General features: G+C 40.4%; 55 protein-coding genes and 1 pseudogene. 53 read left to right on the top strand and 3 right to left on the bottom strand.

Features of this window, described 5'->3' with window-relative positions; translation table 11 throughout:
• The 50 genes and pseudogenes from cpu_RS01400 to cpu_RS01645 form a co-directional block, all read left to right on the top strand.
• A partial coding sequence (locus cpu_RS01400; RefSeq protein ID WP_075858211.1) for a patatin-like phospholipase family protein occupies positions 1-846 on the top strand: 846 nt, incomplete at its 5' end.
• A gap of 14 nt (positions 847-860) precedes the next feature.
• On the top strand, positions 861-1,550 hold the full coding sequence (gene sfsA, locus cpu_RS01405; RefSeq protein ID WP_075858212.1) for a DNA/RNA nuclease SfsA: 690 nt from the start codon (positions 861-863) through the stop codon (positions 1,548-1,550).
• A gap of 11 nt (positions 1,551-1,561) precedes the next feature.
• A complete protein-coding gene (locus tag cpu_RS01410; RefSeq protein ID WP_501161791.1) occupies positions 1,562-2,446 on the top strand; it encodes a DUF8754 domain-containing protein in 885 nt (294 codons plus the stop codon).
• A 29-nt stretch (positions 2,447-2,475) separates the two neighbouring features.
• On the top strand, positions 2,476-3,516 hold the full coding sequence (locus tag cpu_RS01415; RefSeq protein ID WP_075858214.1) for a methionine synthase: 1,041 nt from the start codon (positions 2,476-2,478) through the stop codon (positions 3,514-3,516).
• Entirely contained in the window at positions 3,509-4,306 is a 798-nt protein-coding gene (locus cpu_RS01420; protein ID WP_075858215.1) for a histidinol-phosphatase, read from the top strand. The genes cpu_RS01415 and cpu_RS01420 overlap by 8 nt, the downstream gene beginning before the upstream one ends.
• Positions 4,307-4,436: 130 nt before the next feature.
• A pseudogene (locus tag cpu_RS01425) lies at positions 4,437-4,883 on the top strand (HPP family protein); the annotation flags it as partial.
• Between the two features lie 47 nt (positions 4,884-4,930).
• On the top strand, positions 4,931-7,492 hold the full coding sequence (locus tag cpu_RS01430) for a molybdopterin-dependent oxidoreductase (protein WP_075858217.1): 2,562 nt from the start codon (positions 4,931-4,933) through the stop codon (positions 7,490-7,492).
• Entirely contained in the window at positions 7,492-8,178 is a 687-nt protein-coding gene (locus tag cpu_RS01435; RefSeq protein WP_075858218.1) for a 4Fe-4S dicluster domain-containing protein, read from the top strand. The genes cpu_RS01430 and cpu_RS01435 overlap by 1 nt, the downstream gene beginning before the upstream one ends.
• A 14-nt stretch (positions 8,179-8,192) precedes the next feature.
• Positions 8,193-9,440 carry an NrfD/PsrC family molybdoenzyme membrane anchor subunit gene (nrfD, locus tag cpu_RS01440; protein ID WP_075858219.1) on the top strand — a complete coding sequence of 416 codons (1,248 nt, stop codon included), beginning with the start codon at positions 8,193-8,195 and terminating at the stop codon, positions 9,438-9,440.
• Between the two features lie 167 nt (positions 9,441-9,607).
• Entirely contained in the window at positions 9,608-10,039 is a 432-nt protein-coding gene (mraZ, locus tag cpu_RS01445; protein ID WP_075858220.1) for a division/cell wall cluster transcriptional repressor MraZ, read from the top strand.
• Between the two features lie 11 nt (positions 10,040-10,050).
• On the top strand, positions 10,051-10,986 hold the full coding sequence (gene rsmH, locus cpu_RS01450) for a 16S rRNA (cytosine(1402)-N(4))-methyltransferase RsmH (RefSeq protein WP_075858221.1): 936 nt from the start codon (positions 10,051-10,053) through the stop codon (positions 10,984-10,986).
• Positions 10,987-11,007: 21 nt separating this feature from the next.
• Positions 11,008-11,430, top strand: coding sequence for an FtsB/FtsL family cell division protein (locus tag cpu_RS01455; RefSeq protein WP_075858222.1), 423 nt, complete (start codon positions 11,008-11,010; stop codon positions 11,428-11,430).
• 26 nt (positions 11,431-11,456) lie between these two features.
• A complete protein-coding gene (locus cpu_RS01460) occupies positions 11,457-13,676 on the top strand; it encodes a stage V sporulation protein D (protein WP_075858223.1) in 2,220 nt (739 codons plus the stop codon).
• A gap of 80 nt (positions 13,677-13,756) precedes the next feature.
• Positions 13,757-15,232, top strand: a complete 1,476-nt coding sequence (locus cpu_RS01465) for a UDP-N-acetylmuramoyl-L-alanyl-D-glutamate--2,6-diaminopimelate ligase (RefSeq protein ID WP_077177136.1) — start codon at positions 13,757-13,759, stop codon at positions 15,230-15,232.
• On the top strand, positions 15,232-16,608 hold the full coding sequence (locus tag cpu_RS01470) for a UDP-N-acetylmuramoyl-tripeptide--D-alanyl-D-alanine ligase (RefSeq protein WP_075858224.1): 1,377 nt from the start codon (positions 15,232-15,234) through the stop codon (positions 16,606-16,608). The genes cpu_RS01465 and cpu_RS01470 overlap by 1 nt, the downstream gene beginning before the upstream one ends.
• Positions 16,595-17,572: a phospho-N-acetylmuramoyl-pentapeptide-transferase gene (gene mraY / locus cpu_RS01475; RefSeq protein ID WP_075858225.1), complete on the top strand. Its 978-nt coding sequence runs from the start codon at positions 16,595-16,597 to the stop codon at positions 17,570-17,572. Before cpu_RS01470 ends, mraY begins: the two co-directional genes overlap by 14 nt.
• A gap of 26 nt (positions 17,573-17,598) precedes the next feature.
• Positions 17,599-18,957 (top strand): UDP-N-acetylmuramoyl-L-alanine--D-glutamate ligase, encoded by a 1,359-nt coding sequence (murD, locus tag cpu_RS01480; protein ID WP_234970164.1) that lies wholly within the window; start codon positions 17,599-17,601, stop codon positions 18,955-18,957.
• Position 18,958: 1 nt separating this feature from the next.
• Positions 18,959-20,086: a putative lipid II flippase FtsW gene (ftsW, locus tag cpu_RS01485; RefSeq protein WP_075858227.1), complete on the top strand. Its 1,128-nt coding sequence runs from the start codon at positions 18,959-18,961 to the stop codon at positions 20,084-20,086.
• A complete protein-coding gene (murG, locus tag cpu_RS01490) occupies positions 20,086-21,195 on the top strand; it encodes an undecaprenyldiphospho-muramoylpentapeptide beta-N-acetylglucosaminyltransferase (RefSeq protein WP_075858228.1) in 1,110 nt (369 codons plus the stop codon). The genes ftsW and murG overlap by 1 nt, the downstream gene beginning before the upstream one ends.
• Before the next feature lie 40 nt (positions 21,196-21,235).
• Positions 21,236-22,612, top strand: coding sequence for a UDP-N-acetylmuramate--L-alanine ligase (gene murC / locus cpu_RS01495; protein ID WP_075858229.1), 1,377 nt, complete (start codon positions 21,236-21,238; stop codon positions 22,610-22,612).
• A complete protein-coding gene (gene murB, locus cpu_RS01500; protein WP_075858230.1) occupies positions 22,594-23,502 on the top strand; it encodes a UDP-N-acetylmuramate dehydrogenase in 909 nt (302 codons plus the stop codon). Before murC ends, murB begins: the two co-directional genes overlap by 19 nt.
• A 24-nt stretch (positions 23,503-23,526) precedes the next feature.
• Positions 23,527-24,789, top strand: coding sequence for a UDP-N-acetylglucosamine 1-carboxyvinyltransferase (murA, locus tag cpu_RS01505; RefSeq protein ID WP_075858231.1), 1,263 nt, complete (start codon positions 23,527-23,529; stop codon positions 24,787-24,789).
• A gap of 136 nt (positions 24,790-24,925) precedes the next feature.
• A complete protein-coding gene (locus tag cpu_RS01510) occupies positions 24,926-25,585 on the top strand; it encodes a cell division protein FtsQ/DivIB (RefSeq protein WP_159433960.1) in 660 nt (219 codons plus the stop codon).
• Positions 25,557-26,273 carry a DUF881 domain-containing protein gene (locus cpu_RS01515; protein WP_075858233.1) on the top strand — a complete coding sequence of 239 codons (717 nt, stop codon included), beginning with the start codon at positions 25,557-25,559 and terminating at the stop codon, positions 26,271-26,273. Before cpu_RS01510 ends, cpu_RS01515 begins: the two co-directional genes overlap by 29 nt.
• Before the next feature lies 1 nt (position 26,274).
• A complete protein-coding gene (locus cpu_RS01520) occupies positions 26,275-26,970 on the top strand; it encodes a DUF881 domain-containing protein (RefSeq protein WP_077177107.1) in 696 nt (231 codons plus the stop codon).
• A complete protein-coding gene (locus cpu_RS01525; RefSeq protein ID WP_200800624.1) occupies positions 26,971-27,303 on the top strand; it encodes a small basic family protein in 333 nt (110 codons plus the stop codon). It begins immediately after the preceding gene.
• Between the two features lie 117 nt (positions 27,304-27,420).
• A complete protein-coding gene (ftsA, locus tag cpu_RS01530) occupies positions 27,421-28,653 on the top strand; it encodes a cell division protein FtsA (protein ID WP_159433962.1) in 1,233 nt (410 codons plus the stop codon).
• A 19-nt stretch (positions 28,654-28,672) separates the two neighbouring features.
• Positions 28,673-29,731 (top strand): cell division protein FtsZ, encoded by a 1,059-nt coding sequence (ftsZ, locus tag cpu_RS01535; RefSeq protein WP_075858236.1) that lies wholly within the window; start codon positions 28,673-28,675, stop codon positions 29,729-29,731.
• A gap of 48 nt (positions 29,732-29,779) precedes the next feature.
• The gene (locus cpu_RS01540) at positions 29,780-30,562 is read left to right on the top strand and encodes a hypothetical protein (RefSeq protein WP_143299292.1); all 783 of its coding nucleotides are present in this window, start codon (positions 29,780-29,782) and stop codon (positions 30,560-30,562) included.
• Positions 30,563-30,648: 86 nt separating this feature from the next.
• On the top strand, positions 30,649-31,680 hold the full coding sequence (gene selD, locus cpu_RS01545; protein WP_077177108.1) for a selenide, water dikinase SelD: 1,032 nt from the start codon (positions 30,649-30,651) through the stop codon (positions 31,678-31,680).
• A gap of 101 nt (positions 31,681-31,781) precedes the next feature.
• Positions 31,782-32,555, top strand: coding sequence for a sigma-E processing peptidase SpoIIGA (locus cpu_RS01550; RefSeq protein ID WP_075858239.1), 774 nt, complete (start codon positions 31,782-31,784; stop codon positions 32,553-32,555).
• A 15-nt stretch (positions 32,556-32,570) separates the two neighbouring features.
• Complete coding sequence (gene sigE, locus cpu_RS01555) at positions 32,571-33,284, top strand: RNA polymerase sporulation sigma factor SigE (protein WP_075858240.1); 714 nt, start codon at positions 32,571-32,573, stop codon at positions 33,282-33,284.
• 112 nt (positions 33,285-33,396) lie between these two features.
• On the top strand, positions 33,397-34,170 hold the full coding sequence (gene sigG, locus cpu_RS01560) for an RNA polymerase sporulation sigma factor SigG (RefSeq protein WP_075858241.1): 774 nt from the start codon (positions 33,397-33,399) through the stop codon (positions 34,168-34,170).
• Positions 34,163-34,750 carry a stage II sporulation protein R gene (gene spoIIR, locus cpu_RS01565; protein ID WP_075858242.1) on the top strand — a complete coding sequence of 196 codons (588 nt, stop codon included), beginning with the start codon at positions 34,163-34,165 and terminating at the stop codon, positions 34,748-34,750. The genes sigG and spoIIR overlap by 8 nt, the downstream gene beginning before the upstream one ends.
• A gap of 47 nt (positions 34,751-34,797) precedes the next feature.
• Positions 34,798-35,055 carry a YlmC/YmxH family sporulation protein gene (locus cpu_RS01570; protein WP_075858243.1) on the top strand — a complete coding sequence of 86 codons (258 nt, stop codon included), beginning with the start codon at positions 34,798-34,800 and terminating at the stop codon, positions 35,053-35,055.
• 119 nt (positions 35,056-35,174) lie between these two features.
• Entirely contained in the window at positions 35,175-35,639 is a 465-nt protein-coding gene (gene nrdR / locus cpu_RS01575) for a transcriptional regulator NrdR (RefSeq protein ID WP_075858244.1), read from the top strand.
• Positions 35,636-37,654 carry an anaerobic ribonucleoside-triphosphate reductase gene (gene nrdD / locus cpu_RS01580; protein WP_234970165.1) on the top strand — a complete coding sequence of 673 codons (2,019 nt, stop codon included), beginning with the start codon at positions 35,636-35,638 and terminating at the stop codon, positions 37,652-37,654. The genes nrdR and nrdD overlap by 4 nt, the downstream gene beginning before the upstream one ends.
• Complete coding sequence (gene nrdG, locus cpu_RS01585) at positions 37,654-38,163, top strand: anaerobic ribonucleoside-triphosphate reductase activating protein (RefSeq protein ID WP_075858245.1); 510 nt, start codon at positions 37,654-37,656, stop codon at positions 38,161-38,163. Before nrdD ends, nrdG begins: the two co-directional genes overlap by 1 nt.
• 86 nt (positions 38,164-38,249) lie before the next feature.
• Positions 38,250-39,764: an MBL fold metallo-hydrolase RNA specificity domain-containing protein gene (locus tag cpu_RS01590; RefSeq protein ID WP_075858246.1), complete on the top strand. Its 1,515-nt coding sequence runs from the start codon at positions 38,250-38,252 to the stop codon at positions 39,762-39,764.
• Positions 39,764-40,594 (top strand): peptidoglycan editing factor PgeF, encoded by an 831-nt coding sequence (gene pgeF, locus cpu_RS01595; RefSeq protein ID WP_075858247.1) that lies wholly within the window; start codon positions 39,764-39,766, stop codon positions 40,592-40,594. Before cpu_RS01590 ends, pgeF begins: the two co-directional genes overlap by 1 nt.
• Entirely contained in the window at positions 40,572-41,267 is a 696-nt protein-coding gene (locus tag cpu_RS01600) for a response regulator transcription factor (protein WP_075858248.1), read from the top strand. Before pgeF ends, cpu_RS01600 begins: the two co-directional genes overlap by 23 nt.
• A complete protein-coding gene (pnpS, locus tag cpu_RS01605; RefSeq protein WP_075858249.1) occupies positions 41,264-42,613 on the top strand; it encodes a two-component system histidine kinase PnpS in 1,350 nt (449 codons plus the stop codon). Before cpu_RS01600 ends, pnpS begins: the two co-directional genes overlap by 4 nt.
• A 2-nt stretch (positions 42,614-42,615) precedes the next feature.
• The gene (gene phoU, locus cpu_RS01610) at positions 42,616-43,275 is read left to right on the top strand and encodes a phosphate signaling complex protein PhoU (RefSeq protein WP_075858250.1); all 660 of its coding nucleotides are present in this window, start codon (positions 42,616-42,618) and stop codon (positions 43,273-43,275) included.
• Positions 43,276-43,287: 12 nt separating this feature from the next.
• Positions 43,288-44,229, top strand: coding sequence for a biotin/lipoyl attachment domain-containing protein (locus cpu_RS01615; RefSeq protein WP_075858251.1), 942 nt, complete (start codon positions 43,288-43,290; stop codon positions 44,227-44,229).
• 19 nt (positions 44,230-44,248) lie between these two features.
• On the top strand, positions 44,249-44,932 hold the full coding sequence (locus cpu_RS01620; RefSeq protein WP_075858252.1) for a YggS family pyridoxal phosphate-dependent enzyme: 684 nt from the start codon (positions 44,249-44,251) through the stop codon (positions 44,930-44,932).
• 16 nt (positions 44,933-44,948) lie between these two features.
• Positions 44,949-45,362 carry a cell division protein SepF gene (locus cpu_RS01625; protein WP_075858253.1) on the top strand — a complete coding sequence of 138 codons (414 nt, stop codon included), beginning with the start codon at positions 44,949-44,951 and terminating at the stop codon, positions 45,360-45,362.
• 14 nt (positions 45,363-45,376) lie between these two features.
• Positions 45,377-46,153 carry a pyrroline-5-carboxylate reductase gene (gene proC / locus cpu_RS01630; RefSeq protein WP_075858254.1) on the top strand — a complete coding sequence of 259 codons (777 nt, stop codon included), beginning with the start codon at positions 45,377-45,379 and terminating at the stop codon, positions 46,151-46,153.
• 13 nt (positions 46,154-46,166) lie between these two features.
• Entirely contained in the window at positions 46,167-46,430 is a 264-nt protein-coding gene (locus cpu_RS01635; RefSeq protein WP_075858255.1) for a YggT family protein, read from the top strand.
• 4 nt (positions 46,431-46,434) lie between these two features.
• Entirely contained in the window at positions 46,435-47,175 is a 741-nt protein-coding gene (locus cpu_RS01640) for a YlmH family RNA-binding protein (protein WP_075858256.1), read from the top strand.
• A 16-nt stretch (positions 47,176-47,191) separates the two neighbouring features.
• On the top strand, positions 47,192-47,698 hold the full coding sequence (locus cpu_RS01645) for a DivIVA domain-containing protein (RefSeq protein WP_075858257.1): 507 nt from the start codon (positions 47,192-47,194) through the stop codon (positions 47,696-47,698).
• A 43-nt stretch (positions 47,699-47,741) separates the two neighbouring features.
• Here the strand turns inward: cpu_RS01645 and cpu_RS01650 are convergent, their stop codons facing one another.
• The 3 genes from cpu_RS01650 to cpu_RS01660 form a co-directional block, all read right to left on the bottom strand.
• Positions 47,742-50,789, bottom strand: a complete 3,048-nt coding sequence (locus cpu_RS01650) for an FAD-binding and (Fe-S)-binding domain-containing protein (RefSeq protein ID WP_075858258.1) — start codon at positions 50,787-50,789, stop codon at positions 47,742-47,744.
• Positions 50,790-50,912: 123 nt separating this feature from the next.
• The gene (locus cpu_RS01655; RefSeq protein WP_075858259.1) at positions 50,913-51,581 is read right to left on the bottom strand and encodes a 3'-5' exonuclease; all 669 of its coding nucleotides are present in this window, start codon (positions 51,579-51,581) and stop codon (positions 50,913-50,915) included.
• A gap of 13 nt (positions 51,582-51,594) precedes the next feature.
• Positions 51,595-53,490: a DUF294 nucleotidyltransferase-like domain-containing protein gene (locus cpu_RS01660; protein ID WP_075858260.1), complete on the bottom strand. Its 1,896-nt coding sequence runs from the start codon at positions 53,488-53,490 to the stop codon at positions 51,595-51,597.
• A 260-nt stretch (positions 53,491-53,750) separates the two neighbouring features.
• Here cpu_RS01660 and cpu_RS01665 point away from each other — a divergent pair, with 260 nt between their 5' ends.
• The 3 genes from cpu_RS01665 (at position 53,751) to cpu_RS01675 (ending at position 57,604) form a co-directional block, all read left to right on the top strand.
• Positions 53,751-54,086, top strand: coding sequence for a DUF485 domain-containing protein (locus tag cpu_RS01665; RefSeq protein ID WP_075858261.1), 336 nt, complete (start codon positions 53,751-53,753; stop codon positions 54,084-54,086).
• A gap of 3 nt (positions 54,087-54,089) precedes the next feature.
• Positions 54,090-55,619 (top strand): solute symporter family protein, encoded by a 1,530-nt coding sequence (locus cpu_RS01670; protein WP_075858262.1) that lies wholly within the window; start codon positions 54,090-54,092, stop codon positions 55,617-55,619.
• Between the two features lie 275 nt (positions 55,620-55,894).
• The gene (locus cpu_RS01675; protein ID WP_075858263.1) at positions 55,895-57,604 is read left to right on the top strand and encodes a multicopper oxidase family protein; all 1,710 of its coding nucleotides are present in this window, start codon (positions 55,895-55,897) and stop codon (positions 57,602-57,604) included.
• The last annotated feature ends 67 nt before the right edge of the window (positions 57,605-57,671 follow it).

A 57,671-nucleotide genomic window follows, 5' to 3' on the forward strand; every position in this document is an offset into this window, starting at 1 on the left:
ACCCATATTGGAGTACTAAAAGTCCTCGAAAGAGAAGGGCTAAAACCTTCTCTGGTTTCAGGCACCAGCGCTGGTGGGATAATTGCCCTTTTATATGGAGCTGGATTATCTCCCAGAGATATGGAGGAACTTGCTGTTAAAATAAAACCCAAAGACCTTTATAATTGTTTATTTACCGTTGGAGTGGGCATTTCGATCATAAGTTATAATTTATTAAAGCTTCTTGGGTATAAAAAAAATATGTTAAAATTTCCTCTGGGAGTTTTTAAACCTGCTGGACTTTTGAAAAAAGTTTTGGAAATATTAGGTCCTATGTCTATGAAACAATTGAAAGAAGAAATTGCAATTATCAGTGTGGACCTTTATTCCGGAAAAAGAATAGTTTTTGGTAATTATCAGCGGGAATTATTGCGGGGGGTTAATGATTATATTCCTGTCCAGGATGCAGCGGTACTTACTGCCCTGGAAGCAACTTCGGCAGTTCCGGGAATTTTTACCCCGGTAAAGTTTAATAAATACTTATTGGCCGATGGTGGCATTGTGGAAAATGTACCGGTAAGGATTTTAGCAAATTTAGGCTACGAAAAAATTATTGGAGTAGCCTTGACAAAACCGGAGGGAAATAAGTACCATATTAAAAACATTGTTGATGTCCTGGGAAGTTCAATGGAGATCATTATGAACTCCAATACTGAAAAAGATGTGGAGCAATTTGCTAAGCTGGTATTAAGACCCCAAGTTTCTGGTATGGGCTGGAATGATTTTGATTTAATACCCTGGGCCATTCGCCGAGGAGAAGAAGAGGCTTATAATAGTCTTGCCAAAATCGCTGAAATTGTCTCTTAGAAAAGAGGTTTTAAATGAAGTTTGATTTTACTCCAATTCCTGCGGTTTTTAACCAAAAATTAAACCGCTTTGTCGGGGAAGTGTTCTTAGAAGGTAAAAAAATCTTAGTGCATATCCCCAATTCCGGACGTCTTCAAGAAATTTTAACCAGTGGCCGGGAAGTTTATTTAAGGGAAGGAAAAACTTCAGGACGAAAATACCAGTATGACCTTGTCTTGGCTAAGATGCCCGATTCCCTGGTTTTAGTAGATAGCCTTCTTCCCAATAAGATCGCCAAAAACCTGTTGGAGGAAGGCATCATCAAACCTTTTGGGCAAAAGATTGACCGGGTAGTGGCGGAGCAAAGGAAGGGGCAATCCCGCTTTGATTTTAAAGTTCAGATAGAGAACACAACCGGTTTTATTGAAGTAAAGTCAGTTACCTTAGTAGAAGGGAAGGATGCTTTGTTTCCGGATGCTCCAACTATTCGAGGTGTTAAACATTTGGAGGAATTAAAAGCTTTATCTTCCGAGCACCTCGCGGCGGTGATTTTTTTAATTTGCCGGGATGATGCAGTGGTCTTTAAACCTAATTATAAATGTGACCCCCGGTTTGCTTTGGCGTTAAAGAAAGCGGCGGTTGCTGGAGTTAAGGTAAAAGCTTACCGCTTAAAAATAAGTTTTGAGGGAGTTTACCTTGACCGGGAAATGGAGGTAGTCTTATAAGTAATAAAAAAATCCTTGGGGTAAGCCTTGGAAGCTCACGCCGAGATTTTACTTTTACTTTGAAAGTAAATAGTACTACTTTTTTTATTAAAAGAATTGGTACTGACGGGGATATAGCCCGGGCAATTAAGTTATTAAAGGATGAGGAGTATGATGTAGCGGGAATTGGAGGAATAAATTTTTATTATCATTTAGGAAAGAAAAAGTATCCGCTCGTAGATGGACAAAAAATAAAAAAGGAAATTTTACGGCCCATAGCGGATGGGGGTTTTATTAAACCTGTACTAGATTTAAGGGCAGTAAATCTTACCCAAAAACTTAACTTATTTCCCCCAAATTTTACTGCTCTTCTTACCTCTTATTTGGACAGGCCCTGGCTATATGAGGGATTAATTAATGCTGGTGCTCAAAAAGTTTTCATAGGTGATGCTGCTTTTGCCTTAAAGCTACCACTTTTTTTTTCCCGACAAAAACTTTTTACTTTAGCAGGAATTTTAACCTTACCGTTATTGAGAAGAATACCAATTAAATTTCTTTATCCTTTAGGAGTAAAGCAAGAAAAAAATATCCCACGCTATTCTAAAATTTTTGCCCGGTGTCAGGTGGTGGCGGGAGATTTTCATTTCCTGCGACGCTATTGTCCGGATTTAACAGGAAAAGTGATTATCACTACTACCTTAAGGGAAGAGGATATACTTTTCTTAAAAGGTAAAGGGGCTTTTGGGGTGGTAGGCTCTGGTGGAGATTTTCGGGGAATAAGCCCGGGTGCTAATCTTTTAGAAGCACTGGCTTGTGCTTATTTTATGAAAAATCCCGGGGAAATTACCAAAGAGGAGTATGCAAACTTTTTAGAAGCTATTTCCTATAAACCACTGGTTCAAATATTTTCGAAATAAAAAAAGTAATTGATGAGGAGGCAAGGACGATGAAGGAAATTTTAAAAACAGGGATTGGGAGCATGCCACTGGTAGATGTTAAAAAAAATTTAGAAATTATCAAAAAAGCTTTACCCCAAATACCCCATTGGCCCCAGATGCCCCAAAGGGGTATAGCGGAGCATTTTGTCTTCCAGTTTTTACGGCCGTTAACGGAAGTGGGGTTACTGCAAGTAGAGGGAAATAAAGGAATTTTTAAAAAAGATGAAACCTTTCCCGAAAAATTAACTTTCTTTTATGAAAAGTATTTTGAAGCTCTTGAAAAAAGGGATTATGCTTTTTTTGCCATGCCCCGGGAAAGTGGGGAAGGGCTTTATTACTTGGTAGAAAAATTTAATGAATCTTTTTCTGCTGCTCTTGCAGTAAAAGGACAGATGGCTGGACCTCTAAGCATCTTACTTACCCTTACCGATGAAAATAAGATTCCAGCCTTTTACGACCCTGAGATTCGGGAAGCGGTGGTTAAAACCTTAGTTATGTCTGCCCGCTGGCAGGTAAACTTTTTAAAAACTACCGGGCGTATGGTTTATTTGTTTGTTGATGACCCAGCCATTGCCAATTATGGGAGTTTTACTCATCTTACTTTAAAACGGGAAGAGGTCGTGGGAGTACTAAAGGAAATCATCGCTGCTATTTTAGAAGAGGGAGGAGTACCGGGAGTACACTCTTGCGCAGGCATCGATTGGTCAATTGTAACTGAAGCAGGGGCTAAAGTTATTTCGGTGGATGCGGCTAACTACTTAGATTCCCTCTTTCCGTATAAGGAAGAAGTTAAGAGTTTACTAAGCGCCGGAGGAATTTTAGCTTTAGGGATTATTCCTACCGGCCCGGAAATTGAAAATTATAGTTTAGAAGACCTTTACGCTGATTTTGAGAAAAAAGTTAATTTATTAAGGGAAATGGGTGTAGTTACCAATGACTCTATGCTTATGCTAACTCCTGCTTGTGGTACCGGCCTTTTACCTCCGGAGCAAGCGGAGAAAATTTATAGTCTTTTACGGGATTTTAGAAAGGAAGTTACCCATGATTGATTTACATGTTCACTCGGTATATTCTGGCCATGGGGAAGGAGAGTTTGAAGATTATTTACAAAAAGCCCAAGAAAAGGGAATTAGGGAATTGGGATTTAGTGAACATTTTCCCATGGCCTTATATGGAAAAGATTTTCCAGGATATTCTATGGATGTTATTAATTGGCCTCATTACTTAACGAGGCTTGATAGATTAAAAGAAACCTATCCTTTTTTAAAAATTGGGCTTGAAGTGGATTATTTTCCTGAATGTGAAGCAGAGCTCAAAAAAGTTTTGAGGGGTTTACCGGTAGATTATCTAATTGGCTCGGTTCACTTTATAGACAACTGGCCTTTTGACTCTCCCACTGAAATCGCAAACTACCGAGGTATGGATCTAAAAGAGCTGACAGCGAAATATTTTTCTTTAGTAAAAAAAGTAGTTAGAGCGGGAATTTTTAATATTATAGGCCACTTGGATTTAATAAAAAAATTTGGCCTAATTAACTTTGAGCTTATTGAGCCCCATATTAAAGAGGTTCTCCTGGAATTAAAAAATTCCGGGATGGTTATGGAAATAAACACCGCTGGTTTTCGGTATCCGGCCAAGGAGCAATATCCAAGTAAAATTATCATTGAGGAAGCGGTAAGGGAAAAAATCCCTCTTACTACCGGCTCCGACGCCCATAAGCCGGAGCATCTTGCCTACAAATTTCCGGAAATTTACCAGATGTTAGAGGAAATTGGTGTAAAAAACCTTACAATTTTTGAAAACCGAAAAGCCCGGGAAATTCCTTTAAGCCGCCCGTAAATTGGGCGGTTTTTTTGTGATTTAAAACACAGAAATTTTGTATTTCGTGATTTAAACTACAATTTAAAGGGGGAGTGCCAGAAATCAATGGGGATAAGAAAAGAAAAACTAAGAAAAAGGAAGTTTTTTAAGCATTGGTGTGATTACTTTTTTAGCGTACACTTATAATTTACCGTTACTCTTGCCATCGCTGGGAGCTTCGGCGGTAATCCTTTTTGGCGCCTGGGAAAGTCCCTTTGCCAGACCTAAAAGCGTTTTGGGAGGGCATATAATTTCGGCTACTGTTGGTGTGCTTATTGCCCATTTAGCAGGTAGTACCTGGTGGAGTATTGCTTTGGGAGTTACTTTGGCAATTGGGGCTATGATTCATTTTAAGTCCTTGCATCCTCCGGGAGGCGCTACGGCTTTTATGGCTGTTTATAACAACCCTAATTGGGAATTTATCTTAACTCCGGTAGCAATTGGCGCAATTTTATTACTTTTAATAGCGGCTTTAGTAAAAAAACTTGAAGTTAAGAGTGGTAAAAAGTTTTTTCAAAAAAGCCTTCTTCCGTGTAAGAAATTTGTAAGAAATTAAGGGTACAATGAAAAAAATTATTAGAATGTTAAAACGAGGTGGTTTAGGTGAAGTACAAAGTAAAGCTTACCCGGCGTCAGTTTTTAAAAGGTACGGCTGCAGCCGGTGCTCTTTTGGGTGTCGGAGGCGGAAGGGTTTTGGTAAAAAAGGCTTTGGCCAATAGCCCTGCCCGGGAAGTAAAATTCATTCGTACTACTTGTTCGCCCAATTGCACCAGTGCTTGTGGTATTAAAGCAATGGTGGTGGATGGACAAATTAAAGCATTATTTCCCACCAACGATTATCCAGACCCGGAATACAATCCCAGAGGGTGTTTACGGGGGATTTCGTTCATTAATTTAATATATGGCCCTGACCGGCTAAAAGGTCCCAGAATTAAAGAAGGAGGCAGGGGATTAAAAGGAAAATTTAGAGATGTTTCCTGGGAGGAAGCCCTTGATTACACTGCTCAAAGACTTAAGGAAATTGCGGAAAAGTACGGTCCTGAATCAATAGGTGTTAGCTTTCAAGTAGGGGGTACTGGCTACGTCCACAAAGGAGCCATGGTAGCACTGGCAACGCTTGCAGGCTGGACCTTGCACCATGCTTATGACTTAAATGGGGATTTACCGATGTTCTGGCCTCAAACTTTCGGTGTCCAGACCGAAGAGTTAGAGCCTTTAGAGTGGACTAATTCTCGTTATACCGCTATATTAGGTTCCAACGTTATGGTGACCAGGCTGATTGACTCGGATTTACTCTTGGAGTCGAAAAAACGGGGCGGAAAAGTAGTGGTATTTGACCCCAACTACTCGCCAACGGCAGCTAAAGCCGATGAATTTTACCGGATAAAAGTATCAAGCGATGCAGCCTTAGCTTTAGGTATTGCTCGGATAATCATTGAAGAACGACTTTTTGATGAACAGTTTGTTAAAACTTATACCGACTTACCGCTCTTAGTACGTCTGGATAACGGAAAACGCTTAAAGGCAGCGGAAGTAGCTGGACTTGACCTGCCAACCAATGTGCCTCCTTACCGGGAAGTTTTTGTAGCCTACAACGGCAAGTTTTTAGCGGTAAATCCGGAAAAACTGGAAATGCCCTTAGATGTAGCGCTGGAGGGAGAATATACCGTTAACTTAAAAAATGGTCAGACTGTCAAGGTAAAGCCCGTATTTCAGCTTTTAAAAGAAAGCCTCAAAGTTTATACGCCGGAATTTGTAGAGCGGGAAACCGGCGTAAAGGCAGAGGATATAGTAAAAATAGCCCGGGAAATGGCAACCATTAAACCGCTACACATTATTTATGGTGCGAGCAATTACCAGTGGTACCACGGCGATTTAAAAGGCCGGGCTTTAGCGTTAATTGTGGTGCTTACCGGTAATCTCGGAAAACCGGGAGCTGGGATTTCCACCTATGCCGGACAGTACCGGGTACGGCTTAAAGTAAATAAATGGTGGTTCCCGGAAGGGAAAAAGGCGAAATGGTATCCCTGGCTTTATATATTGCACGGGCCTACGGAAAATATGGTAGCACCCAGACCCAAAAATGGAATTAAGGCTTTAATCTTTGGCTGGCATAACCCCTTTGACCAGCACAACATGGCCAATCGCCTGCGGGAAATGGTGGAAAAGGGTGAGTTAGAGTTCGTGGTGTCTATTGATTTTCAAAACTCCACCAGCTGTCAGTGGAGCGATGTGGTATTACCGGGTGTTACCTGGTATGAAAAAACCGAACTTACGGCAACGCCGGTGCACCCTTACCTTCAGCTTCAGCAACCGGCAATAGAACCACTATATAATTGTAAGCCGGAACTCTGGATTTTTAGAGAGTTGGCTAAAAGAATCAATCCGGAATTTGAAAAACACTTTTTCCCCGGCCTTGCTCCCGATAAAGCGGCGGAAAAGGCCATTGAACTAATGTTAGCCACCGGCGGTCCAATGGTAGAAGGTATTACCTTGGAGCAACTAAAAAAAGGTCCGGTGCGGTTAAAGCTTGGCACTCCGGGAAATCGGCAAATAATGTTTTACGAACAAATTGTGGAGAAAAAACCTTTTCCACCGGAAAGTCTGCCAACACCCATTGAAAAAACAGCCCAATTTGTTAAAAGCGGGCGGATTGAGTTTTATAAGGAGGAAGATATTTTCTTAAAACTTGGCGAACAGCTACCGGTCTATAAGCCGCCCTTTGAAGAAAGCGAATATGCTTTGGATCCAAGTAGCAAAGGTAAATACCAATTTGCCTTTATCACTAGGAACTCGCTGTATCGGGTTCACTCTACCCATTCCAATAATATTTGGATGGAGGAACTACACAATAACAAGCCCAAGGTTTTTCTAAACCCAAAAGATGCCGAAGCAAAAGGAATTAAAGAGGGAGATTTGGTGGAGGTCTATAATAATCGGGGTAAAGTTAAAGGGTATGCGGTTTTAGATCCGGGTATTGGCGAAAAAGTCATAGTGTTTGAGCAGGGTTGGTGGAGCCGGTATTTAAAGGAAACCTCCTACAACTCCTTAACCTATCCATTTATTAAACCGACTCACGAGGTGTATTTTGTACCCGGGGTATGGAGTCCCAATACGGCCTGGAATGAATGCCTGTGTGATGTGAGAAAGGCGGGTGAAATTTAATGCGCTACGGCATGGTTATAGACCTTGATAGATGCATTGGTTGCCGGACCTGTGCGGTAATTTGTAAAGAACATAATTCCCAGCCACCCGGAACCTGGTGGAACCGGGTGTTTACTCCGGGAAGTGAGGAACACCAAACGGCGGTAGAGAAAGACGGACACCTCCAGATGTATTTTTTACCGGTATCCTGCCAGATGTGTGAAAATGCACCCTGTGTGAAAGTATGCCCTGTAGGGGCTACTTATACCGACGACAAGGGACGGGTGCTGGTGGATTATGAACGGTGTATTGGCTGCCGTTACTGCATGACTGCCTGTCCCTATGGTGTTCGCCAGTTTAACTGGGAGGACCCGAAAAAGGCCAAGGAGCGGGTGGGATACATGAAAGGCTACAGCTATGGTTATCCTTTTGACCACCGGGACAAGGATGACCGACTGGTTTATACCCAAAACCGCCCTAAAGGGATAGTAGAAAAGTGCACCTTTTGCGTCCAGTATACCGATAAAGGGGAACTCCCGGCCTGTGTGCAGGCTTGTCCCGCAAAAGCTAGAATTTTTGGTGACCTAGATGACAAAGATTCGGAAATTAGTAAATTAGTGCATGAAAGACAGGTTGCACAGTTAAAAGAAAATTTGGGAACCAAGCCTAAAGTCTTTTATCTGGCACCAACCAAGGGAAAACGTTAAAAGGAGGCAGGAAAATGAAAAAGTTAAATCAATTATTATTGATTGGTGTCCTGCTTTTTCTTATTAGTATTACTGCCTGGGGCTATCAATTAAGTCAGGGCCTGGTAGTCACCAACTTACGTAACCCTTTTAGTTGGGGACTTTATATCGCTACCTTTGCTTTTTTTGTGGGTATAGCTGCCGGTGGTTTAATTGTGTCATCATCAATTTATCTTTTTGGTATCGAACAGTTAAAACCTTTCACACGGATTGCTTCCCTTTCGGCTTTTGCCAGTATTGTAGGCGCTGGTGCTATAATCTTACCCGATATTGGTCGACCGGAGCGAATTTATAACATGCTCGTACATCCTAATTTTCGCTCACCCCTGGTGTGGGATGTTATCGTAATTTCTTGTTACTTAATTCTAACCTTTTTAAGTGTCTATTTTCAGCTTTTGCCGGAATGGAAAAAGGAAAACCGGGGCTTTTTAAACGGTTGGACCAAAAATTTAAGTCAGGAACAGGTAGAAGCTATTTCCCGGCTTTGGTCTAAAAGGGTATCCTTAATTGGACTTCCCTTTGCAATTTTGATTCATACCGTTACTGCCCTTATCTTTGCGACGCAAGCTTCCCGGGATTGGTGGCATACTGCTGTGCTGCCGCCGGATTTTATCGCGGTGGCTACCGCTTCGGGTACAGCCCTGGTGATGCTTATCTCTTTATTAGTTGTAGGAAAAGAGCGGTTTGTGCAGTATAAGGGAGCGTTTAAAAGCTTTGCCTTTATTATTGCCGGTTCCTTAATTGTTCACTTTTTCTTCATGTATATTGATTTTTTAGTGCGCTGGTGGTGGGGAGTGCCTGAAGAGCTAAACCCTCTGGCGCTGGTATTTAAAAAGTATGGTTTAATTCACCTTTTAGAAGTAGCGTTACCTGCTTTTGTTATGATTTATTTCCTTACCAAAAAGGGCAGGGAGTCCTACAACGGCCTAATTACTGGAAGCATCCTTTTATTTATCGGGGTGTTTGCCCACCGTTTCCTTTTAATGCCAGCTTCGTATAATGTATTTCCGCTTAATTTCACCTTACCGGATACGGAGGCAGAAATGGTCAATTACCCAATTGCTATTGGGGTTTATAAGAAAGGGGCTGCGGTGTTTGCCAGCTTTTGGCATTACGCCCCTTCTCCGGTGGAAATAGCAGTAGCTCTTCTTCCTTTTGCCCTAGTAATTATCATCCTGACATTTATGATTAAAACTTATAAATTTTTACCCAATGCTAAATAATTTACCTTCCTCCCGAAAGCCGCCTGTAAAGAGGCGGCTATTTTTTTGGAAAAAATTTCTGTGCTAAAAATCACACTTTTTAGCAGGAATTTTTCCACCTTTGTAGAAAAGAATAGTGGAGTAAAGTGGTTTAAAGTGGTGTGTTTTTGGTTAAGGTGGGGAAGCCGATGTTTATGGGGGAGTATTCCCATACTGTGGATGCTAAAGGTAGAGTTTTTATTCCAGCACGCTTTCGGGAGGAGCTGGGAGAGAGATTTATTGTCACCAAAGGCTTGGACCATTGCCTTTTTGTTTTCCCCCAAAAAGAATGGAAGCTTATTGAGGAGAAGATAAAGGCGCTTCCCTTTACCAACCAAGATGCTCGGGCGTTTGTGCGGCTATTTTTTGCCGGGGCTGCTGAGTGTGAACAGGATAAACAAGGCCGGGTTTTACTTCCCAACCATTTAAGAGAATATGCCAAAATTGATAAAGAGGTAGTCATAGTTGGTGTTGGCACCCGGGTTGAAATCTGGAGCCAGGAACTTTGGATTAATTACTGCAACGGTGCTCAGGCAGCTTATGAAGAAATTGCCGAAAAAATGGTTAACTTTTTAATTTAGAGGGATTTAATATGGAGTTTTCCCATGTGCCGGTGTTGCTTTATGAAACAATTGACCTTTTAAAGATAAAAGATGGTGGCATCTATGTGGATGCTACTTTAGGCGGTGGCGGTCACAGCGAGGAAATCTTAAAGCGGGCCAATTGCCGGGTAATTGGTTTGGATCAAGATGATGATGCTTTAGCCTATGCTTTAAAGCGCTTAACTTCTTTTGGTGATAGATTTATTGCGCTAAAAGGTAATTTTCGGCAGATTAGAAAAGTAGTTTACCAACTGGGCATAGATGCTGTAGATGGAGTATTAATGGATCTGGGAGTTTCATCTTTTCAGCTTGATAATCCGGAAAAAGGATTTAGTTACAACCAAGATGGCCCCCTTGATATGCGCATGGACTCTAAAAACCCAAAGACGGCAGCAGATGTGGTAAACACTTATTCTGAAAAAGAGCTTATTAGTATTTTTTACGAATATGGGGAAGAAAGGTATGCCCCGCAAATTGCCCGGGCTATAGTTAAGCGCCGGGAGAAAAAACCTTTTACTACTACCTTAGAACTTGCTGAAGAGATAATCCGTGCTGTACCGGCCAAAGCCCGGCGGGAAAAACACCCTGCCAAAAGGGTTTTTCAGGCTCTTAGAATTGAAGTAAATGATGAACTTGGAAGTTTAGAAGAGGGTTTGGTGGGAGCGGTAGAACTCTTAAAGCCCGGAGGCCGGATTGTAGTAATAACCTTTCATTCCTTAGAGGATCGGTTAGTCAAAAAATTTTTCCGGCGAGAAGAAAACCCTTGCGTTTGTCCTAAGGATTTCCCGGTATGTGTTTGTGGTAAAAAGCCAAGGCTTAAAATTATTACCAAAAAACCTATAATTCCGGGTCCGCAGGAAGTTGAAAAAAATCGTAGGTCTCATAGTGCAAAGCTTAGAGCGGCAGAAAAACTATCTTTTGCATAAAATTAAAGGAGCGTGAATAAGTTGGTATTGGCAAAAGAAAAACCGGTAATTTTAGAACAACCAAAAACAAAGAAAAAGCCTAAAAAGGAATTTGTCCTTGGGTTAAAAGTGTGGGCAGTAGTTTCCCTGTTTCTCTTTTTGGCCGGAGTTTCTTTTGCCACGGTTTTTGCCTACCGGGCTTCTCTTGGTTATGAGATTAGTAAGCTTAAAAATGAAGTAAACGCCCTTAAGATACAAAATGATGCTTTAAAAATGGAAGTAGCTTCAATTGATAATAGCACTGAAATAGAAAAAATAGCTCTAGCCCGGGGAATGGAAAAGGCATCTGAAAATGTTATTTATGTTGCAATTGATTTACCCCAGGAAAAATCAGTGGCCAAACCTTCCAAGAATAAAGAGGAAAATCGTTTAATTGCCCTTCTTACCCGGGTATTTTGGCACTGATAAAGAGGCCGAAGGAGGCTTTTAATTTGCACAACTATAAGTCAATTTATAAAAAAAGAACCGGCGTGCTTTTCATATTCTTAGCTGTCTTTGCCTCTATTATTGTTGTGAGGCTTTTTTATTTACAAGTGATAAAAGCTGAAACCTTGAAAAGCGAAGCGCTAGCAGATCGGCAGAGTGAAATTATCCTTCCTCCCCAAAGGGGAAATATCCTGGATCGAAACGGAAACCTTTTGGCCCAATCTTTAAGTGTGGAGTCGTTAGTGGCAAATCCTAAACAGTTAATGAAATATTACTATGATGAAACAAAACAAACTTACAAAGAATCTGCCGAAGAACAGAAGAGCGGAATTAAAAAAAAACCTTTAGGATTGCTGCTAGAAAAACTAAGCCAAATTTTAAATTTAGATGAGAAATCTAAGAAAGATTTAAGAAAAAAGCTCTCCAATACAAAAACAAGTTATGTTTGGGTAAAAAGAAAGCTTTCCTATGATGAAGCCAAAGCATTAAAAAAATTATTAGCTGATACAAAAGATGAAGTTTATACCTTGGGTTTGGATTTAGTGGAAGAAAATAAGCGGTATTATGTTCATAATGATTTTGCTTCTCATCTTTTAGGGTATGTTGGTTATGACAACCAGGGTCTTGCAGGCCTTGAGCTTAGTTTGGATAAATATTTAAAAGGTATCCCCGGTCGCCTTGTAATCGAACGAGATGCCAGGGGGTTAGAGATTCCTGAAACTTCTTCCTTATATATTCCTGCCCAGCCTGGAAACAATGTGTATCTTACCATCGATGAAACAATCCAGTATTTTGTGGAAAGAGAATTAAATAATATCCAGAGCCAATTAAATCCTGCTTTAGCGATGATTATTGTAATGGACCCCAAAACCGGTGAAATTTTAGGGATGGGTTCCCGTCCTAGTTTTAATCCCAATGAATTTGCTAAATACCCGGCGAATGTTCGAGAAAAAAACTTTGCAATATGGTATAATTATGAGCCGGGTTCGACTTTTAAAATTATTACATCTGCTGCCGCATTAGAAGAAGGCGTAGTTCACCCCAATGACCGCTTTTATGATCCCGGTTATGTGGTGGTAAATGGCCATAAGATAAAAGACTGGAGCCAAACCCCTCACGGCGATCAGTCTTTTGCTGAGGTTATCCAAAATTCCTGTAACCCTGGTTTTGTAAAAGTGGGATTAGGCTTAGGGAAAGAGCGGTTTTATAAATATATAAGAAGCTTTGGCTTTGGGGAAAGAACAGGGATTGAACTTCCTGGAGAGCAAAAAGGTCTTGTTATACCTGAAAACAAAGTAACTAATCTTAACCTTGCCACAATTTCCATCGGGCAGTCGATAGCAGTAACGCCAATTCAGCTTATTCGGGCGGTTAGTGCTGTGGCTAATGGCGGTAAACTTGTCGAACCTCATGTGGTTAAAAAAATAGTTGACCAAAACGGCAATACGGTTCTAGAAAATAAACCTCATTATTTAAAACGGGTAATTTCTGAAGAAACTGCTAAAACTTTACGGGAGCTTTTAGAGCTGGTTGTTTTAAAAGGTACCGGCTCGAAAGCCTACATTAAGGGGTACCGGGTAGCCGGGAAAACCGGAACGGCTCAGGTAGTCTCTCCTAATGGCGGCTATGCCCCAGGAAAATATGTGGCTTCTTTTGTAGGTTTTGCCCCGGCCAACGATCCAAAGTTTGTTGCTTTAGTGGTAATTGTAGAACCAAGTTCCGGGTCTTACTATGGTGGACAAATTGCTGCTCCAGTATTTAAAAATTTAGGCGAGGATATTTTAAGATATATGGGGGTAAAGCCCCAGAAAGATCCGGAGCCGGCTAAAAATAATCAGGAAACAGAAATCCTGCCTAAAGATGTTCGGGTACCAGCTTTAGAAGGGCTTAGCCTCTGGGAAGCACAGAAAAAACTTATTGAGAGTGGCCTCATTTTTAACGTGGGAGGGCAGGGCCCAAAAGTTATAAAACAATCCCCAGAGCCAGGAGTTATGGTGCCCGAAGGTACAGAAATTACCTTAACCCTTGGTCAGGGAAAAGGATCTACTGATAAAATTGTGGTTCCTGAACTTACCGGTCTTACGTTTGATGAGGTTAGCGAAATTTTAAAACGATTAGGCCTTGGTTTTCGTTATATTGGTGCCGGGGTGGCGGTGGAACAGGATATAAGCCCCGGGACGGTGGTGCCGCCCGGGACTGTGGTTAAGGTTAAGTTTAAAAATTAAAACCACAGCCCCGCGGGGGCTCTTTGTTTAATAAAATAACAAAAAATGGAAAAAATAGTAAAAAAGGAAGGGACAGAGCGGTGAAACTGGCAAATTTTGTTGAAATATTAAAACAGGAAATAAAAAAAGAAGTAATAACTTTTAGCAACCTGGAAGTTACGGGAATTGAACATGACTCTAGGAAAGTTCAGCCTGGCTATATTTTTGTGGCAATTAGGGGTTATGCGGTAGATGGCCATGATTTTATTGCTGAAGTTGTGGCAAAACAACCGTCCTTAATTGTAGCCGAGGAAGAGCGCCCGGAAATAGAAAAAGTAAATTATCTTCTGGTAAAAGACAGCCGACGGGCTCTTGCTCTCTTGGCTCGGACTTTTTACGGTAATCCTACAGCAAAACTTGGGGTAATTGGGGTAACCGGTACTAATGGCAAAACCACCGTTACCCATTTAATTGTTTCCTTATTAGAAAGGCTTGGCTACAGGACAGGATTAATTGGAACGGTTTACAACCGCATTGGCGAAAAAATATTGCCGGTAACTAATACTACCCCCGATGCTTTAAGTCTGCAGCGGCTTTTGGCGGAAATGGTGGTTGATGGGGTGTCCTATGTTGCTATGGAAGTTTCTTCTCACGCCCTGGCTTTGCAAAGGGTTTGGGGAATTGAGTTTAAAACCGGGGTTTTTACCAATTTAACTCAGGATCATTTAGATTTTCATGAAACTATGGAAAACTATTTTAATGCAAAAAAAATGCTTTTTGAAATTTTAGCCGACCAAAAAACCTTTCCAGGAGTGATAAACTTAGATGACCCCTATGGACAGAGAATATTAAAAGAGGTATCTCACTCTTTTATTACTTATGGCATTAAAGAAAAAGCCGATGTTAGGGCTAAAAATATTAAACTTACCAATAATGGCACTACCTTTACCCTTTATCATCAACAGGGAGAATATCCGGTAAATCTAAAACTTCTAGGACTTTTTAACGTTTATAATACTTTAGCGGCTGTAGCTGCGCTCATGGCATTAGGCTTTCCTCTGGATTTAATAGTGCAAAACCTGCCCTTTTTAAATCCTGTACCGGGGAGATTTGAGTTAATTGACGAAGGACAGGAGTTTGCGGTAATTGTGGACTATGCCCATACTCCTGACGGCCTGGAAAATATCTTGCAATCGGTACGGGCTATAACCGCTGGAAGAGTAATTTCCGTTTTTGGTTGTGGTGGGGATAGGGATCGGACCAAACGGCCAAAAATGGGAGAAATTTCAGCAAAACTTGCGGATATTACCATCATTACCAGCGATAATCCTCGAACAGAAGATCCGGAAGCAATAATAAACGAAATAGAAAAGGGTGTTCTGGAAACTCCAAACCGGGTATACTTGAAAGAGGTTGATCGCAAAAAAGCAATTAAGACTGCCCTATTAATGGCCAAGCCGGGAGATACCGTGGTGATTGCCGGAAAAGGCCATGAAGATTACCAGATTATTGGGACAACCAAATATCCTTTTGATGACCGGGTAGTAGCCCGGGAAATACTGCGAGGCGAGCAGTGATGAAAAAACTCTTGGGAAGTATTATAGCTAAGGTTACTGGAGGGGTATTATTCGGTAACGACCGAATATTTACCCGGGTCAGTACTGACACTCGAACTATTGAGCCCGGTGCTTTATTCGTGGCGTTAATTGGGGAAAAAAGGGATGGGCATGAGTTTGTTTACGATGCAGTTGCCAAAGGTGCTGGAGGAGTTCTGGTAAATAGGCCTTTTGCCCAAGAGATTACCCAAATTGTGGTTAAAGATACTTTTCGGGCTTTACAGGATTTAGCTTTATATAATCGTAAGGAATTAGGCTTAAAAGTTATTGGCATAACCGGCAGTAATGGTAAAACCACAACTAAAGATATGGTACGAGCAGTTTTAAGGCAAAAGTACAGCGTTTTAGCTACAGAAAAAAACTTTAACAATGAATTAGGAGTTCCCTTAACTTTACTTAGCTTTGATGAAACTACTGAAATAGGCGTAGTAGAGATGGGTATGCGAGGGTCCGGGGAAATTGAAGCTCTTTGCCAAATTGCCCGGCCCGATATTGGTATCATTACCAATATTGGTGAAGCCCACATTGAGCTTCTAAAAAGCAGGAAAAATATTGCTCTGGCTAAAAGCGAACTTATAAAAAATTTGCCTCAAGATGGAGTTGCAATTATTAATGGAGACAGCCCACATCTCAAAGAAATAGTTTTTAAATATCCGGTAAAAAAATATTTCTTTGGACAAAAAAGCGGTGATTTATACATAAAAAAATTTATCCAGGGGGAACAGGGTCTTAAGTTTACCACCGGTGGTCTTATAGAAGAAGAATTTTTTCTTCCCCTTTATGGGGTCCATAATGCCGTAAATGCTTTAGCGGCAATTCTTACCGGCTTAAACTTTGGTCTAACCCCTTTAGTAATTAAAGAAGGACTTAAAAATGTCGAACTAACCGGAATGCGGTTGGAACTAAAAACCCTTGGAAATTTAACGATAATCAAAGATTACTATAACGCAAGTCCCACTTCCATGGAAGCGGCTTTAAACGTCTTAGTAAAAATTAGCAATAAAGGTAGGAAAATAGCGGTTTTAGGCGAGATGTATGAACTTGGCGACTACGAGACCCTGGGACACCGCCAGGTGGGAGAAGTAGCAGCTAGGCTTGGGGTGGATTATTTAGTAACGGTTGGACCCAAGGCGCGGGAAATAGCTAGAGGGGCTCAAGAACAGGGGATGCCAACTAAAAATACCCGCCACTTTGATTCAAAATTTGATGCGGCTAATTTTCTTATGACCTTTTTAAAACCGGAGGATGCTTTATTATTAAAAGCTTCCCGTGGTATGAAATTTGAAGAACTGTACGAAATAATAGAAAGAGGTTGGAAGAGCAATGGAAATAACTAAAGGCTTAGTTGCGCTGGTAATTTCTTTTGGAGTAACCTTGGGAGGAGGTTTATTTTTAATTCCCTGGCTGTTAAAGCTTAAAGTTGGTCAAACGGTGAGAATGGATGGCCCAAAACGCCACTTAAAGAAGTCTGGTACCCCTACGATGGGAGGAATTATTTTTCTTTTAGGTTTAACCGTCACCCTTATTATATTTCGGGCTTTTGATGCCAAAACAATGTTATTACTAGTCACCACCTTATTGTTTGGCCTGGTTGGTTTTTTAGATGATTTTATTAAGGTGGTATTAAGGCGACCTTTAGGCTTAAGAGCCCGGGAAAAACTTTTAGGACAGGTAATTTTTTCTTTACTTTTGGCCTTTGGTGCGGTAGCTTTTTTAGGACGGGGGACCGATTGGTACCTTCCCTTTAGCAGGGTGTTTTTTGAAGAACCCCGGTACCTTGAATTAGGAAATCTTTTCTTCTTTGCAGCTACTGTTTTTATTATGGTTGGTTCGGCCAATGCCGTAAATTTAACCGATGGTTTAGATGGATTGTGTTCAAGTGTTACCTTGATTGTCATGAGTTTTTTCGCTTTAGTTTCCCTAGCTTTAAAAGAACAAGGATTGTTCATCTTTTCTATGGCTTTAATTGGAGGACTATTTGGATTTTTAGTCTTTAACCGTCACCCGGCTAAAGTATTTATGGGTGATACCGGTTCACTAGCTTTAGGAGCAGCGGTGGCTGGTTTTGCAGTATTAACCCAAACTGAGCTTTTTCTACCCCTGGTAGGGATTATTTACGTAGTTGAAACGTTGTCAGTTATCATACAGGTTGCATCCTATCAATTAACCGGTAAAAGAATTTTTAAAATGAGTCCCCTGCATCACCACTTTGAATTGTCCGGCTGGTCCGAAAATAAAATAGTGCTTACCTTTACTTTAGTAACTTTAATAATGGTCTTTCTAAGTGGTTATGGACTTTAAAAATATAAAAGGAGAAAGGAGAATGAATGATGGTAGGACAGTATACCAATAAAAGAATACTGGTAGTTGGAGCGGGGAAAAGTGGGAAAGCTGTGGCTTCCTTTTTAATAAAGCATGGAGCTAAAGTGGTGTTAACCGATAAAAAAATGAGCCTTCCGGTAGACGAGGAGTTAAAAAAACTGGCGGAAGAAGGGGTAGAGTTAGTGTTAGGAGGTTATCCTCTGGTTAAAGATTGGGAAGTTTTAGTGGTAAGCCCTGGGGTACCTTTAACCGAAGAACCAATTGTTTATTCCTACCAAGAAGGGATACCGGTTCTTGGGGAAATTGAACTGGCGTCTTCCCAGATTAACGCTCCCATTATCGCTGTAACCGGTACCAACGGTAAAACTACTACTACTGCCTGGATTGGCGAAATTTTAAAAACGGCCGGGGTTAAAACGCTTGTAGCTGGAAATATTGGCTATCCCTTAATTGAAGCGGTTTATGAGGATTGGGAGGCGGTAGCGTTAGAGGTAAGTAGTTTTCAGCTAGAAACGATTCAAAATTTCAAGCCTAAAGTTGCAGTAATTTTAAACCTTACTCCGGATCATCTGGATCGCCATAAAACTATCGAAGGTTATTTAAAGGCAAAAGCCCGAATATTTATTAACCAAGATAAATCCGATATAACCATCTTAAATTTCGATGATCCTCTTATCCGTAGCCTGGGTGACAAAACGCCAGGAAGAGTTATGTATTTTAGTAGGAATACAGAACTTAATGATGGAGTATTTGTTAAAAACGGCAAAATTGTAGTTAAAAGTCTAGGCGAAGAGTACGAAATAATCGAAGTTAAAGACTTACCTCTTCCCGGGCCTCATAATTTAGAAAATGCTTTAGCTGCAATAGCTGCTAGCTGGAGTTTCGGGGTAGAGAGAAAAAATATTCAAAAAGGACTGAAGCTTTTTCAGGGAGTAGCCCATCGCCTGGAAAAAGTTGCGGAGATAAACGATGTATTATTCATCAATGATTCCAAAGGTACTAACCCCGATTCTACTATAAAAGCTTTAAATTCCTTTGACCGGCCAATAGTGTTAATTGCCGGGGGGAGAAATAAGGGGAATTCTTTTTTCAAGCTTGCTCGGGAAATAAAAGAAAAGGCACGTTTGGTGGTTTTAGTGGGTGAGTGTCGGGAAGAGATTAGGGAAGCACTAAAGAGCGTAGGCTACGATAAATATCTTTTAGCCCAGGATTTTGAAGAGGCAGTAACGAAGGCTAAAGAGCTTGCAAAACCTGGCGACGTGGTACTTTTATCCCCGGCAGCTGCTAGCTGGGATATGTTTAGAAATTATGAGGAGCGAGGAGAATTGTTTAAAAAATTGGTTTTAAAATTCGCGGAGGGATAAAATGAAACCGGCAAAGGGTACCCCGGATTTAATTTTTTTGCTGTTAATTTTTACCCTGGTATTGTTTGGCCTGGTAATGATCTTTTCTGCCAGCCAGTATACCAGTTATGTTCAGTACCATACGGTGTGGTATTATTTTAAAAAACAGTTTTTATGGAGTATTTTGGGAACTGTTACTCTTTTTTTAGCCCTTAATGTTGATTATCGAGAATTAAGGCGTTATAGCGGGATTTTAATTTTTATAGCGATAATATTATGTTTATTAGTTGTTTTTGTAGGTGTTGAGGTAAAAGGTGCTCAAAGACAGTTAAGGTTTGGATCTGTAAATCTTTCGCCCTCGGAAGTCTTAAAATTTGCCATAATCATTTTTTTGGCCAAGCATTTTCAAAAAAATTACCAGTATATTACCGATTTTAAAAAAGGTTTTTTGCCGGTAGTGGGAATTATGGCTATGGCCGATGGTCTCGTTCTCTTGCAAAAAGATTTGGGGACGATATTAGCGATAAGTGGAACTATTTTCGCTCTTCTTTTAATTGCCGGGGCGAAACCCTCCCATTTAACTGGTCTTGGAATTTTGGGAGTATTTGGGGTTTTGGGTGCGATATTTTTAGAAGAATACCGAAGAAAACGCTTTATTGGTTTTTGGTATCTTCTCCTTGGGGATGAAAAAAAATTAAAAGGGTATGAAGCGGTTATATATCAGGTAAAACAATCACTCTACGCTATAGGTTCTGGCGGGCTCTTTGGGGTCGGACTTGGCCGCAGTCACCAGAAAATGTTTTACTTACCGGAGCAACATACAGATTTTATTTTTGCTATCATTGGTGAGGAGTTAGGTTTAATTGGAACGCTTCTGGTGATAGGTTTATTTTTAGCTATACTGTATCGGGGGTTAAAATTAGCCCACCGGGCCCCAGATATCTTTGGCTTTTTCCTGGTAGCAGGATATACCTGTATGATGGTAATTCCAGCGTTTATCAATATTGCGGTAGCTACCGGAGTGTTTCCGGTTACTGGAATTCCCTTGCCTTTTATTAGTTATAGCGGCTCGTCGCTAGTCATTAATATGACCGCTGCCGGTATTATTTTAAATGTATCGCGCCACCAACGGAGAAGGAGTGGATTTTAGTGAAGCTGGTATTTGCCGGAGGAGGTACAGGAGGCCATCTCTATCCGGCTTTAGCCCTTGCCCAGAACTGGCGGACAAACCATCCCGAGGATCAAATAATCTTTGTTGGCACTACTAAAGGTATTGAAACTAGCGTAGTTCCCCAATATGGATTTCCTTTATTTTTAATTCCAGTAGAGGGTATACCTCGGAAATTTAGTAGGGATGCTATAAAAAAGTTGCTGCTTATACCTCAAAGTTTAATTATTGCTTATCGTTTTTTAAAAAAGGAAAAACCGGATTTAGTAATAGGTACTGGGGGTTATGTTAGCTTTCCAGTAGTGTATGCGGCTACTCTTCTTAAGATTCCTACCCTAATCCATGAGCAAAATGCCTATCCAGGAATTGCCAATAAAATCCTGGCACGAAAGGTAAATGCTGTTTGTCTTACTTTTGGAGAAGCCAAGCAAAGGTTAAAGGCCAGAAAAATTTATGAAACGGGTCTTCCGGTAAGGTCCGAATTTTTGCAAAATAAGCGGGAAGATTTAAGGGAAAAATTAGGAATAGGGGAAAAGGAGCTTTTACTGGTGGCTTTTGGCGGAAGCCAGGGAGCACAAACGCTTAATAGAGTTATCGGATATTTGTTACCAGAACTCATCAAGAGACCGCATATAAAAGTAATTTGGGCTACCGGCCCGAAAAATTATGAAAACTTAAAACAGACCTATATAAATCTTCCGGAACAGATTAAAATGGTACCATATATTGATAACATGCCGGAAGTTTTACCGGCAGCGGATTTAGCCATTACCAGGGCGGGTGCGGCAACTTTAGCGGAAATTGCTGCTGCAAAAGTGGCTTCGGTATTAATTCCCTATCCTTATGCTGCAGAAAACCATCAAGAACATAATGCCCGGACCTTTGCTAATCACGGGGCAGCAGTAGTGTTAAAAGATAGTGATTGTAGTGAAGAAAAGGTGAAAAATACAATTTTATCACTTATAGATAATCCTGATGTGCTTATTAAAATGGCCGAAAAGGCGCAAAAACTTTTACGACAGGATGCCTTAGAAGAAATTATAAAAATTATCAAGTCCCTTTTAAGGCAAACAAGTAACAAAAAAAATTAAGGGGCATATTATAGTACTGTTCCAAGGAAAGGTGAGAAAAATGCCTGCAGCACATTTTATCGCGATTGGTGGCATAGGGATGAGTGGGCTTGCCCGGATTTTGCATGCCCAGGGTTACCGGGTATCCGGTTCGGATATTAAAGAGTCTGAACTTATCTCTAAGCTTCGCCAGGAAGGAATTACGGTTTTTCTTGGTCATAGGGTAGAAAATTTAGCTCCTGATGTAAATCTAGTAGTGGTGTCTACCGCTGTAAGTCCGGAAAACCCGGAACTTTTAAAAGCCCGGGAATTGGGAATACCTATATTGCATCGGGGAGAGCTTTTAGCCAAATTAATGCTCGAAAAAAAAGGTATTGCGGTGGCAGGGGCTCACGGGAAAACCACTACCTCTTCCATGATTGCCTATGTCCTTGAAAAGGAAGGATTTGATCCGGCGATTGCCGTTGGGGGAGAAATAGTAGATTTGGGTTATAATGCTAAAGCAGGGCACGGAGAGTATATGGTAGCGGAAGCCGATGAAAGTGATGGTTCCTTTTTAAAACTAAAGCCTTATGTCGCGGTAATTACCAATATTGAAGCGGATCATCTTGATTATTATCAAAACTTTGCTAATATCAAAAAAGCCTTTCGGGATTATGCCTATAATATTCGTCCGGAGGGTTTTGGGGTTTTTTGCTGGGATAATGTTAATATTCGCGAGCTTTTAGAAGGTTATAAAAAGCGGAAATTTACTTACGGTTTTTCCCCGGGAAGTGACTTTATGTTAAGAGATTACCGGGAAGAACAAAATCAATTGGTAGCTAAACTTTATTACAAAAATAAGCTTGAAGGGGAACTTCGTTTAAGAGTTCCCGGAAAACATAATGTTTTAAATGCAGCAGCAGCAACGGTAGTTTTACGAAATATAGGTCTTTCCTTTAAAGCTATTGCTGGAGAACTAAGTAATTTTAGCGGTGCTAAAAGACGGTTTCAAATTTTAGGAGAAAAAAAGGGAGCATTAATTGTTGATGATTACGCTCACCATCCTACGGAAGTTGAGGCTACATTAAAAGCAGCAAAACTTTACAAAGACCGGGAACTTTTAGTGGTTTTTCAGCCCCACCGCTATACCCGGACCAATTTCTTTTATAAAGAATTTGCCAAAGCTCTTTTAGATGTAGAAAATGTGGTGTTGACCGGGATTTATTCGGCAGGAGAAAAACCTATCCCTGGGGTTACTGGTGAAATAATTGCCAAGGAGATGGAAAAGTTAGGGCGAAAACCACTCTATTTCGAATCCTTAGAGGAAGTTTATACGTATTTAGAAAGTAGTTTACATTCGGGGCTTTTGGTGTTATTAATGGGAGCCGGTAATATAAATCAAGTAGGTTATAAGCTTTTAGGAAAGGCGTCACGAAAATGGAAAAACAAAAAATAAAAAAAGAATTAGCTAAAAGAGTAAGTACGCCGGTGCTCGAAGATGAGCCACTATCCCGTCATACTACCTGGAAAATTGGCGGACCGGCGGATTTTTTAATTGAACCTCGGAGCATAGAGGAACTTTCGGAAGTTATCCATTTTTTAAAGGTAAATTCCCTAAACTTTAGAGTAATTGGAAACGGTTCTAATATTCTTGCCTTAGATAAAGGTTTCCGGGGAGTTATAATTAAAACTAAAAAAATAAATAAAGTAGAGTTTTGCCCTGATGGCAAAGTTTTTGCCGAAGCGGGGATTTTATTACCGGCCTTAACGGCTAAAGCGCTGTTGTTTGAATTTAGCGGATTCGAAGAGTTCGTAGGTATTCCTGGTACTGTTGGGGGGGCAGTTCGGCAAAATGCCGGAGCCCATGAAAAAGAAATAAAAGACGTTGTAAAAAAAATATGGGCAGTAAATGAAAAAGGGGGAATATTGGAATTTTTGGCGGCAGATTGTAACTTTAACTACCGCACTAGTCGCTTTAAAGAAGAACGTTTATGGGTAGTGAAAGCCGAGTTTTCGTTAAGGCCAGGAAATAAAGAAGAAATTTTAGAAAAAATCCGGAATTATCGCCAAAAGAGGAAAGCGTCTCAGCCCTTGGAATACCACAATGCTGGCAGTGTATTTAAAAACCCTGCAGGAATACCTGCCTGGAGGTTGATTCAAGAGGCCGGAGCCCAGGGTTTAAAAAAAGGAGGAGCGGTTGTTTCCAAGAAGCATGCTAATTTTATTGTAAATACCGGTGGTGCTACGGCGCAGGATGTGCTTTATTTAATTAACAAAATCCAAGAAATGGTATGGAATAAGTTTTCCATAAAACTTTTATTGGAAGTGGAAATCTTAGGGGAGTAGAGGGAAGGCGGAGGTGCCTTCTCGGTGGAAAAGTTTTTTATTGTAGGCAGTCGTGGTTTAAAAGGAGAGATAAAAGTAAGTGGAGCGAAAAACTCGGCATTACCAATACTAGCTGCGACCCTTTTAACCCGTGAACCGTGTATTCTTGAAAACATTCCTAAACTTGAAGACATAAACATAATGCTTTCCATCTTAAAAAAATTAGGAAGTAAAGTAGAGTTTGGCCAGGTACTGGCAGTTCAAAATAATCGCATTAATGAGGTTTTTGTCCCCGAGGAATTAGCCAGACGAATTCGAGCTTCAAACCTGCTTTTAGGCCCCCTGGTGGCTCGTTTTCAAGAAGGGGTAGTCCCCCTTCCTGGCGGTTGCAATATTGGAAACCGGCCAATGGATTTACATTTAAAGGGCTTAAAGCTTTTGGGAGCAGAAGTGGAAGAAAAAGCCGGTTTTATTAAGGCCCGGGCGAAAAAGCTTAAAGGAGCGGAAATTCACCTGGATTTTCCCTCGGTAGGCGCTACCGAAAACCTCATGCTGGCAGCAACTTTAGCTCAAGGAACTACGGTTATACGAAATGCTGCTCGAGAACCGGAGATTGTGGATTTACAAAACTTTTTAAACCTGATGGGAGCAAAGGTCAAAGGTGCAGGTACCGATGTTGTGAAAATAACCGGAGTAAATTATCTAAGAGGGGTTCACCACAAAATCATACCGGACAGAATTGAAGCAGGAACTCACATGGTAATGGCAGCAGCAACTCAAAGTGATATAATAATTTCGGGAGTTATTCCGGAACATTTAGAAGCGATAATGGCAAAGCTTCGGGAAACAGGAGCAGCAATAACCTTTGGTGGGGACTGGGTTAGGGTTACCGGTAAAAGCATCATTAAGCCGGTTGACATAAAAACTATGCCCTACCCGGGATTTCCTACCGATATGCAACCGCAAATTGTAGCTTTACTCACCTTAGCTCAGGGTACCAGTATAATATCTGAAGGGGTATTTGATAATCGTTTTAAACACGTAGAAGAATTAAGGCGCATGGGCGCTGATATCCGCTTAGAAAGTAGAATTGCGGTGATTAAAGGCGTTCCCAAGCTTACGGGCGCCTCAGTTATTGCCCATGATTTAAGAGCTGCTGCTGCTCTTGTTATTGCTGGTCTTGCGGCCGAAGGCATGACGGTTTTGGAAGGAATAAAAAACCTCGATAGGGGTTATGAAAATTTAGATTTAAAATATCAGTTAATTGGGGCTCAGATAAAAAGAGTAAATGGAGAAGAAAAATATTAAACTGATTTTTTTAAGGTTTTAAAGGACAAGCCTAATTGGCAAAGGAAGGAATATTATGAAACGAAAGAAAAAAAGAAGCAAGATATTTTTCCTTTTTACTATCTTTTTTTTATTCCTAATATCTGGATATTTGTTTTTGCGCTCTTCCTTTTTTGATGTAAAAGAAATAGACATTAAATGTAATGCCCAAAATCGGGTATATTATGAGAAAGCAGTATCTTCTTTAAAAGGTGTAAATCTGTTTACTATAAAAAATAATGAAGTAGCGGCTAAACTCTTAGCTTATCCTAGGGTGAAAAGTGTTAGTATTAAGCGAAGATACCCGGCTACTCTAATCATTGAAATTAACGAACGTAAGCCTTTTATGGCTATTCCCCAGGAAAACCAGAAGTTAGCTGTTTTAGCCGAGGATTTTACTGTAATCGATTTAGTTGACCCTGGAACTTTGGACCTTCCGGTAGTGGTAGGATTTAACAGTAAAAGTTTAAAACCAGGAGATAAAGTGGCAAAGGACAGTTTAGAACCAATAAAAATTTACTTACAGGCAATGAGTATTGAACAAAAGAAAATCCTTTCTACTTTTAAATACGATAGCGAGGAAGGGGTGGTTGGTTACACTAAAAATGGGGTAAAGCTAATTTTTGGTGATGACCGGGATGTACAACAAAAATTAATAATAGCTTTAGCTCTTTTTCAAGAGCTGGGTAATAGAGGTAAAAAAATTGAGTATATAAACGTGAGTTTCAAAGGAGCGCCGGTGGTGAAATATGAAGAAGATACCCGAACATCTCAATAAAAATAAATTTGGACTTATGTTTGTTTTTTTCATTTTGGGAATAATGCTAGCCACCCAATTTAGGTTAACCCGGCAAATGCCAACTACCTTTACCAGTGAGCGGACGGCACTGCTTGCCCGTCAGGTTGCCGCAGCAGAAAAAAAACATAAAGAGTTAGTCCAAGAAGTGGAAGGATTAAGGAGTAAGGTTTCCAAGCTTACGGAAGAGCAAGACCATTTAAAAGCGTACCAGGATACCCTTACTAAATACCAGATCTTAGCAGGCACTTTAGCGGTAGAAGGGCGCGGGATTGAAGTAATTTTAGATGATGCTAAAAAACCTTTAACGACTGATGAAAACCCCAATCTTTATGTTATTCATGATGCAGATGTGCTTTTAGTTTTAAACGAACTGCGAGCTGCCGGAGCTGAAGCTCTGGGAATAAATGGTGAACGGGTTACAGCCATGACTGAAATTCGCTGTATCGGGCCAACAATCTTGATGAATAAGACAAAACGAATTGCTGCACCTTTTGTCATTCAGGCAATAGGTAATCCGGATGCTTTACGAAGCTCTTTGATGATGCCGGGGGGAGTGTACGATCAACTAAAAGATTTTATTACCATTAATATAAAAACCTCGGAAAACATCAAAATAAAAGCTCTAACACCACCAGATTTTGCCTATTTAAAAGAGGGGGAGAAATAACTTGAAACCGGTTAAATTACCCTACACTTTAATGGTAGTAAGTTTAATCTTGGGATTTTTGCTGACTGTACAAATTCGGGTTAGCCGGGAAATGGTGAATGCTCCGCCCCTTGAACGAAGCTTTGAATTAACTGCCCGGCTTAAAAACTTAACAGCAGAAATTGACGGGTTAATGCAGGAAAAAACAAGTTTAACGCAAAAAATAAATTTACTGGAAAAGGGTGGCAAAGTTGCCGAAGAGGCTTTACTTGCGGAGATCGATAAAAATCGTTTTTGGGCAGGAGCTACTGAAGCTCACGGACCGGGAGTAAAAATAATATTAAATAACCCCCCTGGCTTTGGTACTAAATCGGAGTTATTTAATGTGCGCGATGAAGACCTATTTAATCTTTTAAATGAGTTAAAAGCTGCCGGAGCGGAAGGAATTGCGGTAAATGGGCAACGGGTTACTGCTTTAACGGAGATTCGGATGGCCGGTAGTAAAATTGTAATTAACACCAAGGTTGTATATCCTCCTTATGAGATATTAGCTGTTGGCAATCCTGACCAATTAAAAACTTCTTTAGAAAACGGGATTGTAGCAACTTTTCGGGAATGGCAGATGGAAGTTACCGTTACCAAAGAAAACAATGTTATTTTACCGGCTTATGATCAGGCCATTGAATTTAATTATGTAAAACCCCAGGAGGCGAAATAAATAATGTGGTTGGCGGTAGTGGGACTTATAATTGGAATTTTTATAGGCTTAATTATACCTTTAGGAGTACCTATTGCTTATTCCAAGTACCTTTCGGTTGCTTTACTTGCAGCCCTTGATTCAGTTTTTGGTGGAGTGCGGGCCAATATGGAAAATAACTATGACAATATTATTTTTATAACAGGTTTTTTCAGTAACACTCTTTTAGCTGGAATCCTGGCCTGGATTGGGGAACGGATGGGGGTTGAACTGTACACGGCAGCAATTTTTGTTTTTGGTGTTAGGATTTTTCAAAACTTGGCCATTATTAGGCGCCATTTATTAAAAAGGTAATTTTTTTGACAGCGAAAAACAAAAAATTTAAAAAAATAAAAAATACTAAAAGGATAAATAATTTTAATGTTGAATTATTTTTATAAATGTTTTAGATTGTGCAGGGGAGGAACAAGTGTGGCCAAAAAAGAAATGATTGCGGTGGTGGATATAGGTAGTTCGAAAGTTGTGGCATTAATCGGCGAAATTGATGCTGATGGTCAAGTAACTCTTTTAGGGTTAGGAGAAACTGCAGCCTCAGGAATAAAAAAAGGAGCTATTGTTGACATAGAAGGAACAGTTAAGGCTATTAAATCTTCCTTAGAGAAAGCGGAGCAAATTGTCGGTTATAGTATAAATTCTGCAGTTGTGAGTTTTACTGCCCCGTCCATAATGTCCCTAAACAATAAGAGTGTGGTTGCTGTAACCAATCTTGAGAGGGAAATTACTCCCGAAGATGTAAACCGAGTCTTAAACGCCACCAAGATTGTTCCCATTCCTCCGGATAAAAAAATAATTAAGGCTATCCCCAGGTTTTATACCGTAGATGGTTTTTCTGGAGTAATTGATCCTATTGGTATGACAGGGTCGCGTTTGGAAGCGGAAACTCATATTATTGCCGTTTCCCAAAGTACCTTTGCCAATTTACAAAAAGTTACCAGCAGAGCAGGATTAAATGTTCTGGAATTTATTCCAGCAATCCTGGCCAGTGCTGAGGCAGTTTTATATCCGGCAGAAAAGGAACTGGGTTGTTTATTAATTGATATTGGAGCCGGGACAATGGAGCTTACAATCTACTACGAGGGAAGTTTATTTTTTACCGGGGCAATACCGGTAGGTGATCAATACATTACCAATGACCTGGCCATTGGTTTAAGGACTCCTTTAGCCATGGCAGAAAAGCTTAAAGTTGAAGCGGGTATCGCCCTTGCAAGATTAGTGGAGGATGATGAATATTTAGAAGTGGAAAATGTTGGTGGTACGGACAAACAAAAGGTGTCGAAGCAAATGGTAGCGGCAATTATCGAAGCTAGAGTACGGGAGATGTTTGAACTTGCCCGTAAGGAAGTACGAGAGTCAGGATTTACAGGCTTATTACCAGGAGGAGTCATATTAACTGGGGGCGGTGCTATGTTACCTGGAGTTCGCGAGGTAGCCCAGGAAATTTTTGATTTACCGGTGCGGGTAGGGATTCCCGGAGGTTTAGGAAATTTACCCACTAATTTAATTACTCCCCGGTATGCTTCGGCTATTGGAGCGTTAATGTTAGCGGTGAAACAGTACCAGGAGGAGCCGGAAGATCATGATGGTATGGATTTCTTAAGCCAGCTTATTCAAAAAATAAAGTCCTTTTTTAGTGAATTATTTTAAACTTTAAGGAGGGTAATTAATGTTAGAGTTTGACCTTGAATTTCAAAACAACGCAACGATAAAGGTAATTGGGGTAGGTGGCGGTGGCAGCAATGCAGTAAACCGAATGATTATGTCTGGTTTAAAAGGGGTTGAGTTTATTGCAGTTAATACCGATGCTCAGGCATTAAAACTTTCCAAAGCTCCTACTCGTATTCAAATAGGCGTAAAACTAACTAAAGGCCTAGGAGCGGGGGCTAACCCGGAGATAGGTGAAAAAGCTGCTGAAGAAAACCGGGATGACCTGTATGCAGCTTTAAAAGGGGCCGACATGGTGTTTGTTACTGCTGGCATGGGTGGTGGTACGGGGACCGGCGCTGCACCCATTGTGGCAGAAATTGCTAAAGAATTAGGGGCCCTAACTGTAGGCGTGGTTACCCGGCCTTTTACCTTTGAAGGAAAAAAACGGGCAATACAAGCGGAAAAAGGCATTGAAAATTTAAAAAGTCGGGTTGATACTTTAATTACTATCCCCAACGACCGTTTACTTCAAGTTATTGATAAAAATACTCCAATGTTAGAAGCCTTTAGAATTGCCGATGATGTTCTTCGGCAAGGGGTGCAGGGTATCTCTGATTTAATTGCGGTTCCAGCCTTAATTAACCTGGATTTTGCGGATGTTAAAACAATTATGAAAGATGCTGGTTCTGCCTTAATGGGAATTGGAGTTGCGTCTGGCGATAACCGGGCGGTGGAAGCAGCCCGGCAGGCAATTTCCAGCCCGCTTTTGGAAACTTCTATCGAAGGGGCTCGCGGGGTACTGTTAAATATTACTGGTGGTAGTTCCTTAAGTCTCTTTGAGGTGCAGGAAGCGGCAGATATCATTGCTCAGGCAGCTGATCCTGAAGCCAACATTATTTTTGGGGCTGGGATCGATGAAACAATGCAGGAAGAGGTGCGGGTAACGGTAATTGCTACAGGGTTTGACCATAAACCTGAGAAAAAAGAAGTAAAACCGGAAATTAACTTTAAAGAGTTTTCGACCTCGGATAACGATACTGGAATTGAAATTCCTGCCTTTTTAAGGAGAAGAGGATAATAAAGCTCCCAAATTGGGGGCTTTTTGTTCTAAAGGAGGAAAAATGGTTTGAAGAAAATATTGATGTGGCTTTTTGTGCCGATTTTAATTGTTATTTCCGGCTACTTATTCTTTTTTTTAGCTGCTTTTCTTGCCGCAAGTACTTATTATGATGCCTTAACCATGGGTGATACAAACTCTGTGGTCCGCCTAATGTTTAAAAACAGCAGCAGGGAAAGATCTAAAATTGACCAAAAGTTTGGGGAAGCTTTAAGCTGGGATGACAGCCGTTATCTTACTTTTAAAATAGTTGGGGTAACCTTTTTGGAGAAAGGCTTTAACTATCCAGAAGTAGTAGTAAAGATTACCAGGAAAGATGTGGCTGGAGTAAGAGATTATGAAGAACGGTTGGTACTTGAAAAAAAAGGCTTGGGGTATAGAGTTAAGGCAATAACGTTTTCCGATGATCCTTTGGCTAAATACCGGGATCAGGATCCCGGGGAAAATTTAACTGATGCGGAAAAACTGGTACAAGACCTAAACCTTTTTCCTGCTGAAATTATGGAAGTGATAATAACCGATAAGTTTAAGCATCAAGTAAAGTTTGTGCAGGGAAAAAATGACAAGGAGATAAAAATATTAGCCAAAGGTATCAGGGAAGCTACTCCTATTACCCATAATTTTCTGGAAAATTATAACTATACCTTAAAAATAAAAACGAAAAGCCCTAAAGAAAAAGCTAAGGAGGTGCAAATCAATTACTCCTCAGATTTTAAGATAATTAAAGTTGGGGAAAAAATTTTTAAAGCCTCACCGGCGTTGCAGTTTTTAATGGGAAATAATAATGTTTAATTCTTGACCAGCATTAAGACAAATGGATAAAATAACAGTATATAAAGAATAAAATACTGGAATATACTACAGCTGGAGGTGAAACAATGGATACCATAAAATTAACCCAATTGGTAAGCTGCGCCGGGTGAGCGGCAAAAATGAGTCCTGAGACTCTAGCGCAAGTTTTGCGCTTTTTACCGGAAATAAACGACCCCAATGCTTTAGTTGGTACCAATACTGCCGATGATGCGGCGGTTTACCGGATATCCGACGAGCAGGCAATTGTTCTTACGGTGGACTATTTTACACCGGTGGTCGATGATCCGTATTACTTTGGAGTGATTGCTGCAGCAAACTCCTTAAGCGATATTTATGCTATGGGGGCTAAACCGCTCTTTGCCTTAAATGTGGTGGGTTTTCCCAAAAAGCTACCTTCTGAGATTTTAGCTACAATTTTAAAAGGCGGAGCGGAAAAAGCCCGGGAAGCTGGTATACCGGTTTTAGGTGGTCATACTGTGGATGATGCTGAACCCAAATACGGTATGGTAGTTTGCGGTCTGGTGCATCCGGATAAAATCGTAAAAAATCACCCCCCGAAGATTGGAGATTCTTTAATCTTAACCAAGCCTTTAGGGATTGGAGTGCTTACCACCGGAATGAAACGGGGGATAGTACCGGACGATATAGCGAGAAAAGCTATCGAGGTAATGGTAACTCTAAATGATAAAGCGTCCGAGGCGATGCTGGAAGTTGGTGTTTCGGCTGCTACTGATATTACAGGCTTTGGCCTTTTGGGTCACCTCAAGGAAATGCTTCAGGAAGAGTATGGGGCCAAGCTTAACCTTACTAGAATTCCGGTTGTGGATGGAGCCTGGGAGTTTGCCGGGATGCGGGTATTTCCTGGAGGGGCAAAAAACAATTTAAACTATTTAGAACCCCATTTAATTTTTAACGGGGATTTTGCCGAAGAAGAAAAACTTTTCTTAGCGGATCCCCAAACCTCTGGAGGTCTTTTAGTAGCTGTTTCTCAGGATAAAAAAGGAAAGCTTTTGGAAAAACTTCAACAAAAAGGTGTTTTGGGCGTTGAGATTGGCATAATAACTGGTAACAAAGGAAAAATTGTCGTTGAAAGATAAAAACAAAATTTGCTATTTTGACATGAAAAAGGCACTCTACCTCATATAATGGTGGTAGAGTGCCTTTTCTTTTTTAACTGCGTAATTCTGGAGGCCTTGGGATGCCTGTTTATACTTTAGAATATGTTATCCTTGGAAACTTCCTTTTAAGCTTTACTACCTTAACTTTTGCTGCGAAAACTTTAGATTTAAAAGTAAATCTGTTAAAACATCTATTGTTTTCAACCCTTGGAGCTATCATGGCTTGGATATATTTAGTGTGGCCTTATTTCTGGGTGAAAATCCTCGCAATCTTCCTTTACTTTGCCCTTATTTATCTTTTTACCCAATCTATTGCAATAACGTTAAAACTATCCCTGTTAATCCTGTCTTGTTATTTTATGCTAGATGGTATCTATCAAGCATTAATTTCCCGGGGATACCATCCGGTAATCTTGCTACTTTTAGGATTAATTTTTAGTTTCTTGGGAACTTACGTTAAAAGACAGTATCAAAAAATTAGGAGATTAAAAAAATATGGCTTTTTCCTGGAAATTTCTTATGCGGGGAAAAAGGTGACTTTAAAAAGCTATCTTGATACCGGAAATCAGCTTTATGACCCCCTATCGGGATGGCCAGTTATTATTGTAGAGTACCGGGCGGTTAAGAAAATCTTACCGCAAGATTTTTTTGCCAGCAACAGGGCTAGAAAAATACCCTTTAGGGCAGTGGGGAAGGAGCGGGGTTATTTGTGGGGCTTTATTCCCGATTGGCTTAAAATCTGGCAGGAGAGGGAAGTTTGGCTGGTAAAAAAAGCGGTGGTGGCAGTAACCTTTCAATCGTTAAATTCTGACTACATGGCCCTTCTTTCGGAAGAGCTTTTAAAATCGGCTTAAAAGGGAGGAGGAGGCATGTTTATTAATAAAATATTTTTATGGCTTAAAAAGTTATGGAATAGGATTTTTAACCGGTCAAGGGAGATTTACTATATTGGCAGTCATGATCTTTTACCTCCTCCTTTGAGTTCCGATGAGGAGAATACCCTGCTAGAACTTTTGGTACAAGGAGATGCCGAGGCCAGAACTATCTTAATCGAACGAAATTTGCGCCTGGTTGTTTACATAGCCCGGAAATTTGAAAATACCGGGGTAAATATAGAAGATTTGGTCTCAATAGGAACCATAGGTTTAATAAAAGCGGTCAACACTTTTAACCCGGAAAAGAAGATAAAACTAGCTACGTATGCTTCGCGGTGTATTGAAAATGAAATTTTGATGTATCTACGCCGGAATAATAAAATCCGGCTGGAAGTGTCATTTGATGAACCTTTAAATATAGACTGGGACGGAAATGAGCTTTTGCTGTCCGATGTTTTAGGAACTGAAGGGGATATGATTTATAAAGTAATGGAAGATGAAGTAGAAAAAAAACTATTAAAAGTAGCTCTTTCGAAATTAAACCCGCGGGAGCGAAAGATCATGGAGTTAAGATTTGGCCTTAACGATGGTCAGGAAAAAACTCAAAAGGAGGTAGCGGACCTTTTAGGTATTTCCCAGTCGTATATTTCAAGGTTAGAGAAAAAAATCTTAAAACGGCTTAAAAAAGAAATAATTCGTATGGAATAAAATCCCAGACGTGGTAGTCTGGGTTTTTATATTTTTTACCAAGTATAAATTAAAAATCCAGGGGCAATAATCATAACGGAAGGTCAAAACTCCGGCAATTGGGGTGACCGCGGTGCAATCAAATAAAGTAGAGATTTGCGGTGTTAACACATCAAAACTACCTGTACTTACCAACCAGGAAATGAAAAAGCTCTTTCTTAAAATTAAGGAAGGGGATCAGGAGGCTAGACAAAAACTAATTTCAGGAAATTTAAGACTGGTATTAAGTGTCATTCAAAAATTTACCAATCGGGGAGAATATGTAGATGACCTTTTTCAGGTGGGATGTATCGGATTAATAAAAGCTATTGACAACTTTGATTTAGCGCAAAACGTTAAATTTTCGACGTATGCTGTTCCCATGATTATTGGAGAAATTAGACGCTACTTACGGGATAATAATCCCATTAGAGTTAGCCGTTCTTTAAGGGACGTAGCCTATAAGGCACTGCAGGTGCGGGATAACCTAGTTGGTCGTTTCTCCAGGGAGCCTACGGTAAATGAAATTGCCGAAGAATTAAAAATTCCCCGGGAAGAAGTAGTGTTTGCTTTAGATGCTATTCAAGACCCGGTATCGCTTTTTGATCCAATTTACCAGGATGGTGGCGATCCAATTTTTGTCATGGATCAAATTAAGGACGAAAAAAACAACGATAACAACTGGCTTGAAGAAATTGCCTTAAAGGATGCTTTAGAGCGTTTAAATGCGAGGGAAAAGCTCATTTTAAAGCTCAGGTTTTTTGAAGGTAAAACCCAGATGGAGGTGGCCGAAGAAATCGGTATTTCCCAGGCCCAGGTTTCAAGGCTGGAAAAAGCAGCTTTAAATCATTTAAGGAAGTATGTCTGAGGGAGGAGTAGTTCTGAAAAAGGTTTTGTCATTAGCCGTATTGCTTTTAGGAGCCTATGTTGTTTTTGGCTCCTTTTTTCATAAGGTCCAGGGGCAGTTTGTACCGAAAGTTCTGGATACTGACATTGTGCGATTCCATGTTATTGCCGCAAGCGACAGCCCTTCGGATCAGGAGTTAAAGTTAAAGTTAAGAGATGAAATTTTGACCTATCTTTATCCTAAACTTAAAATGGCAAAAAGCCGGGAAGAAACGCTAAAAATCCTTAAAAAAGAATCTTTAGCACTTAAAGTTATCGCCCGGAACTATTTAAAAAGCCAGCATAAAGAAATTCCAATAACGGTTAAAATTGGAAAGTTTTATTTTCCTGACCGTTCCTATGGGGAGTATCTTGTACCCGCAGGCTATTACGATGCGTTAAGGATAGAGATTGGAAAGGCCCGGGGACATAACTGGTGGTGTATCCTTTATCCCAGACTTTGTTTCGCCGATTGGGGCCGAATGGAGCCTTCCCATGTTAAAACTTATTATTTAAAATCCTTGCTTTGGAAAAAATTCAAAAAAACCGTAAAAAAAGGTTAAGTTAAGAACACCCCTGGCATATAATTTACCAAGCCGGAGGTGTTCTTATGTTAAAGCTTTCAGAGTTAAAATACCGGGAAGTGGTAAATATTGTCGATGGCCGACGGCTAGGATTTATAAAAGATGTTGACCTTGATTTAGAAATGGGAAGAATTAACGGCTTAGTGTTGCCTGTTGTTACGAAAAGTTGGAATTTTTGGTCGCGAAACGATGATGTGTTTATTCCCTGGTCAGCTATAAAAAAAATTGGAATAGATGTGATATTAGTTGATCTTCCAAATTTTGTTGAAATACCACCTCGATAAAAACTCAGCCCGTAGTTGGGCTGAGTTTTTTTATTCAATTTAGCTCTCTAAGCCTTGACTACACAATATATAGTAGCATATAATTAATTTGCACACAAAATATAGGGTGGTGAAGGAAGTTGCGATGCCCTTTTTGCGGTAGTGAAAATACCCGGGTAGTTGATACCCGGGCGGCGGAGGACGGCTTTGCTATTAAAAGGCGCCGGGAGTGTGAAAACTGCAGTAAAAGATTTACCACCTATGAACGGCTGGATGACCGGCCGTTAATTGTGGTAAAAAAAGATGGGACCAAACAGCTTTTTGATAAGCACAAAATTTATACCGGAATGTTAAAAGCCTGTGAAAAAAGACCTATTGCCGAGGACAGGCTTCTGGAAATTGCAGAAGAGATTGAAAGGGAATTAAAAAACCGGATGGAACAAGAAGTCACAAGCCTGGAAATTGGCGAGATGGTCATGAATCGTTTAAAGAAACTTGATGAGGTAGCTTATGTTCGCTTTGCTTCGGTCTACCGGCAGTTTAAAGATGTAAATTCTTTTTTAGAAGAGCTGAAAAAATTATTAAACGGGGGAGAGGATAAATGATGTTTACTGAAATTGTCAAACGAGATGGTCGAATAGTACCTTTTGATAGTAATAAAATCACCGAGGCGATCTTTAAAGCTGCCCAAGCGGTGGGCGGAGAGGACCGGGAGACGGCGTTAAAACTGACTTTGCAGGTACTAGGTTATTTAAAAGGTAAATTTAACGGCAATCTTTTTAACGTGGAAGATGTCCAGGATGCGGTAGAAAAAATTTTAATTGAAAACGGTCATGCGAAAACCGCCAAAGCTTATATTTTATACCGGGCGAAAAGAACGGCCATTCGGGAAGGAAAGTCGGAGCTAATGGATACGGTAGCAGATATTTTGGTCGAAACCAGCCGGGAAAACGCCAATATTGGCCATTCTCCTGCGGCTAAAATGTACCAAATTGCCAGCGCAGCTTCCAAACAGTATTACCTCTCCCGTTTAATTCCCGAAGAACTGGCAGTTTTACATAAGCGGGGGGATTACCATATCCATGACTTAGATTACTATGCTAAAACTATTAACTGCCTGCAGCACCCGTTAAAAGAAATTTTAGAAAAAGGCTTTAACAACGGGCATGGTTATATCCGCCCCCCCAAGCGCCCCGGAAGTGCGGCGGCTTTAGCGGCTATTGTGTTGCAAAGTGCCCAAAATGATATGTATGGAGGGCAAAGCTTTCCTTTTTTTGATAGGGATATGGCGGCTTTTATGGGCGATGCTCCAGAAGATGAAATTTATCAAGCAATGGAGGCATTTATATATAACTTAAACAGTATGCACAGCCGCGCTGGCAATCAGGTGGTGTTTAGCAGTATAAACCTTGGGACTGATACCAGTGAGGCCGGAAGAAAAGTAACCAGGAACTTTTTACTGGCCTTTGAGAGAGGCCTTGGCCGGGGGGAAAACCCGATTTTTCCCAACATAATTTTTCGCTTAAAGAAAGGCATAAACTTTGAGCCAGGGGATCCAAATTACGACCTTTTCCAGCTGGCCTTACGGGTGGCGGCCAAAAGGCTTAATCCTACATTTAGTTTTATGGATAGTAGTTTTAATCAGCAGTATGGAGATCAGGTAAGCTACATGGGCTGTCGTACCAGAGTAATGGCTAACCGGCGTGGCCCCGAGGTCACCGAACGGCGCGGAAATATTGCAGCGGTAACTTTAAACCTTCCGCGGCTTGCTTTTAAAGCTAAAGGCAACCTAGAAGCTTTTTGGCAGGAACTTTTCTGGTTAATGGAGATGGGGAAACGGCAGCTTCTCCACCGACTTGAAGTCCTTAAAGGTTTAAAAGTAAAAGACTTACCGTTTATAATGGGACAAAAAATTTATTTAGGCTCGGAAAATTTAGGTCCTGAAGATTCAATTTTGCCGGCTTTAGTGCAGGGGACGTTTTCCATTGGCTTTATTGGCCTTGCCGAAACTTTGATTTTACTTACAGGAAAACACCACGGGGAAAGTCCCCAAGCCCAGGAACTTGGTCTTAAAATAGTAAAAACCATGCGCGAAAAAGTTGATGAGTTTTCCGAGGAAACAGACCTTAATTTTGCTTTATTGGCTACCCCGGCGGAAGGATTAGCAGGACGATTTACTGCTTTGGACCGAAAAGAATTTGGGAATATTCCTGGGGTTACCGATAAAGTTTACTATACCAACTCTTTTCACGTACCCGTATCTTATCCCATAGAAAGCTTTCGGAAAATTGAAATTGAAGGGCCCTACCATAAATATTGTAACGGCGGCCATATAAGTTATGTGGAATTTTCGGCTCCTCCACTTAATAACCTGGAAGCCTTGGAAGCTGTAATAAAACATATGGCGAAGAACGATATGGGTTATGCCGGTATTAATTATCCTCTTGATTTTTGCGAAAGCTGTGGATTCCTTGGGGTAATTGCTGAAACTTGTCCAGCTTGCGGTGGGGAACAAATTCGGCGGGTGAGGAGAATTACCGGTTATTTAAGCACCGTTGATCGCTTTAACGACGCCAAACTTGCCGAGCTTTATGACCGCAGACCTCACGGGGTGGGCTAATGGCTAAACTAAGGATAGCTGGTATTACCCGGGAAAGTGTAACCGATGGTCCGGGGATACGCTTGGTTGTTTATACTCAGGGATGTCCCCACCGGTGTGAAGGGTGTCATAATCCGGAAACCTGGGATGTTTCAGGCGGTTATGAAATCGATAGTGAGAAGATTTTAGAACTTATTGCCAATAACCCTCTGCTTGCCGGCTTAACCGTTTCCGGAGGAGAGCCATTTTTACAGGAAAAGAATTTACTGGAACTTGTACTTAAAGTGGCTGATCTTGGGAGAAATACGGTAATTTATACTGGTTATACCTTTGAAGAGTTAATGAAAATTAGCGAAAAAAAGCCGGAGGTTTTAGAAATTTTGCAAACAGCTGATTATTTAGTTGATGGAAGGTTTCTTCAAGACTTAAAAAACCTTAAACTTCCTTTCAGGGGTTCTTCTAACCAGCGGTTTATTGATTTAAAGAAAACCTTTAGCCAAAAACAAATAGTTGAGTGCCAGTGGGAGTAAATTCTTTGCGATTTACTCCTTTTTTTCTTTACACACCCAAAATTAGGGAGTAAGATAGAAAAAAAAGAAGGTTGGGGGATATAATTATGGAGATTACCTTTTATGGTGCTGCTGATACCGTTACCGGTTCTTGTTATCTTCTTTCCTTTGAAGGGCGAAAGTTTTTGGTGGATTGTGGACTTTTTCAGGGTTCTAAAGCGATAAAAGAAAGAAATTATGGCGACTTTCCTTTTAACCCGTCGGAAATAGAATTTCTTTTGCTTACCCATGCTCATATTGACCATGCAGGGCTAATTCCAAAACTTGTAAAACAAGGCTTTAAGGGGTCTATTTACGCTACTGAACCAACTGTAGAGCTGGCAGCAGTAATGCTACCCGATAGTGGCCACGTTCAGGAAATTGAAGTGGAAAGAAAAAATAGAAAGCTAAGACGGGCAGGAAAGCCGGAGATTGAGCCAATATATACCGCCCAGGACGCGTTTTTGGCATTACCTTACTTTAAAAAGGTTGAAATTGAAAAACCCTTTTCACCCCTTCCAGGTTTAGAAGTGACTTTTTTTGATGCAGGCCATATCCTGGGTTCGGCAATGATTAAACTAACTTTTAACGATGCGGGAATTACGCGGGAAGTAGTTTTTTCAGGGGATTTAGGCCGCAATGGTAGACCTTTTATGAAGGAACCGGAAACTATTTCCCACGCGGATCTTCTTTTGCTGGAAAGTACTTATGGAAACCGGGTGCGCCCAGAGGAAGGGGATTTAAGGGGTCTTTTAAAAGTCATAATTGAGAAAGTTTACAGGAGAAATGGTAATTTGGTTATCCCGGCCTTTGCTATGGAACGCACTCAGGATATTATTTATATTTTAAACGACCTGGTGGAAAATAAAGAAATACCGCCAGTAGACGTTTATATTGATAGCCCCTTAGCGGTGGAAATAACTAAACTTTTTAAAAAATATCCAATGCTTTTTAATGGAGAATATCAGGAAAAACTTCGCCATGGAGATGACCCCCTAACTTTTCCCCGGCTGTATTTTTCTATAACTCAGGAAGATTCGGTAAAACTAAATAATATAAATCGGGCGGTGATTATTTCGGCTTCGGGTATGGCGGATGCTGGAAGAGTTCGCCACCATTTAAAACATAATTTATGGCGGAAAGAATCGGCAGTTTTACTGGTAGGATATCAGGCGCAAGATACTTTGGGCCGGAAGTTGTTAGATGGGGTAAAACAGGTTAAAATTATGGGTGAAGAGATAGCGGTAAAAGCGGAAATATACCATTATGATGGTTTATCAGCCCACGCTGATCAAGAAGAACTTTTAGAGTTTGTTGGAAAGTTTAGACAAAAACCCTCATTAATTTATCTAGTGCATGGTGAAGAAGAGTCAAGGCTGGTTTTAAAAAAGTTAATTGAAGAAAAATATCAAGTACCATGCTATCTTCCCCACTACCAGGAAACAATTCCTTTGTTTAGAGATTTAACTGGAGATCCGGAGAAAATGTTAATAGATAAAGGAATTAATTTATTAAAAACCAAAAAACTAAGTGCAAATGCTAAAGCTTTACTGGAAAAATTAATTGGGGAGTTAGAAAATTAATGGAGTATATTCTAGAGGAAAAAAAGAGAATACAGCTTTTTTTCTTTAAGAAGTTTCGGGATTTTGGTGTAGATGCCTTTTTTACTACTAGAATAGGTGGCTTTAGTACCGGCCCTTATACCAGCTTAAACTTGGCTCTGCATGTAGGAGATAGCCGTGATCTTGTAATTAAAAACCGGGAACTTTTAACAAGTATTTGGGATTTAGAAATTAATAGTTTTATAGTGGCCGAACAAGTGCATGGGAACAATATTGCCTTGGTGGATTATTCCGATGGAGGCCGGGGCATGAAAGATTTGTCTTCTGCTCTTAAAAAGACCGATGGTTTAATTACCCGGGAGAAAAACCTTGGCCTGTTGACTTTTTATGCTGACTGTGTGCCATTATATTTTTTGTCACCAACCCCCTTTATTATTGGGGTAGCCCATGCCGGCTGGCGGGGTACTCTTCAGGAAATTGGGGGTAAGATGGTTACAAATTTTGTTGCATTGGGGGCAAAGCTAGAAAATATTCTTTGCGGTATTGGTCCGGCTATTGGCCCTTGCTGTTACGAAGTTGGCGATGATGTAGCCCAAAGCTTTTCTAACCGGGGATTTAAAAACGGGGTGATCAGGAAGGATGGAAAAAACTTTTTAAATCTTTGGGAGATAAATTCCGAAATATTAATTAAAACTGGAATTCGGCCGCAAAACATTGAGCTTATTAACCTTTGTACTTCCTGCAATAAAGACCTCTTTTTTTCTTATCGCCGGGATTTTGGGGTAACTGGCCGGATGGCTGCTGGGATCATAAAAAAGGAGGTATTAGATGAAAATTTTAGTAGTGGATGATGAAACACCTATTGTGGAATTAATAAAATTTAATTTGGAGCGGGAAGGTTATAAAGTTTTAGAAGCCTACGATGGTATACGGGCCCTAGAAATTATCAAAAAGGAGTTACCGGATTTAATTATTCTCGATATTATGCTTCCGGGAATGAGTGGGCTTGAAGTGTGTAAAAATATCCGGAATAACGAAAAAACTGCTGAGATACCTATAATTATGCTAAGTGCTCGGGGGGAGGAAGTAGATAAAATTTTAGGCCTAGAACTTGGTGCCGACGATTATATGGTTAAACCCTTTTCCCCCCGGGAGCTGGTGGCCAGGGTAAAAGCAAGACTTCGAAGATTGGAAGGACGGGAAGGCAAAAAAGAAGGTGTTATTAAAATAAAGGATATTGTCATTGATCAGGAAAAATTTGCTGTCTATGTTAAAGGACAAAAAATGGATTTTACTCCCAAAGAATTTGAACTTTTAAAGCTCTTAGCCAGTAACCCTGGCAAAGTATTTACCCGGGAGTATCTTCTAGAAAAAATCTGGGGATACGAGTTTTTAGGGGATACCCGTACAGTAGATGTCCATATCCGGCATATCCGGCAGAAGATCGAAGACAACCCCGCAGAACCGGTATATATTGAAACGGTCCGGGGAGTTGGCTATCGCTTTGGTGAGGAAAAGAAATGAGGATGAAGCTAGGGCTATTATTACTTTTTTTCTTTAATTGGGTGGTATTTTTCCTTACAAAAGAAGGAGTAATAACTTTACTGGATGGGCTACTGGTCTTAGCTATTGGTTATGCTATCTTTAGTGCTTTTATTAATAAGATTAACAAAAAACTTGAGCTATTAAATAAATTTACAGCCTCTTGGCGGGAAGGAAAGTATTCGAAAATCAGCTATTACAATGACCATGAAATTGGCAAAATCGTCGACAATTTAAATTATTTATTAGAACAACTGGAGAACTGTAAAAAAACAGTAAAAGAAGAGGAAAATAGGCTTCGGGCTATTTTAGCGGGGATAAATGCTGGAGTAATGGTTTTAGATCGGGAAGGCAGGGTAATTCTCGTTAATAAAGGTTTAGAGAAACTCTTTGGCAAGTTAAACTTTACCGGTGAACCTAAACCATTATTAGAAGTAATCCGCAATTATGAACTAGAAAAATTTTTAGCCGAATCCCTTGCTAATTTAAAAGAGATGTCCCGGGAGATTGAATTTCTATTGCCCAACTCCAAAACCATTTTAATCCATGCAACTCCTTTAAAAGATGAGCAAGACCAAAAGGTTGGTCTGGTAGTGGTCTTTGATGACATAACAGAAGAGCGGAAACTGGAGAAGATGCGCAGTGAGTTTATCGCTAATGTTTCTCATGAACTTAGAACCCCTTTAACTTCTATAAAAGGTTTTTTGGAGACTCTTTTAGATGGAGCTTTAGAAGATAAAACTATTGCCAAGCATTTTTTACAAATAATGAACAGTGAAACCGAAAGACTGACCCGCTTAATTGATGATTTATTAAGCTTATCCAAAATAGAAGCCAAAAAAGTTGATTTTGCTCCAAAACCATTAAATATTAATGATTTGGTGCAGAAAATGAAACTTTTATTTAAAAGTCGCTTAGAAGAAAAGGGACTTAGTTTTGTTTCCACTGTTCCCGATGATTTACCTCCGGTTTTAGCCGATGGAGATATGATAAGTCAGGTTTTAATTAATCTTTTAGATAATGCCATAAAGTATACTCCTACCGGGGGGAAAATTGAGCTTTTGGCTAAAGTAAAGGAACCCTTTGTAGAAATTGCGGTTAAGGATACAGGAATTGGGATTCCTGAAGAGAGCCAAAAGCGCATCTTTGAACGATTTTATCGGGTTGATAAAGCCCGTTCCCGGGAACTGGGGGGCACGGGATTGGGCCTGGCCATTGTCAAGCATATCATTGACCTTCATAACGGAAAGGTTTGGGTGGAGAGCAAAGTGGGAGAGGGGAGCACCTTTGGTTTTAGTTTACCGATAACCCAGCAAAAGGAGGATTAGCGATGACAGTTCGTCAAAATTTTGATAAAGCGCTAAACGAGTTAGAACAAGAAATTTTACGGATGGGAAGTATGGTAGAGCGAGCGATTTATGATGCGGTGGATTCTTTAGCTAAACAGGATGTTAATTTAGCCCAAAAGATTATTATCGGAGATCAAGAAATTAATCAGTTAGAAACAGAAATTGAAGACCGCCTGGTTACACTAATTGCCACCCAGCAGCCAATTGCCCGGGATTTACGGCGAATTATTACCGGGATTAAAATTATAACCAATCTAGAACGGATGGGAGACCATGCGGTGGATATTGCCCGGGTTACTAAAAGGTTAGCTGGGCAACCATTAATAAAGCCTTTGGTTGATATTCCGCGAATGGCGAAAATATCCCAACAAATGGTTAAAGACGGTTTAGATGCCTATGTCCGTTCTGATGTGGAGAAAGCCAAATATATGTGTTCTTTAGATGATGAGGTAGATCACCTTTACTCGCAGGTGTTTAGGGAGTTATTAACCTACATGATGGAGGACCCAAAAACTATCGCTCAGGCTACATCGCTTTTATTTGTAGCTCGTTTTTTGGAAAGGATTGCGGATTATGCCACCAATATTGGCGAAGCGGTAATTTACTTAGTTACCGGTGAACGCTATGATTTAAACCTGTAAACGGGGGAAAAAATGCCAACGAGAAAAGTGGTAGCATTTAAGAGGAAAAAGAAATCCTATAAAGCTGTCTTTTTTTACAGCTTGCTTGGGGTTCTTATCTTTTTTATTTTTTTAAACTTTGGGAAAAACCTTTTGGTACAGTACTTAAACCCAGTTGGTTATCTTGAATGGCAGGTAATAGAAGAAGGGATAAAGGGAGAAGGCTATCTTTTTAAAAAAGAAGTGCTGGTTTATGCCCAGGCTTCGGGGATAATTAAGACTAAAAAAACCTGGAGTAAAGTTCGAAAAGGGGATATTGTACTGGAGATAGAGGATACTTCCAATCACGCTTTAACTAAAATGAAAGCCCCAATGAATGGTATATTTGTACCCGTAACTGATGGGTTGGAATTTATAGGTCCTGATAATCTGGAAAATATTAACCCAGAAAAAATTTTCCAGCTTTATAAACCTACGGTTCTGGGAAATGAGGTGGTAGAAGGGCAACCGGTGGGGAAGATTATTGATAACTTAGATACTGTGATTTTAGCTCTACCGGGGGTAGAAAAAAAAGGGTTATTTAGGGAAGGCCAGGATTATCAAATTAAAATTAATGATGATCTTGAGGTAAAAGCGGAGTTTTTAAGGTTTTCTTCGGGGAATGCTTTGTTTTCCCTTCCCTTTTATCCCGATGAACTGTTGAAATTAAGAAAAGTAAAGGTATTTGTGAATACCTCTGAAAAGGGTGGTTTTTTGGTTCCCAAATCGGCTTTAAGGTCGATTGCCAATAAAACTTATCTTTATACCTTAAAAAATGAAGAAGTAGTGCTTACTCCGGTAAAAATTATCAAGAACTTTGAAAATAATGTTTTGGTAGAAGGAGAAAAGGAAAGTAAGGACGAATTATTAGGAAAGAAATATCTTATCCGTCCTTTTCTTGTCCGACCGGGGGACAAGATTTATATTAACACATAAAAAGGGTGGAGGAAAAGCCATGGATATTTCCCAAAAGCTTCAGGAAATAAAACAGGAAATTGCCAGGATTACCGCAATGAAACCTGGTAACAGAGTAAAAATTCTAGGGGTTACAAAAACTGTCGATGTAGAAAGGATTAAGGAAGCAAGTCAAGCGGGAGTGGAGGCTTTTGGTGAGAACAAGGTTCAAGAGTTTTTAGAAAAATATGAAAAGCTTCCTAATTTAGAGTGGCATTTTATTGGTCACTTACAGACCAATAAAATTAATAAGATTCTGGGGAAGGTTTCCCTAATTCATTCGTTAGACCGATATAACTTGGCGGAGGAAATAAATAAACGGGCTTATCGTTTGGGGATTGTCGTTCCGGTTCTTTTAGAAGTTAATATGGCAAAAGAAGAGTCTAAATTTGGTTTAATGCCCGAAGAAGTAGTGGATTTTTATTTGGAAGCTCGGGAAAACTTTAAAAACCTTGAGGTATCTGGTCTAATGACGGTAGCGCCTTACGTGGACAATCCCGAAGAAGTTCGTCCTGTTTTTCGAGGGATGCGAGAGCTTTTTTTAAAACTAAAGGCTTTAGACCCAGCTAACGAGAAACTACAGTACCTGTCTATGGGTATGTCTAATGATTATAAAGTAGCAGTAGAGGAAGGGGCAAATATTATTCGTTTGGGAACTTTACTTTTCGGGGAGCGAAATTATTAAAGGGGAGGGTTAACTGATGTCTGGTGGGCTTTTGGATAAAGTGTTAAATTTTATTGGTTTAAATGAAGAAGAAGGGGAAGAGTTTTACGAGGAAGAACCGGCAAAAAAAGTAAAAAATCGGCCCAATTTAGTTCCCCTACCGGGTAAAAGCACGTTAAAGATGATGGTTTTTGAACCGAGGACTTTTGATGAGGTACAGGCTATAGCAGACAGTTTAAAGTCAGGAAATCCGGTGGTGGTGAATTTAGAGCGAATTGATGGGGAGTTAGGCCGCAGGGTTATTGATTTTTTAATGGGAACAACTTATGCTTTGGGTGGACATTTACACAAAATAAATCCCCAAATTTATTTGTTTGCCCCACAAAACGTTTTAATAGAAGGGGAACTAAAAGAATTTCGGGACAAAAACTTTATGGGTCTATTTAAATAAATGGGGGAGAAGCAATGAAACCAACTGTTGGTATTATCGGAGTAGGTCAAATGGGTGGTGCCATAGCAAAAGGACTTATAAAAAAAGAGCCACCGGCGTTTAGTAAACTTTATTTAGCCGATGAAAAAAGTGAGCAACTAAAACCTTTTAGTGATAAAGCAGAAATTGTTTCTAATAAAGAACTAATCGAGAAAGCTGAAGTAATAATATTAGCGGTAAAACCTTTTTTAGTTGAAAAACTTCTAGAAGAGTTTTCCACTTACTTATCGGAGAAAATTCTGGTTTCGGTTGCGGCAGGAATTACTCTAGAAAAAATTTCCAAATTAGTTCCCCAGGATTGTGAAGTGGTGCGGGTAATGCCTAATACTCCAGCTTTAATTAGCCAGGGATTTACAGCAATTACCCCGTCAAAAGCTGATAAATTATTAGCTGAAATATTTACACCTTTAGGGGAAGTAGTTTTTCTCGACGAAAAATATTTTGACCAAATTACTGCCTTGTCCGGAAGTGGTCCGGCTTATATTTATCTTGTGGCTGAAGCGTTAATTGATGGGGCAGTGCGCCTGGGACTTCCTCGGGATATAGCTCGTAAAGCTTCTGTGCAAACAATTATTGGTGCGGCGATGATGTTAAAAGAAAGTGGAGCTCATCCGGGAGAGCTTCGGGATGCGGTGGTAACGCCCGGGGGTACAACGGCGGCAGGACTTTATGCCTTAGAAAAACAAGGACTTCGGGGAATGTTTGCTGATTGCCTGGAAATGGCTTTTGAACGGGCTAAAAATCTTACCTAGATTGAGGTGAAACATGAATTTTTTAATAGATTTTATAAATATAGCATTTAATATTTACAGCTGGCTTATAATTATAAGGATTTTACTATCCTGGATTCCTGTAAATCCTTATTCACCTATTGTATCTTTTATAACATCTTTAACCGACCCCTATTTAAATCTTTTTCGCCGGATTATTCCACCGGTAGGTATGATTGATTTTTCACCAATAGCAGCTTTTTTTGTCTTAGAAGTTATAAGAATGTTACTGCTACAGCTTTTATTAATGTTGGGGTGATGGCATGGATTTTGCTCAAGTAGAAATAGACGATATGCTGTCTCAGGCTAACAAGGGACGGGTAGTGCTAACCGATTTTTTAGATCCAGCAATGGCAGCCTTAACCCGGGAAAGGCTACAAAAATTTCCCGAAGTAAATTATAAGGTAGATGGTGGTTATCCTAACGCTGAGCGGGTACGATTTGCTTTTTTCCCGAATTACATATTTCCCGAAGATGTGGAGTTAAACATCGGATTTTTAGAAATAAGTGGTAATTTTAAGTTTCAAACGGTAACCCACCGGGATTTTTTAGGGGCAATCCTGGCTACAGGTATAAAACGGGAAAAAATTGGGGATTTAATTATTATTCCTAACGGCTGTCAAGTGATTCTCGACCGGGATTTAGTACCATATCTTATCCAAGAAGTGGATAAAGTCCACCGGGTGGGTGTTACGGTGCGTGAAATTGTAAGAGAAGAACTCCTTTTACCCGAGGCTAAAACCCGGGAGGTAATCGCTTTTGTAAAGTCCTTAAGGCTTGACAGTGTTGGCGCCAGTGGCTTTGGAATTTCCCGAAGCCAGATGGTAAAAGAAATCGAAGGGCAGAAGGTACGCGTTAACTGGAAACTTCAGGTAAAACCTTCCTATGAAGTAGCGCCCGGAGATGTGATTTCTTTACGAGGGCGGGGAAGAGTAGAAGTTTTAGAGATTGCGGGCACTAGTAAAAGCGGACGGAGTAAAGTAGTTTTAAAGCGATATCTATAAGCTGGGGAGGGTTCTTATGCAGCTACCGCTGGAAATAAGGGCAAAGGAATTTAAACGGGTATTTCGGGGCTATGAACCGGAAGCGGTGGACAATTATTTAGAAATGGTAGCCCAGGATATGGAAAAACTAATTACTGAGAACCAGCGTTTAAAAGAACTAATTGACGTTAAAGACCAGCAAATAGCCCAGTTTAAGTTACTGGAAGATCGGATTAATCAAGCCTTAGTAGTTGCCGAAAAAACAGCGGGCGAGATAACTGAAAATGCCAGAAAAGAAGCAGAAGTCATAATTAAAATGGCTCAGAACCAAAGGGACGAAATGATAAGTCAGGCGAAAATGGAAGTAGAAAAAATAAAAGATGAATATGAAAGTTTAACTCAAGAATTTGAAAGGTTCAAACGGGAATTTAAGGCAATGCTGTTAAGTTATTTAGATGAAGTTGGAGAAAAGGAATTAAATGCTAAGGATCAACAGATATCCCAGCTAAAACCAAAAGATGCTTTAACTCTTAAAGAGCAATAAAAATCAACCCCTGCAGGAAAAACTGCAGGGGTTTTAAAATTTTCTATAAGCTTGTTTTAATATAGGAAATCATATCATCGGTTACCAGTTTTGCTACATCCGGTAACATCTTAGGCATTAACCTATCCATTACCGCGGGCATAAGATTAGGCATCTGCTGCTTCATATAGTCGGGCATGGGGATTCTTTTTTCCACTTCCCGCAGCATATCCGGCATAACTTTTGGCATAACCATTGGCATTAACATGGGCATCATCTTGGGCATCATGGGCTTCATTAGGGAAAGTCCACCGGGGATTGCCCGCATTACTTTCATCATACCAATCATATAGCCGGGCATAGCCTTAAACATTTGCGGGAAGAGAGCTTTCATTACTCCCGCAAAGCCTTCCGGAGTCATTAGAGCAATCATTTTTTCAAAAACTGCCCAGAGTTCTAAAGCATAAGGAGTTGGGTTGGGAAGCTCAATTCCCAAGCCTTTTGCGGCAAAGGAGGCTAAATCCACTACAGGCATATCGATATTATTTTTATTGGCAGCGACCCGTAGTTGGAACTGACAGCAGGGGCATAGGGCTAAAAGCATATCGGCGTTAACCGCTACTGCTTCGTTTACCCGTTTGCCGCCTAATTTATCAGAAGTGGGGTGGGATTCCCCAATCCGGGTTAAAACGCTACCGCAGCAGAGAGCATTTTCCCGGTTGTGTTCCATTTCCACAAATTCTACCCCTGGTACAGCTTTTATAAGTTCCCGCGGCGGTTCATACACTCCACCGGCCCGGCCGATGTGACAGGAATCATGGAAAGTAACCCGGGCTTTAACCTCATGGGTAAACTTAAGCTCACCGGATTTAATTTTTTCTTCTAAAACTTGTGAATAATGTTTGGCTTCAATGTCGTAATCTAAACCAAGCTTTTTTGCCCATTCAGGGTACAGGTCATGCCAGGACAACCAGCAGGCGGGGCAGGAGGTAACCACGGTTTTAACGCCCCGTTTTTTGGCTTCGGTAATGTTATGCTTTACAATTTCCTGGAAGACATCCCAGCGACCGGAGACTAGCATAGGTATCCCGCAGCATGCTTCATCTTTACCAAGATAGGTGAATTCAATGCCGGCGGCATCTAAAAGACGAGCTGAAGCTATGGCGATATCATTTTCCACATAACTTGCGGTACAGCCGGCAAAGTAAGCGATTTCTGCTTTATCCTTAATTTTGCCTTTTAAATCTTCGGGAACCCATTTATCCCGGTCTTCTCTAAAGCCCGCCCAAATATTGATGTCTTTTTGCAAACTTGCTGCCATCATTTCAAAGGCCGGGAAGGTCATATGACCTTTTTCCATAATAAGGTCGCCCCGTAAAACGCCCCAGGACGGTTCAATGGGTAAATCCAGTTGACAAATAAAGTCACATTTTTCACAGGTGGTACAGAGGAGGAAAGTATCGACCATTTTTTGGTCAAACTTAGCTTTACCTTCCATAACTTTACGAATGAACGACCACTTACCCCGGGGGCTTGCCGACTCCCAGCCCCGACCGTCATACAGGGTACAGACATTTCGACAGTAACCGCACTGGGCACAAGCATACGCATACCAGGCGACGTTTCCCGGTATTCCGTTTTTAGCTGCAAATTTTTCACCAAAATCCGGTTTGGCTTTATTACCAAACCACCTGGCAATTCCTTCAAAAGTATTAGCCAAGGACATTACAGTATTAATTATACCTTTGCCTTCAAGTTTTAACGGGTTAAAAAGACCATCGGGGTCTACTTGGGCCTTTAACTCTTTAATTTTCTGTAATCTTGTTCCATAAACTGACGGGGCTTCATTGGCTAAATACAAGCCAGCAGCGTAGCTTCTTCCGCCAAACTTTTTCGCCGTTTTTAAAACGGTTAAAGAAAGGCTATAGGCGAAGTTAAAGGAAAACTTTCGTTCATCATGAGGTATAAAGCCTAAAAGCACTATTTCTTTATCGGCAACAACGGTACCTTCAATTACTAAAGGCAGCGAGATCAAGCGTTCGAATTCTTCAAAAACTTCACTTAATTGAGATTTAGGAATTACTACTTCTGCGGGAACTAAAGAGGGACCGATTCTTTTTACTTTCATAGGATTGTACCGCTGTTCCCACTCATGCTGGGCAATTTCTGCCGGTAGAATTTGGCCGCCATTTTTGCTGGCAAGATTCTCCACCTTTTGACCAATGCTGCTATCTTCAAAAGCTACAAGGGTAATGAAGCCTTTGGGAAGAGCAGGTCCCTTTTCTTCGTGACCGTGGTGTACTTTGGGAGGTAACTGATTTTTTAGTTCAGCGGCGGTTGGATTGATAAAACCAACATGCCAGATATCAAGACCACTTTTACCTAAATCATTAATAAAGCTTTGCAAATCCTTTGCTGATTTAAAATTAGCTGCAACCACTATCGTATCTTTTAAGGGTTTAACTTTTAAGGTAACTTCGGTGATTATCCCTAAAGTACCCATAGTACCAAAGATTATATCTAAATCTTTTCCGGAAAAATTCCTAATATCACCATTGGCCAGTACAACTCTGACGCTAACAACATTTTCCTTAAACCAACCGTACTTATAACTACCAATCCCAGAACCTTCCTGAGCAACCCAGCCCCCCACTGTTGAAGCCGGTGCGCTAGTTGGAACTAACCTTGGGGCAAGGCCGTAAAAACTTAAATAATATTCTAGATCTTTCCATACTACTCCGCCCTGCACCGTTACCGTCTGGGCTTTTTCATCATGGGTAATAATTTTGTTAAAACGGGATAAGTCAATAACCAATCCGCCTAATACTGGTAAAACTCCGCCGTAGCCGGATGAGGCGGAAGCCCTTGGAGTAAGTGGAATTTTCTTATTTCTTGCCCACTGGAAAAGCCAGATTAATTCTTCCTCGTTTTCCGGCTGGACTATACCAGCGGGGGTGGTGTTACCTACCAGTGGTTTAATTAGGCTTGGTAAAGCACCAACGTCATGGTCATATAAGATAATCTCATTGTAATTAAAGTTTACCCTGGACCCGAACTTTCGTTGCAGTTCGGCCTGTTCGAATTGTGAAAAACTTCTCTTTTCCGCCACCATTGCTCCTTCCTCCCTTTATTAGGCTACTTTAAGTATACTGCAAAAAAATTTCGCTGTCAATATGAAGTTGGAGGTGGCGAAAAGTGAAATAAGAAGAAGAAGTAAAGGGGAAAATTCAAGATTTCACAATACTTTATAAACTTCTCGAAAAAGATGCCACCAAGTATTTATATTTCTTTTCTCCAGTATCTTTAAAAAGTTCAGAAAAACTTTAGCACAAATTACAGCATCTCCTAAAGCGGTATGCCTTCCTTTGAGACTTATAGAAAATTTTTGGGCAAAATGTTCTAAGGAGTAACTTGGTTCCCGGGGGAAAAGGTACAAGCCTAAATCAACAGTATCTAAAAGCCGGGGATTTAATTTTTTTCCTGTCCAGATACTTAAATGTTTATTTAAAAAAGCAAGATCAAAATTTACCGAATGCCCCACAATAACCGAGTTCTGGGAAAACATCAAAAAAGAGTCTAGAGTTTTCTTTAGGGGTGGAGCGTTTTGCACCGTTTTCTGCCGTATTCCGGTGAGTTTTTGCACTATTTCAGGTATTTCCCGCTGGGGGTTAACATAAGCATGAAAAGCTGGTCGTAAAATTTTCCGGTTGCTAATTTTAACTGCTCCAATGGAAAGAATTTCATCCCCTTGGTAGGGTTTAAGACCTGTTGTTTCCAGGTCAATCACTGTATAGTTTAATTTTGTAAGGGGAATATCATAAGGCAAAAAGGCATTTAGGCTGTCAATTTTTGGGCGAAGGGGGCTTTGATTAATATCAAAAAATTTTTTCAGCGATTTAATCATATTTTTTCCTCCTCTAAAAAGCAGTAACGCGAAAGGCAGTAGCGGTTAATTGCTGAAGTTTCTGGGCGTAAATAAAAGCTTCTTTTAGTAAAAGTTGATCTTTTCGCGGCAGGTGGTAGGGGTTAATTAAATTGGTGGGGGTCAGATTTACTTTTATTTTGCTTAAATTTTCTTTAATTCTAAATAATGATAACGTTTCATAAGCAAACTGAAAATTCTCATTTTCTGACCGCGAAAAGATATTTCTGGTCTCCAAAAATTTTAAACGAGTTAAGGTGGAACTTGAGGAATAGTATTTTTCCCTTAAAGCAAAAAGGCGGATTGAATCAACAAAGTGGATTGTTCCTTGCCTTTTTAAATCCAGCATATCTTTTTTGGGGCCGGATTTTGGGGTTATAAAAGAATGCCAGACGTTTAAGGGTACTTTATTTAAATATTCATCCCGTGCTAAATGATAAAAAACTACAGGCGTCTCGGAAAGCTGATTTAAAACTAATTCTTTTAATTTCTCGGCTAAATTGAAATTACCGTAGATAGGACGAAAATCCAGAAAGATTGAAAAAAGGCGAATATTTTCACCGGTTAAATTTAAAAACCAGTTAAGAAGTTTTTGTTCCCAATTTACTATTTGACCATTCCAGGAAGGATTACTGGCCATTACCCCACCCTTACAGGGGCTAAAACCAGTAGCTAGCAAAAGGTCATTTATCTTCCTGCCAAGCTTTAAAAAATAATCTTGAACTATTTTTGGTTCCTCCCTAGGATTATCCCAAAGAAGACCATTGTCCAGGTCTGTGCGTAAATATTGCTCTTCCCGTCCTGCACTTCCCATATTAATAAAACAAAACTCTGCTGGAGGAGGACCAAACTCTTTCTCCATTTCACCAAGTGCCAACTCTACCGCTTTCCGGTAAGCCCGGTCAAAAAATTCCGTCATAATTTTATAAATTTCGGCAATCCCGGCTTTTTCAGAAACGAGAGCGGTTAAAACTCCTTCAGCATCTTTTAACCCCTGTTTGATTTCTTTTTGGCTATTGGCTGTTTCCAGAGAATTAACAATAGTTATGGTACCTGTGTCCCGGCTTTTTAATAAGTCTTTTAGGGTAATGATACCCAGAAGCGTTTCCTTTTCGGTTACCAAAAGGTGACGCACTTGGTTTTTAATCATTTCTAACAGGATTTGGGAATAATGAGCATCAGGGCTTATGGTTACCGGATTTTTATTCATTATATCTAAAGCTATTAGAGAGTCGGTGGGGGTTTTGCTTTCAGCTAGAACCTTTCTTACCAAGTCATGTTCAGTGATAATTCCCAAGGGGCGATTATAGTTGTCTACGATAACTACCGAGCTTACCTGATTCTGGGCCATTAAATTGGCTATTGTTTTTAGGGACTCACCGGGAGTTGCTTTAACGACTTCTGCATTCATGAGCTGGGAAGCTTTTTTGGTAATATTTAATGGGGAATAAGATTCCATTTGACTTTCCCGGGAAATTTCTAAGTATAAATCCCGAAGGCGGTCGGTAAGAATTTTATTAAAAGCGGCGGTAAAGGCTATATTTTTATTTAAAACCTCTAAAAAGATATTTTTAGGTATAAAACCTACTACCGCTTCTGTTGCAGCCCGAATACCTGCAGGGTAAGGTTCACCGCTAAATAGTACCGCTTCTCCAAAAAACTCTCCGGGGCGGCGAAGACTTATTACGAGGTCTTGACCGCGTTCGCTGGTCACCACAATTTCTAATATGCCGTTAAAAACTATAAAAAGGCCGTTTCTGGCGGGCTCTTTTTCCCGAAAAATATAGTCACCGGGCTGGTAGTTACGGCAAGTAAGGGTGTTACTTAATTCTTCCAGTAGATTTTCCGGCAATAAAGAAAAAGGATAAATATGGGATAAGGTTCCAGACAATAAAAGCACCTCCCTCTAAGTGATTTTTCTTTAAATATAAAAGTTCGGAAATTAATTGTCACTAAAAATACCCTAAACGGCCAAAAAAAGCGTTTTAACTGCGTTTTGCTTTTTTGAAAAATGCTTTAAAGTTAAAAGCTCAAATTTTTGCAGTTTAACGTTAAAATGAAACCTTTTAAGGAGAACCAATTGTCGGAAAATTTAAAAAATAATATCTTATTAATAAAACAAGGGCTAAAGCCCGGAAAGGAGGAGGTATTATGGAACATTTACGAGAGCAGCAACTATTAAAGGAAAAACTCTCCCACATTGACGAGCATCCTAAGTACCAGAAATTGCTGGCTGAAAAGAAAAGTTTTATTGTAAAGGGGGTTATTTTCTTTCTCATCTATTATTTCTTACTGCCGATTTCCGTAGGGTATTTCCCGGAAATTATGAAACGGCAGGTGATTGGTAGCATTAATCTTGCTTATCTTTTTGCGCTATCCCAGTTTTTCATGGCCTGGATTGTAGCTTATGTTTATGTGCAAAAGGCCAACAAAGTTTTTGACCCCCTGGCAGAGGAAATTATTAAAGAAATTAAAGGAGGGGCTTAAAGGATGAAAATTAATTTGGCCTTTATTTTATTTTTAATTATTGTGCTTATTACCCTTGCCATAACTTATTGGGCAGCTAAACGAACGAGAACAACTACAGAATTTTACGCTGCAGGACGTTCCATCACCGGCTGGCAGAACGGTATTGCAGTAGCGGGCGATTACATGAGTGCAGCATCTTTCTTAGGGATTGCTGGACTAATTTGTCTTTATGGTTATGATGGTTTTATGTATTCGGTGGGTTGGCTGGTGGCATATCTTACTGTTTTGCTAGTGGTAGCGGAACCTTTACGGAATTCCGGTAAATATACCATGGCGGATGTTTTAGCCTACCGGATGAATAACAAAACCGTTCGGTCGGTAGCGGCATTAAGCACCATTACCGTCAGCCTTTTTTATATGATTGCCCAGATGGTGGGTTCGGGTAACTTGATAAAGCTCCTGCTGGGTTGGAAATACGAAACGGCAATTATTGTTGTTGGTTTACTAATGATTTTATACGTGGTGTTTGGCGGGATGCTGGCAACCACCTGGGTGCAAATTATTAAAGCAATACTTTTAATGACCGGTACCATTGTCTTGTCAATTGCCGTGTTAGCCCATTTTGATTTTAGCTTGGTTAAATTTATGGGAGCCGTTTCCCAAAAATACGGCCAAAGTTTTTTAGAGCCCGGAAACTTGTACAAAAATCCTTTGGACCAAATATCCCTGGGAATTGCTTTAATCTTTGGTACTGCTGGGTTGCCCCACATTCTGGTTAGATTTTACACCGTACCCAATGCAAAGGAAGCCAGAAAATCGGTAGTTTGGGCTATGGTAATAATTGGAGTGTTTTATATATTGACTACCTTTTTAGGCTTTGGGGCGGCTTACTTTGTGGGTCAAGATGTGGTGAAAAACTTTGATAAAGGTGGCAATATGGCAGCCCCTCTTCTAGCCCAGTATATTGGGGGTGGCCCCGGAACCGTTGGGGGAGAATTTTTCTTAGCCTTTATCGCTGCCGTTGCCTTTGCTACCATCTTAGCGGTAGTAGCAGGCCTTACTATCTCTGCTTCCTCTGCTTTTGCCCATGACTTTTACACCAACGTCTTAAGAGGAGGAAAAGCTAGCGAGGCTGAACAGGTAAAAGTAGCAAGGATTACTGCCTTTTCGGTAGGGATACTGGCAATCCTAATTGGAATTATCGCCAAAGGAATGAATGTTGCTCATCTGGTAGCTTTAGCTTTTGCCGTGGCTTCGAGCGCTAATTTGCCGGTGATTGTATTTTCAATGTTCTGGAAGCGGTTTAATACCGGAGGAGTTGTCTTAGGAATCCTGACTGGGTTAATAGCATCGGTGGGGTTAGTGATGCTTGGGCCGGATGTAATGGGTAAGGCGGCAATTTTTCCCTTAAAAAATCCTGGGATCATCAGCGTTCCCGTTGGCTTCTTAGGAGCCATCATTGGCAGCTACCTGATGCAGGAAAAAGTAGCGGAAGAAAAATTCAGTGAACTTTCGGTTCGAGCCAACACCGGCCTTGGCGCCGAAATGTAAAGCTTAAAACTTTGGCGCGGTACCCTACAAGAGGTGCTGAGTTAGGGAGGCGGTTCTGTCAGTGGCCATTTTTGGTCCTGACAGAACCGTCTATTTTTTTTATACAACAACTCGGCAGTAGGCTATTTTTCCTCTTTGATGCATTAAATATCGGGAAGTATTCAGCCTTGTTAAATTGGGATTCCTTTAAAGGACTATCGTTGTAGCCAAAAAATGATTACTTGAATAATATGGATAGCGAGCTATTTTAAATTATTTAGAAAGGAGGTCAGAAAATGTATTTAGAAAAGTTTGTGGATCCATTACCAATTCCGCCTGTCATCAAACCACAAGCTAAATGCAAAGGAATCCCATTCTATAAGGTAACCATGAAGCAATTTAAGCAAAAATTACATCGTGATTTGCCGCCAACTACCGTTTGGGGTTACAACGGAATATATCCTGGACCAACCTTTGAAGTTCAAAGGAATTGTCCAATTTTTGTCAAATGGGAAAATAAATTGCCTTTTGAGCATCTGTTACCAGTAGATAGAACTGTACACGGTGCAGAACTATGCCAACCTTCTGTTAGGACGGTTGTGCATTTACACGGAGGGCGTGTTCGACCAGAAGATGATGGACATCCAGAGGCATGGTTTACCCAAAATTTTGAAAATGTTGGCACAAAATTTGTGCATAAAATCTACTATTATCCAAACTGTCAACGTGCCACGACGCTATGGTATCATGATCATGCGCTCGGAATCACTCGCTTAAACGTTTATGCAGGACTTGCAGGCTTCTACCTCATTAGAGATGAAGAGGAACAAAAATTGAAACTCCCCTGTGGAAAATATGAAATTCCATTAGTCATTCAAGATCGCTCGTTTTATACTAATGGTGAACTCTTTTATCCAACACAGCCAGGCCATGAGCCCCCACCAGCACCACAACCTCCTCCACCCGTGGATCCAAATTTACCAAATCCATCAGTTGTTCCAGAATTTTTCGGCAATACGATTTTAGTCAACGGAAAAGTATGGCCTTACCTTGAAGTCGAACCAAGAAAATATCGATTCCGTATCCTTAACGGTTCCAATGCTCGTTTTTACCGCATGCGGTTAAGTTCTGACCTAAGTTTCGTTCAAATTGGTACAGATGGAGGTTTTTTAGAAAAACCTGTTACTGTATCTGAAATTACTCTTGCACCAGGTGAACGCGCTGATGTAATCATTGATTTTTCCTCTCATGCAGGACAAAACTTCATCCTTACCAATGATGCCCCAACTCCTTTCCCAGATGGAGGTATACCACTAACGCCAGACTTAATGAATGTTATGCAATTCCGTGTTAAATCAAGCGTTTCGGAACCTGACAAAAGTCAAATACCAGAAACTTTGAGTTGCTTGGAACGTCTTAATCCTAACGATGATGTAATGATAAGAAAAATGACTCTGGTTGAAAGTACCGATGAATTTGGACGCCTAAAACTTTTACTAAATAACATGCATTGGGATGAATTACCAATTACGCAAACCTATAATGGTACGATCGAGATTTGGGAGATGTTCAATACTACAGTTGATACCCATCCGATTCACTTGCATCTCGTTCAATTCCAGATTTTAAACCGCGCCAAGTTTACTGGAGATCCAAATAGTCCTGACCTTGAAGTGGGGCCACCTCAACCACCGGATCCAAACGAGATGGGTTGGAAGGATACGGTTCGGGCTAATCCCGGGGAGGTAACTCGCATCATTGCACGTTTTGGACCATTTACTGGAATATATCCTTGGCACTGTCATCTCCTCGAACATGAGGATCATGAGATGATGAGACTTTATGAAGTACTTCCTAATCACAACTTTAATCCTTGTAAACCAATTCCTGGGGAGTGCCCTGATGACTCATTCACTCAGTGTTTTAACTGTAATAAAACTCCCCCGGCTAACTGCGGCAAACGTCTTTTTCTCACCTATATGCTTCATTTTCCTCAAAACAAATAAAATAGCACAATTGAAGTGATGGTTCTGTCAGTGGCCATTTTTGGTCCTGACAGAACCGGTTGTGCGC

The organism is Carboxydothermus pertinax (assembly GCF_001950255.1).
Taxonomy (GTDB): domain Bacteria; phylum Bacillota; class Z-2901; order Carboxydothermales; family Carboxydothermaceae; genus Carboxydothermus; species Carboxydothermus pertinax.

Coding starts and splice junctions, on each gene's coding strand:
- nrdG (WP_075858245.1), top strand. CDS start 37,654: ATGGCTAAACTAAGGATAGCTGGTATTACCCGGGAAAGTGTAACCGAT.
- phoU (WP_075858250.1), top strand. CDS start 42,616: ATGACAGTTCGTCAAAATTTTGATAAAGCGCTAAACGAGTTAGAACAA.
- proC (WP_075858254.1), top strand. CDS start 45,377: ATGAAACCAACTGTTGGTATTATCGGAGTAGGTCAAATGGGTGGTGCC.
- cpu_RS01415 (WP_075858214.1), top strand. CDS start 2,476: ATGAAGGAAATTTTAAAAACAGGGATTGGGAGCATGCCACTGGTAGAT.
- cpu_RS01435 (WP_075858218.1), top strand. CDS start 7,492: ATGCGCTACGGCATGGTTATAGACCTTGATAGATGCATTGGTTGCCGG.
- nrdD (WP_234970165.1), top strand. CDS start 35,636: ATGATGTTTACTGAAATTGTCAAACGAGATGGTCGAATAGTACCTTTT.
- cpu_RS01640 (WP_075858256.1), top strand. CDS start 46,435: ATGGATTTTGCTCAAGTAGAAATAGACGATATGCTGTCTCAGGCTAAC.
- mraY (WP_075858225.1), top strand. CDS start 16,595: ATGGAAATAACTAAAGGCTTAGTTGCGCTGGTAATTTCTTTTGGAGTA.
- cpu_RS01635 (WP_075858255.1), top strand. CDS start 46,167: ATGAATTTTTTAATAGATTTTATAAATATAGCATTTAATATTTACAGC.
- mraZ (WP_075858220.1), top strand. CDS start 9,608: ATGTTTATGGGGGAGTATTCCCATACTGTGGATGCTAAAGGTAGAGTT.
- murD (WP_234970164.1), top strand. CDS start 17,599: ATGATGGTAGGACAGTATACCAATAAAAGAATACTGGTAGTTGGAGCG.
- cpu_RS01470 (WP_075858224.1), top strand. CDS start 15,232: ATGAAAAAACTCTTGGGAAGTATTATAGCTAAGGTTACTGGAGGGGTA.
- cpu_RS01655 (WP_075858259.1), bottom strand. CDS start 51,581: ATGATTAAATCGCTGAAAAAATTTTTTGATATTAATCAAAGCCCCCTT.
- murB (WP_075858230.1), top strand. CDS start 22,594: ATGGAAAAACAAAAAATAAAAAAAGAATTAGCTAAAAGAGTAAGTACG.
- cpu_RS01670 (WP_075858262.1), top strand. CDS start 54,090: ATGAAAATTAATTTGGCCTTTATTTTATTTTTAATTATTGTGCTTATT.
- pnpS (WP_075858249.1), top strand. CDS start 41,264: ATGAGGATGAAGCTAGGGCTATTATTACTTTTTTTCTTTAATTGGGTG.
- cpu_RS01650 (WP_075858258.1), bottom strand. CDS start 50,789: ATGGTGGCGGAAAAGAGAAGTTTTTCACAATTCGAACAGGCCGAACTG.
- cpu_RS01625 (WP_075858253.1), top strand. CDS start 44,949: ATGTCTGGTGGGCTTTTGGATAAAGTGTTAAATTTTATTGGTTTAAAT.
- cpu_RS01590 (WP_075858246.1), top strand. CDS start 38,250: ATGGAGATTACCTTTTATGGTGCTGCTGATACCGTTACCGGTTCTTGT.
- cpu_RS01570 (WP_075858243.1), top strand. CDS start 34,798: ATGTTAAAGCTTTCAGAGTTAAAATACCGGGAAGTGGTAAATATTGTC.
- cpu_RS01550 (WP_075858239.1), top strand. CDS start 31,782: ATGCCTGTTTATACTTTAGAATATGTTATCCTTGGAAACTTCCTTTTA.
- cpu_RS01665 (WP_075858261.1), top strand. CDS start 53,751: ATGGAACATTTACGAGAGCAGCAACTATTAAAGGAAAAACTCTCCCAC.
- sfsA (WP_075858212.1), top strand. CDS start 861: ATGAAGTTTGATTTTACTCCAATTCCTGCGGTTTTTAACCAAAAATTA.
- ftsW (WP_075858227.1), top strand. CDS start 18,959: ATGAAACCGGCAAAGGGTACCCCGGATTTAATTTTTTTGCTGTTAATT.
- cpu_RS01620 (WP_075858252.1), top strand. CDS start 44,249: ATGGATATTTCCCAAAAGCTTCAGGAAATAAAACAGGAAATTGCCAGG.
- sigE (WP_075858240.1), top strand. CDS start 32,571: ATGTTTATTAATAAAATATTTTTATGGCTTAAAAAGTTATGGAATAGG.
- rsmH (WP_075858221.1), top strand. CDS start 10,051: ATGGAGTTTTCCCATGTGCCGGTGTTGCTTTATGAAACAATTGACCTT.
- murC (WP_075858229.1), top strand. CDS start 21,236: ATGCCTGCAGCACATTTTATCGCGATTGGTGGCATAGGGATGAGTGGG.
- nrfD (WP_075858219.1), top strand. CDS start 8,193: ATGAAAAAGTTAAATCAATTATTATTGATTGGTGTCCTGCTTTTTCTT.
- ftsZ (WP_075858236.1), top strand. CDS start 28,673: ATGTTAGAGTTTGACCTTGAATTTCAAAACAACGCAACGATAAAGGTA.
- cpu_RS01515 (WP_075858233.1), top strand. CDS start 25,557: ATGAAGAAGATACCCGAACATCTCAATAAAAATAAATTTGGACTTATG.
- spoIIR (WP_075858242.1), top strand. CDS start 34,163: ATGTCTGAGGGAGGAGTAGTTCTGAAAAAGGTTTTGTCATTAGCCGTA.
- cpu_RS01615 (WP_075858251.1), top strand. CDS start 43,288: ATGCCAACGAGAAAAGTGGTAGCATTTAAGAGGAAAAAGAAATCCTAT.
- cpu_RS01675 (WP_075858263.1), top strand. CDS start 55,895: ATGTATTTAGAAAAGTTTGTGGATCCATTACCAATTCCGCCTGTCATC.
- cpu_RS01645 (WP_075858257.1), top strand. CDS start 47,192: ATGCAGCTACCGCTGGAAATAAGGGCAAAGGAATTTAAACGGGTATTT.
- cpu_RS01600 (WP_075858248.1), top strand. CDS start 40,572: ATGAAAATTTTAGTAGTGGATGATGAAACACCTATTGTGGAATTAATA.
- pgeF (WP_075858247.1), top strand. CDS start 39,764: ATGGAGTATATTCTAGAGGAAAAAAAGAGAATACAGCTTTTTTTCTTT.
- cpu_RS01420 (WP_075858215.1), top strand. CDS start 3,509: ATGATTGATTTACATGTTCACTCGGTATATTCTGGCCATGGGGAAGGA.